We start from the raw sequence: 48,361 nt of genomic DNA, 5'->3' as shown, positions 1-48,361 counted from the left end.
GTTCGAATCCTGTCGCGATCACGTTATAAAAAAGCTTTCAGGAAACTGAAAGCTTTTTTTATTTCATTTCAAACTGTAATTTTTAGTTGTATGTTAAACTATTTTATAGCTGTCTAAAGTCATCCTTATTTTATCAGCTTCATATGGTTTGGTTAAAAAATCATCACAACCATGCTTTTTTGCTTTCTCAATATCTTCTTCTGTTGAATAAGCAGATATAGCTATTATTGGTAAACTAGGTTTAATTTCTTTAAGTTTTTTTGTTGCTTCAAAGCCATTTAATACTGGCATTTTTAAGTCCATAAAAACTAAATTGATATTTGGATTACTTTTAAAGAAATTAATGGCTTCTAAGCCATTTTTAGCATGTATTAATTTTGCTTTTATTTCAAATGAAGTTTGTAATAAGGTTTCTAAATATATATAATTTATTTCATCATCTTCGGCAATTAATATGGTTTGTACTTCTTTAATTGTTTCAGGTTCTGTTTCAATTTCAACAGGGTTGTATGGGATAGCAAGGGTAAAAGTACTTCCAACTCCATACTTAGATTCCAATATAATTTTACCACCTACAAGTTCAGCATTTTCTTTTGCAATGGATAGTCCAAGTCCTAATCCTCCAACGTGTTTTGATAATTCTTTTTCGGCTTGTGAAAAGCGCTTAAATATAGTTTGTTGTTTATTCTTTTGAATGCCTATTCCAGAATCTTTTACATAAATTTCTAGTGAAGATGGCTCTGTATTTTTATTTAAATGATATCCTATTTCAATGAAGCCTTTATTGGTGAATTTTAAGGCATTTTCCAATAAATTACTCATAATTTTAAGTAATTTTGAATTATCGGTAATAATGGTAGATTGGTTATCGGATAATTCCTTTTTTAAATACAGCGGCAATTCTTTTTCTTGAGCTTTTCTGTTAAAAACAGAAAATAACTCTGTTAAAAAATCGTTTAAACAAATTTTATTTTCTTGTACAGTAACTTTTTTTGTGCCAAGTAAAGATATTTCTAAAATATCGTCCATTATGCGTATTAGTTGATGGCTACTATTTTGTATTATATTTATATAATTTTTTCGTTTGGCATCGTTTAGATCTTGTTGGTTTAATAAATCGCTGAATCCTAAAATTCCATTTAAAGGAGTACGGATTTCATGTGACATGTTGTTTAAAAACTCTGTTTTTAATTGGTCTGATTCTTCCGCTTTTTCTTTAGTCTTAATTAACTCTTCTTCGTGACGTTTTCGTTCAATAGAAATACTAACTTGGTGCGCAATTAATTCAAGTGATTCTACATCTTCTTGTGTATATACCTTTTCATTAGTGTAACTTTGCAATACCATTGCTCCTGTAACTTTTCCTTCAATTATTAATGGTATTCCAAGCCATATTTTAGAAGTTTTTCCAACTCTTTCAATTAATTTATCCTTAGCTAACTGTTTCATTTCCAGCTCGTCAATTAAAAGCGTTTTGCCAGATTTTATTACTATACCTGTAACTGTTTTTTCTGAAGGAAATTCACTTCTAACATCATTTTCATCTATATAATAGGGAAGTGTTATCATATCTGTTTTGCTGTTATAGAGTGCAACAAAAAAGTTTTTGGTATCAACAATTTTAGATAATTCTGTCTGTATAAAAGCCAATATTTCCTTTAAACTTAGGTCTTTTTGTGATTGATTGGTAATATTTTGAATTATTTCATTAAGTTTTTCTCTATTTTTTCTTTCCGAAATATCACGGACAATACTTACTAAATATTCCTTGTCAAGTTTTGTAATTTTTACGTTGACTTCAATAGGAAAAGTACTACCATCTTTACGGCGGTGAATCCCTTCTATAATTATTCCATTTGAAACGCGTAATTTCTTGTTGATTTTTTCAAGTATTTTTTGATTGATTGTTGGGTCAATATCAAAAACTGTTAATTTTAATAATTCTTCTTTAGTGTATCCTAAGTCTAAATAACCTCTTTCATTTACATCTAAATACTGACCTGTTTTAGGATCAATTACTTCTATTGAATCACTGGATCTATCAATTAATGACCGGAAAAGTTTTAAGTTTTCTTCTGCCTTTTTTTGCTCAGTAATATCACGTTGAATACCTAAAAAACCAATATTTTCTCCGTTTTCATCAAAAATAGTATTTGCAGAAGCTTCAATATTTATTAATTTTCCTGATTTAGTTTTATTAATAAATTGAATTTTAGATAAACTTTTCTTTTGCTTTAATTTTTCCCAAAATTGTGTATAAAATTCTTTGGTTTTGTTATCTCCTTTTAATATTCTTGGAGTTGCTTTACCAATAACTTCTTCTGGAGTATAACCATATAGGTTGGTAAACGCTTTGTTAATAAAAGTAAACGTGCCATTTACATCGGTATTAAAAATTACATCAGTTGAATTATCAATTGCATTGTTCATTTTTGTTATTCCTTCCTGCGCCATTTTAAGCTCTGTAATATCAACCATAAAGGCTCTGATTAGAACTAATTTACCTTCGGAATCAAAAACACCAATTTTATTAACTAAAACATTTATTTCTTTACCTTTATTAGAAACCATTTTAATTTGACGATTTTTAATATCATCAGATTTTTTTATGTTTTTAATAATGTTTTCAAAATCTTCGTAATTGGTATGTAGTTTTTTTACATTAATTGATTTGGCTTTTGTTTTGGCATCAAATTCAAACATTTTTAAAAATGTTTCATTGAAATTTATTAGTTGACCTTCAGGAGTAAATGAATAATCGGCAGAGATATCATTTTCAAAAAAACCTTTTAAATCTAGCCGACTTTGTTTTAATTTATTTAAAAGCGCTACTTCTTCACTTATATCTCTAATTATATTTATAGAACAAGTTGTTCCGTCTATATTAATTAAGGTACCTGAAAGTTCGCCTAAGGCTTCTTCATTATTCTTTTTAAAAAAAGTGGCTTTAAAATTAGTAACTTTTCCTTTAGTTATTAATTTATTAAAATATTCTTCTCTTTTTTTAGTATCCTTCCAAAAATTCAGAATTATTGAAGTGTTACCAACTATTTCTTTTTTAGAATAACCAGATAGTTTTTGAAATTGGTTATTTACCATTATAATTTCTCCACTTTCCATATTAGTAATTGCTACTGCATTAGGAATAGTTGAAAGTGTTTGGTGAAAACTATTTTTGTTATTATTTAACTCACTTAATAAATCATTTCGCTTAATAATTTGTTTTTTAAGAGGTTTTATGAAGAAAAGATAGAAGAGAGGTACGCTTAAAAGAAATAGAAATATAGAATCAAGAAGAAAATCATAGAGATTCATTTTTGTGTTTTCCAGATCATTCACAAAAATAAAACTTAGTATGTGTCCAAAAAATATTACAATTATGAGTATTACAAAAGTTTTGGTTGCAATAAACTTATAATTAATAAAAGGTATTTTTATTTTTTCTGGTTGATTTATAAAATCATTATTGAATTCAAATTTATTTTTTTTATTTAGTACTTCTTCTTTACCAATTTTTTGATTCATAATTGAGGTTTTTAAGAAAATCTATATAAATAGAGATTATTTAGTATATGAATAAAAATTTATTTTTTTATTAATGCAAAGTTCTCTCATAATTTAAAAGAAAAGGTAATGTTGTAATTAACTAAATTACAATATTTTATTGAAATATTAGTTTTTTTAATTGAGTAATTAATTATAAAAAGAAATAATGTTTTGTATGGATATAAAAAAAGCCAACTAGTTAAAAGCTGGCTTTTTTTAATTGAGTATAATTTTAAAACTATTTTATTTTTTTCTTTTCTCTATTGCTTCATCCATTTTTTTATCCATTTCCTTTTTTAAATCTACTGCTTTTACATAAATAGATAATTTATAGCGTATGGTATATAATATTGCCATAACTACAATTAAAAAAGGGATGGTATAAATAAATTCAAATTGATCAATATACGTGGCGCTGTCATTTATAACAGATATGAATTGAAATAAATATGCAGAAATAGGAATTATTAATACATGTACCCACCAGTGTTTATTTGTAGCAAACCAAATTAATAACAAGAGCAAGGGTACAAATTTACTGAAAAGAGTATAAATAAAATTTTGGGCCTTAACGTAATAACCTCCTTTAATAACTCCAAACCAAGTATCAATAGATTCATTTTCATAAGGTATACTCTTATATATATATAAAAGATACGGAGATGAAGCAATTAAAATAATAACAATACTGCTAACAATTAAAGAGGTTTTTCTATTATTATACATAGTGTTTAAACTAAGAAGGGGTTTAAAATATAATCAAATGTACTAAAAAAAAATTAAATTTAGTTTATTGTAAAAAAAAACCACAATATAAAATATTGTGGTGTGTATTTTTTCAATAAAAAATATTCTTATCCGTTTCTAGGAATAATAATATCTTTTTTTAGTATTGCTTGACCATCATTAGCAGTGTAACTTAAAACAGTTACGCCTACAAATGCGGCTACCATAAGCAACCCGAAAATTAATTTTAATTTTTTCATTTTTAGTAAGAATTAAATGATTAGTAAGAACATCAAATGTATAAAAAACTTACGGATAGACAAAAAAAATACTGGACTATTTTAATGATTTTTTAAAATAATCTAGTGTAAAAAAGCTCTTATCTCTTGCTGTGTTTAGGCTTAGCTAGTTTAAATAAACAAGAGAAATTCTTTAAATTTTAACATTTAAAATTTCTATTTTGGAGATTTTTAAAAGCAAAACATGATAATTAACCTTCTAAAACTGGGTGGTTTTAGCGTAAAAATCAAAAAAATACAAGTCCTCTCCGTAAAAACTTGTAAATATTTAGGGACGCTCTTACTCTGCAAATGTATAATAATAATTTAAATATGCAAAATATTTATAAAAAAAAGTATTTTGTTTGAAAAAACGTGCAGTTTGTTAAAAAACTATTTAGAATATAAAGTTGCTTTTTTACCTCTTGAAAATCCAATTAAGCAAATTCCGAATTCTTTAGCGAAATCTACAGCTAAGGTTGAACAAGCAGAAACAGCAACAACAACTGGTATTTTAGCTATAAATGCTTTTGAAATTATTTCATAAGATACTCTACCGCTTACTAATAAAATAGCAGCTTCTTTTAGTTTTTTAGCATTTAGTAGTTCTCCAATTACTTTATCCACAGCATTATGTCTGCCAATATCTTCTTTTAAAGTAAGTAAATTATAATTTATATTAAATATTGCGGCAGCATGAGATCCTCCTGAAAGCTCAAATGTGGCTTGGTTTTGTTTCATTTGTGCAAACATACCTTCTATTTTATGAGTATCAATAGCAATAGAATTTTTAAGCTTAGAACCTGTAAAAACAATGTCATCTAATTTTTGCTTTCCGCAAATGCCACATGAAGAAACTGAAAGTAAGGTTCTTTTATTTAAATAACCTTTTCCTAAGTAATTTTTTTGGATGTTTACATTAATTATAGAAAAACCGTTTTCTTTTTGTTCTACAATTTTAGTTGTTAAATTTTCAGTTTCTTTATAAATATCTTCTGCAAATAACAACCCTCTAATTAATTGAAAATCATCACCAGGTGTTCGCATGACAACGGTATAAGGCTCCTTATTTATATTTATTTGTAATGCAGCTTCAACTACTAATGCATCGGATACTTTACTTGGTTGACCGTTTTTTATATGAATTCCTTCATAGGTTTTTGTTTGCGTCATACGATTATTTATACTTTTTCAAAATCTACAGCAACAACTTTATATTCTGGAGTTAAAGTTTCTTTATCTCCAACGCTTCCTGTAATTAAATTAATAAATACTTCTGGCTGGTGAAAAGTAGTTCTTAAAACACCTCTTTTAACGTTTTTAGAGTACTTTATAAGAATGTTAACACTTCCTCTGTCAGAGAATATTCGAACTGTTTCCTGATCTTTAATCCCTTTTTTAATTGCATCCTTTGGATGAACTTCTAAAAAGTCATGTTCTACTATTTTTTGATTATCAGTTCTACGAGTCATTGTTCCCGAATTATAATGTTCTAATTCTCTACCAGTAGTTAATATAAAAGGATATTTTTTCCCGTGAGATACAATTTCTGGAGTTTCCTCAAAATTAAAATGATGAAAAGTTCCAATACCTTTTTTAAATTCTCCGTTTACATGAAGCATTTTTGTATCCGTTCCATCTTCTTTAATTGGCCATTGTAATCCATTTGTACCTAAACCTTCCCAAGTTAATCCTTTCATAAAAGGAATAACATCTGCAATTTCTTCTATTACTTTTTCTGCATCATATTTTAGCCCAGTAGGTTGATTATAACCTAAATGATGCATGATATCAATAATAATTTGACCATCTGGTTTTGTGTTTCCTATAGGTTCAATTACTTTATTTACACGCTGAACTCTTCTTTCTCCATTGGTAAACGTTCCATTTTTTTCAAAATATGAAGAAGCCGGTAAAACCACATCGGCCATTTCAGAAGTTGCAGTCATAAATAATTCTTGAACAACAATTAATTCTAAATTTTCAAAGGCTTTAATACTGTGGTTCGTGTTTGGATCCGTCATAATAGTATCTTCACCCATAATATATAAAGCTTTAATTTTTCCATCAATAGCTGCATTTAGCATATCAGGTATTTTTAAACCTTCTTGTTCAGGCATTTTATCAATACCATATTTTTTAGCATAATAATTTTGAATTTCAGGATTATTTACATCCAAATATCCAGCACCTTGATGAGGTTGAACTCCCATATCTGCAGCTCCTTGAACATTATTTTGTCCACGCAACGGATTTAAGCCAACACCTTTTCTACCAACATTACCTGTCATCATAGCTAAATTTGATAACAACATAACCGTTTTACTACCTTGAAAATGTTCTGTAACGCCTAAACCATGAAATTCCATTGCCTTATTAGCTGAAGCATAAGCAATGGCAGCACTTTTGACCAACTCTTTTGGAACACCAGTAAGTGTTTCTAATTCATTCATATCTAAATTTTCAACATGCTCTTTAAATTCCTTATATTTTTCAGTATAAGAATCAATAAAATGCTGGTTTACTAATCGTTCTTTTACAATGTAATGTGCAATCATATTTAATATGGCTACATTAGTCCCTGGTCTAATTTGCAAGTGATAATCAGCGAGTTCGGCTAATTTTGTTTTAATAGGATCTACTACAATTGAAGTAACTCCTTTCATAAAAGCTTGTTTAATTTTAGCTCCTGTTACTGGATGACCTTTTACAGGATTTGCACCAAAAAGGAAAATTGCATCAGTTTGTTTTAAATCTTCTATGGAGTTTGTTGCAGCTCCAGTTCCAAATGATTGTTGCATTCCAAAAGCTGTAGGAGCATGGCAAACACGTGCGCAACCATCAATATTATTGGTTCCAACAGCAACACGAATCATTTTTTGCATTAAATAATTTTCTTCATTAGTTGCTCTGGATGAAGAAATACCACCAATAGCATCTGCTCCGTATTTGTTTTTAATTTCAATTAGTTTTGAAGAAATGAATTCATATGCTTCTTCCCAAGAAACATTTTCAAAGTTGCCATTCTTTTTTATCATTGGTTCTCGTAACCTATCAGGATGATTGTAAAATTGGAATGCAAATCGACCTTTTAAACAAGTATGACCCTGATTTACTTCGGCAGTTTCAGGAGCTTGAATCCCTCTAATTTCTCCATCAATTACCGAAACATCTAGTTGGCAACCAACGCCACAATAAGTACAAGTTGTTCTCACTGTTTTATCAGCAATTAAGGTTTTGGTTTCAAATTTATCCGTTAAAGCTTCTGTTGGACAAGTTTGAACACAAGCACCACAAGAAACACAAGCAGATTCGTTAAAAGTTGTATCAAATCCTTTGATAATATTAGTTGCAAATCCGCGACCACTCATTCCTAAAATCATTTCACCTTGAATTTCTTCACAAGCTCTTACGCATCGGAAACAATTTATACATTGTGATAAATCAGATTTTATATATGGATGTGCTCTATCTGGTTGAATATCTAAATGATTTACTCCTTTTGGATAACGTACATTTGGAATTCCTATTTGCGCAATGGTTTCTTGAAAAGGGGTTGCTTTTTTGTTTTCACTTGGAAATATTTTATCAGAAGGATAATCGGTTAAAACTAACTCAACGATATTTTTTCGAAGACGTTTTATTTTGTCGGTATTAGGATAAATGTATAAACCTTCTGAAATAGGAGTGTGGCAAGAAGCCATTGTTTTTGTTGGTCCATCTTTTTCGCGTGCAACTTCAACAGAGCAAACTCTACAAGAACCAAAATTTTCTAAACGGTCATCTTGGCACATTGTTGGAATTGCATTTTTATTATTTTCAATTCTTCTAACAAACTCTAAAATAGTTTCTCCTTCGTTAAAATTATAACCAATATTATTTATATATGCTTTCATATTGTTTTAGTTTGAAGTGAAATAATGTTTTAATTCATCATTAAAATATTGAAGTGCATTTTTTACAGGAAGCGGAACTCCGCCGCCTAATGCACATAATGAACCTATTTCTAAAGTTTCTAATAAATCATCAAATAACTTACGATCAATTTTGTAGTTTTCATTTTGAGCTTTTTGAAGCATTTCCATACCTCTGAAAGAACCAATTCTACACGGATAACATTTTCCACAAGATTCATCAGATGTATACTCCATTAAATGTTCTAGGAATTTTATTATTGGAAAATCTTTTGGAATGGAAACTACACTTGCATGCCCTAATAAAAATCCGTTAGTATTTAACGATTCAAAATCTAAAGTTAATTCTCCAATTTTATGCATAGGAATAATTCCACCAAGTGGGCCTCCAACTTGAAAAGCTTTAATATCTTCCTTAAAACCGTTTCCATATTCATAAAAAATAGTATGTAAATCCGTTCCCATTTCAATTTCATACATTCCTGGTTTGTTGAAAAAACTATCTAAAGAAACTAATTTTGTTCCGGTTGATTGTTTTGTTCCTAAGTTAGCGTAAGCATTTCCACCATTTTCTAAAATCCAATGAATATTAGCAAAAGTTTCTACATTACTTAATACAGTAGGTTTTCCAAATAAACCGTATTGAGCAGGATACGGCGGACGAACACGGACTTCAGGACGCAAGCCTTCAATGGAATTTAAAAGAGCAGTTTCTTCACCACAAACATACGAACCTTGTCCACGAATAATTTTAAATCTAAAATCACCAATTAGATCTTTTTCTTTTAGTTCAGAAATTGCTTCACTAACTAATTTTATAGAATCAGGATATTCACCTCTAATATATAAAACACCTGTATTTGCGCCAACTGTTAATCCTGCCATATACATTCCAAAAAGCACTTTATACGCCTGATGTTCCATTAAATACATATCAGAATATGCTCCTGGATCACCTTCATCAGCATTACAAACAATATATTTTTGTTTATTGTCTTCTTTTATAACTGCATCTAATTTAAACCAAAACGGAAAACCTGCGCCTCCACGACCACGCAAATTAGAAGTTTTAATTTCTTCAATAACTTGCTGTGGTTTGTTCTTAAATTTTACTGCCAAGTTATAGAATTCGGAAATATTTTCAATTTTTGAAGTTAAAATTGGAGTGGTATTGCAGCCAATATTGTATTTATTTTCTTGATGTTTTTTTTCTGAAATAATAGTATTTAATTCGCCTTCTGTGGAAGATGAAAATGTTTTTCCATTAAACATAAAAGCATTATTGGTATGGCAACGACCAACACAAGCAGCATGACCAATTTCTTCTTCAGAGAAATGTTTGCCTATATTTTTATGAAGATTACTTTGAGTTTTTGCTGTCATACAAGCTGTACCACTACAAACATGTATTTTTTTATTTCTATTTTTTTCTCTTGTAAAATCATAAAAAGATGCAGTTCCTGCAACTACAGAATCGTCTATTAAAAAGCGTTTTGCTAATTCCTGAAAATCTTCTTTTGCAGCTTTTTTATGCGATAAATCTGCTATATTTTCGAATAAATTATCGTTTAATTCTTTTCTTGAAGATAACGTACGTATATTTTTATTTGCCATTTTACTTGAATATAATTGGCTAAAATTACTAAAATTTAACGAAGAATTTTGTTAACGTTTTTTAAACCTTTACACAAACTAAAACAATAAGCTTATTATTAATGTTTGTTGTAAAAAAAAGATAAATATTACCGCCTTCTTTAAAATTGATTTTTTTTCTAATTTGAGCAACACTTTCAGGGAAGTTACGTGTGGTAATATTTGCTTTTTTAGTAGGAATAAGTTTTGCTAATTCTTTTTTATTGTTGGTTGTAATTTGTATTATTTTAAAGACTCTCCCAGGAAAATCTATTAAATTTTCAGAAGTATATAAGTGGGAATGTTGGTGTAATTTATCTATTTTATAAAACGTTGAAATTTGCTGAAATGCGCCAGCTTTTAAAATTGCTACATTTGGTTCGTATAAATATTTTTTAGGCTCAGAATAGGTTGCTGTAAATGTTGAATTAAAATTGAAATTAAAAATTTCATTAGATTTTTTGGCATAGTTAATAGTTTTAAAATCAGCTTGTTGATTGTAATTTTTTTGCAATAAAAATAATACTTCTTTTACTTCATTTTCAACTGCAACAACGTGAATTTCTTTTACGAATTTTAATTCGTTTATGGCACTTTTTATATCTAAAATTGGAGATATTTTTAATAAAATATTATTAGTAAACTGAAATAAAAAATCTAAATTTTCAGGAATATTTGGAAGACAATCTTGCAGTAAAAATACTTTTCCTTTGGCTTCATTTCTTCTTGAAGGATCGGCATAAATCCAATCAAATTTTCCTTTGATTTTTTCTAAGTATTCAAAACCATTTTCAGCAAAAGTTTTAATGTTTTTAGCACCTAATTCTGTAAAATTATGAGATACTATTTTGGATAAATCTTCATTAATTTCACAATGTGTTACATTTTTAACTTTTTGTGAAAAATAATAGGAGTCTATTCCAAATCCGCCAGTTAAATCAATTAAAGTTTTTCCTGATACTAAATTAGCTTTATGTTTTGCGGTAATTTCTGAAGAAGTCTGTTCAATATTTAGCTTATTTGGATAATAAATATTTTTCGAAGTAAACCAAGTTGGTAATTTTTTTTTGCATTTGCTTTTTGCTTCAATTTGTTCAGCTATTTCTTGAATGGAAACAGTATCAAAAGGACTTCCTTTTAAAATTAGCTTTGTAATATCAGATTTTAAATTAGAATTTATAAAATCCTGAACTTCTTTATTTAAAATAGCTTTATTCAATTTTTGAAGAGCTTAATTCAACTAATTTTGAAATTGTTTTCCAGTTTCTAGTAGTTGCTGGTGATTTTAGCTTTTTTTCGAATAAATTATTATTCAATTTGGTTTTACCATAACCGTTTGGGCAATATATATAAACGCATTTATTTAGTGTTTCAAACTCGTCATCGTTAGTTTTAATAAGATTTTTAATTTGAGAAATACTTTCTAAATTAGGTTCGTTTTTTAAAAGTGTAATGTGCAACTTTGTAATATCAATTTTTTCTCTTTTTAAAAAAGGATTTGAATTAAAAATAGTTTTTAGATAATCTATAGTTATAACTAATACATTTATTGTGTAATTAAATTGATTTTTAACGGCTGAAATTATCTGCTCTTCAATTTTTTTGGTATCTGATTTATTAGCCTCAAAAATTACATTTCCACTTTGAATGTAAGTAGTAACATTTTTAAAACCTAAGTTTATAAAAAGCGACTTCAATTCAATCATTTTAATTTTGTTATGCCCAGTTACATTAATTCCTCGTAAAAGTGCTACATAGGTTTTCATCTAAAATTATAAATTTTTTGTCAACGATTTCACAATTTTATTTTCAGATAAAAATGCTTTTAATATTACTTTTATAGCTGTGTAAGTAGGTACAGCTATAATCATTCCTGTAATTCCAAATAAAATCCCACCTATCATTATTACTAAAAATATTTCTAACGGATGTGATTTTACACTGTTTGAAAAAATAAGTGGTTGACTTATGAAATTATCAATTAATTGGGCAAATAAATACCCAATCATTACGTAAATAGTAGTAGGTAAAATTACAGATTGAAAGTCTTGTCCCAAATTACTGCTCATAGTTAAAAATAACATTAATACACCGCCAATTATTGGACCTATATACGGCACTAAATTTAATAACGCACATAAAAAAGCAATTACTACAGCATTTTCAATTCCAAAAATCAATAGCGCAATTGTGTAAATAATAAATAACACGGTTATTTGAAACACTAAACCAATAAAATATCTTGATAGTAAATTTTTAATGGAAGAAATTGATTTTCGGGTTTTAGATTCACTTTTATCATTTACTAAAACATAAATAGCATTTTCTAATAAGTAGGTATCTTTCATTAAAAAGAAAGAAATAAAAATAACTGAAAATAAACCAATACTAAAATTACCAAGCATGCTTATTACCGAGTTTAACAAGTTTGGAATTGCGTTTAAATTATTGATTAAATCAACATGTTTTAATTCATTTAAAATATCAATATTATGCATTAAAAAATAATCATTAACTTGATTTATTAAATTTTGAATATTTAGTTGAAGCTGGTTGATATTTAGTAAAGCTAAATTTTCACCTTGTTTAATAATTAAAGGAATAAACATACTTATTAAGCCCCCTAAAATTGCTAAAAATAAAAGCATTGTTGTAATAACTGATAATGTATTCGGAAATTTTAATCGATGCTTTAAAAATCGAATTATTGGTCTAGCAATTAATGATAAAACTGCTGAAATGGCAATATAAATAATTATTGTTTGTATTTCATATAAGAATAACATCAAAAGAGTTACGCCCAAAATTATGGCAACAGCTTTTAAAATTCCATTAGATATAGTATTTGATGTCATTTTTATTTAGCTTTTATTATTAAGTACAATTATTTAAAACCCAAATGCTTTATCATCACCTCTATAATCTGCTCCGCCTTCTAACTTGCCATTGGGTAAAACCAATATAGCATCTACTTTCCCAAGTATTCTTGAGTTTTTTTGATTTATTTTGTATCCTTTTTTTTCTAATTTCTCAAATAAAGAGGTGTCAAAACCTTTTGGCTCAAAGGTAATAACATCTGGCAGCCATTGATGGTGGAATCGTGGAGCGTCAACTGCTTTTTGCATAGAATAATTAAATTCATATACATTAAGTATGGTTTGTAAAACAGAAGTTATAATAGTAGATCCTCCAGGTGCGCCAACAACCATATAAAGTTTTTTATTGTTTTCAACAATAGTTGGAGTCATAGAGCTTAACATGCGTTTTTCAGGTTGTATAGAATTTGCTTCAGCACCAATTAAACCAAACATATTTGGTGTTCCAGGTTTAGAGCTAAAATCATCCATTTCATTATTTAATAAAAAACCGCCGTCAGAAACTAAAACTTTTGATCCGTATGCTCCGTTTAATGTAGTTGTTATGGAAACAGCATTTCCAAATTTATCTATAATAGAGTAGTGGGTAGTTTCATCACTTTCGTAACCAATTATATTTCCATGTTTAACTTCGGATGAAGGAGTTGCTTTATCCCAATTAAAATCGGCCATTCTTTTTTGTACATATTTTTCTGAAATTAAAGTGTCAATTGGAATTTTTACAAAATCTGGATCTCCTAAAAAGAAAGAACGGTCAGCAAAAGCCCTTCGTTCGGCTTCTGTTACTAATTGAATATATTTTACAGAATTATGGCCATATTCGGCAATATTATAAGGTTCAATGGCTTTAAAAATTTGTGCATCACAAATTCCGCCACTTGATGGAGGTGACATAGAAATAATTTTCAAATTTTTATAAGTAAATTCAATAGGTTTTCTCCAAATAGATTGGTAACTTTCTAAGTCATCATGTGTAATTATTCCACCAACTTTTTTGACATAATTAACTAATAAATCTGCAGTTTTTCCTTTGTAAAAACCGTCTCTACCATTGTCTCTTATTCGTTCTAAAGTTTCGGCTAATTTTGGATATTTTATAGTGTCGCCTTCTTTCCATTCAGCATCTAAAAAAACAGGGTTTGGATTAACTTCAGAAAAGTAATGACGATATTTTGCAAGATTTTTTGCTTGTTTTTTAGTAACTACAACTCCTTTTTTAGCTAAATCTATTGCTGGTTGAATTAATTCTGCAAAAGGTAAAGAACCAAATTTTTCATAAACTTTAAACATCCCATCTACACTTCCAGGAACTCCAATAGACATTGCTCCTAAAGTACTTTTTCCTTTAATAATGTCTCCATTTTCATCCAGATACATGTTTTTAGAAGCTTCTTTTGGTGCTTTTTCTCTAAAATCTAAGGCACCAGTTTCTCCATTGTTTTTACGATATACCATAAAACCACCACCACCAATATTACCAGCAAAAGGATAGGCAACTGCTAAAGCATAATGTGTAGCAATCATTGCATCAAATGCATTTCCTCCTTTTTTTAATATGGATGTACCTATTTTTGATGCTTCTATTCTTGCGGAAACTACCATTGCGCTATCGGCAATTATACCGGTAGTTTTTAAATTTTTACTTAAAGGTTGTACGTCTTTTTTACATTGTACTGTTAAAGCTACAATAAATAGAATTAGGAATAATTTTTTCATAAAGTTGTTAGAGTTAGTGTTTTATTATCTGAAAATTGGATTAGTTCCTCAAAAAATGGAATAAAATCCTTTTCAAATTTAATATAATTTATTTTTAAATCTTCAATTGCTCTATTCATATTTGATATTCCATTAGTACGATTATTCATGCCAATTAAAACTTGTTCAATTCCTTCTAAAGAAGCATAATTAACTAACCAATTATATTTAATCATACTAGTAAGCATTTTTTGTACTTGGTCAGGAAGAGTATTTCTGTTTTTTTCTAAAATGGAATATACATTTTCAACATAAGCAGGTAATTCAACTTTTGAATAGTTATGCCAGTTTTTTGCTAAAAAATGATCGTAAAAAATATCGATAATTACACCATTATAATGACCATATCTTTTATGAAGTCTTCTTTTACTTTTTCTTACATTTGGATGTTGATCGGTAAAATAATCAATGGCTCTATGCAATAAAATTCCTTGTTGAATTTCGGAAGGATAATTTTTATATTTATTTCCTTTAATAGCATCTGCAATAAAATTTCCTATCAAAATATTTTCTTGATTGTAGGAAAGATATATATGTGCTAAAAAATTCATAAGATAATTTTAAAACAATGATACAAAAAAATCCGCCAAAAGCGGATTTAAATATTTTTGAATAAATGCTTTTAATGGTTTAGCATTACTGGCATAACAAGCATGGTTATAAATTCTCCTTCTTCAACGCCATCTAAAGGAGTTAGAATACCTGCTCTGTTTGGCATAGACATCTCAATAACAATATCTGTAGAATTTAAATTACTTAACATTTCTGTTAAAAAACGTGAATTAAAACCAATTTGTAAATCATCACCAATATATTCACAAACTAATCGTTCTTCCGCTTTGTTTGCATAATCTTTATCTTCTGCTGAAATGTTTAATTCGGTTCCAGCCATTTTTAAACGAATTTGGTGTGTGGTTTTATTTGAGAATATAGAAACACGTTTAACTGAATTTAGAAAACTACTTCGATCAACAGTTAACTTGTTTGGGTTTTCTTTTGGAATAACGGCATCGTAATTAGGATATTTTCCATCAATTAATCTACAAACTAAAACTACATTATCAAAAGTAAATTTTGCATTTGCGTCGTTATATTCAATAGTTACATCACTTTCTGTTCCTGCTAAAATACCTTTTAATAAGTTTAAAGGTTTTTTAGGCATAATAAATTCAGCAGTATCGTTAGCAGTTACATCAGTTCGTGAATATTTAACTAATTTATGAGCATCTGTAGCTACAAAAGTTAAACTTTCAGAACTAAATTGGAAAAATACACCACTCATTACAGGTCTTAAATCATCATTACCTGCAGCGAAAATGGTTTTTGAAATAGCAGTTGCTAAAATTTCACCAGGAACTACAGCACTTTTTGGAGATTCAATTGTAACAGCTTTTGGAAATTCACTTCCATCAAAATAAGCCATATCGTATTTTCCTTGGCTTGAACTTATTTCAACCTTGTTTTCTTCCATTTTAAAGGTTAAAGGTTGATTAGGAAATGTTTTTAAAGTATCTAGTAATAATCGTGCAGAAATAGCTACAGAACCATTAGAATTAGATTCTACTTCAATGGATGTGCTCATGGTAGTTTCTAAATCTGAAGCAGATAGCTTTAATTCATTATTATTAAGTTCAAATAAAAAATTATCTAAAATAGGTAACGTATTACTATTGTTAATTACTCCACCTAAAACTTGGAGTTGTTTAAGCAATTGGCTGCTTGATACTATAAATTTCATTTACGATTATTTTATTACAATGTTGTACAAATATATTCTAAATAAGTTGTTTTTAAAAAGATATTTATTAACAGTTTTTAAATTAAAATTAACTAAGTAAAAATGCTGTTATTTTTAAAAACTGCTTTTGCTTAATTATGGTAAACTTTCCACTTTTGTTACGCTCCAAGCTTCTGGTTTTTCATTGAAATAAATTTTTGTGTTATTCCAAACTTCTTTAAATAAATCGGAGTTTCTATAAGCATTTAAATGATTTTCAGATTCCCAATAACTATAAGTAAAAAATATAGATGGATTATTAATATCTTGGTTTAGTTCTAATAATTTACATCCTTCAAAATTTCTAATGTGTTGTTTGTTTTTATGAAAATTTTTAAGAAATGTTTCTATTTTCGATAAATCGAAACTCATTTTTACAATTCGTACTAGCATTTTAGCTAAATTTTATGGTTATAGTATCTCTGTAATTAAGCCCTAATAAAGTTGAAGCACCTCCAACATTTTTTAGATTACTTCTATAAATAGCAATTTCTAAGTAATTAGCTGAATTAAAAATAGCAAGTTTACTACCATCTTTTTGACGTTGATCAATTGGTAAGGTAAAATCAACAATATCACTATATTTATTTTGAATTTTAGTAAAATGGTATTTGCTAGCATTTATTTCAAAAGATCTTCCTTTACCAACTTCCTGAAACACTTTTTTGGTAATATTACTTATAGAATTTCCGTAATTATCAACATAAATAATATTTCCTGTAAGTGTTTTTAAATCGTCAGAAATTTTAGGTTGTAATTCTACAATTTTTTTAAATGTTGTTATTGCTTTTCCAATAACTTCTAAAGTTCCTCCACGTGCAATATGACAGGCTACTTTTACAAAAACATCTAAAACAGGGAAACTGGTTTCAACACGATCGTGAATATTAATTTCTACTATTTTTTCTGGTTTAATTTCGTTAGCAAGCAAGGAAATTACACCATTATTTGGACAAATAAAATAATGATTATCTAATTTTAAAGCTATGTGCTTATTTTCGTCATTTAATTCCGAATCTACTCCTATAATATGAATACTTCCAGTTGGAAAACTTTTGTACGCATTTTTTAAAATATAGGCAGTTTCTGTTATGTTAAACGGAGATATGTCATGTGAAATGTCAACAATTCTTGCATCTGGTAATTCATTATAAATGGTGCCTTTTATAGCTCCAACAAAATGGTCTTTTATCCCAAAATCAGTGGTTAAGGTAATTATTGACATTTACTATAGCATTGTTTTTTTAGTGAAAAAATATATGTAAATTTTTTAATAAAATGTTTACAACTTATTCATAAACATTTAAAAAAGATAATTTGTTATTTAGTACATTTGTTATGCAAATCTAATCAATTATTCTATTAATAGAATACAATTTTTTTTATAAAACTTAATACATTTTCATTTGAACGAAAGAATAATAGAACTTACCGAAATTAATCCGAATGATTTATTTGGTGCTCACAATTCAAATGTTGAAATTCTTCAAAAATATTTTTCGAAATTAAAAATAGTTGCGCGTGGCAACAAACTAAAAGCTTTTGGCGAACCCGAAATTTTAGATGAATTTGAGAAGCGCCTAAATATGATTATTGCTTATTTTAATAGGTATAATAAGTTAGACGAAAATAGCATTGAACGTATTTTAACCTCGAATGGAAATGAGCATAAAACTAAAACATTTGCAGATGGAGTTTTAGTGCATGGAGTTAATGGAAGGCTTATTAAAGCTCAAACAGTTAACCAACGTAAAATGGTTGAAAAAATGGATAAAAACGATATGCTTTTTGCCATTGGACCAGCTGGAACAGGAAAAACGTATACTGCAGTTGCATTGGCAGTAAAAGCTTTAAAAGAAAAGGAAGTTAGACGAATAATTTTAACCAGACCTGCGGTAGAATCTGGCGAAAATCTAGGATTTTTACCGGGAGATTTAAAAGAGAAATTAGATCCTTATATGCAACCTTTATATGACGCTTTACGTGATATGATTCCGTTTGAAAGGTTAGATTCTTATTTAGAAAAGGGAATAATTCAAATTGCACCTTTAGCATTTATGCGTGGAAGAACTTTAGATAATGCTTTTGTTATTTTAGATGAAGCACAAAACACAACCCATAATCAAATGAAAATGTTTTTGACTAGAATGGGAAAAAATGCTAAGTTTATTATTACTGGAGATCCAGGACAAATAGATTTGCCAAGACGTCAGGTTTCAGGAATTAAAGAAGCAGTTTTAACCTTAAAAGAAATAAAAGGAATTGCTTTTGTGCATTTAGATGATAAAGATGTAATACGACATCGATTAGTTAAACAAATTATTTCTGCTTATAAAAGTATAGAAGTAGGAAATGAATAAAATAAAGCTTTAAAAAATAATTACACAACACTACTAATAATGAGCAATACAATAAACAATACCACCTTTAACTTTCCTAAACAAAAAGGTGTTTACAAAGGAAAAGTAAGAGAAGTTTACAACATAAATGATGAGCTATTAGTAATGATAGCAACCGATAGAATTTCGGCTTTTGATGTTGTTTTGCCAAAACAGATTCCTTTTAAAGGTCAAATTTTAAATCAGATAGCTTCAAAAATGTTAAAAGCAACAGAAGATATTGTTGAAAACTGGATGATAGCTGTTCCGGATCCAAATGTAACTGTTGGTCATTATTGTAATCCATTTAAAGTAGAAATGGTTATTAGAGGCTATTTATCGGGTCATGCGGCACGAGAATATAAAGCAGGTAAGCGAATGCTTTGCGGTGAGCCAATGCCAGAAGGAATGAAGGAAAACGATAAATTCCCAGATCCAATTATAACACCTTCAACTAAAGCCGATGATGGAAATCATGATGAAGATATATCTAAAGAAGATATTATTTCAAAAGGTATTGTATCGAAAAATGATTATGAATTGTTGGAAAAATATACCAGAGAATTATTTAAAAGGGGTTCTGAAATAGCAGCTGAAAGAGGTTTAATTTTAGTGGATACTAAATATGAGTTTGGTAAAACTAAAGAAGGTAAAATAGTTTTAATCGATGAAATTCATACTCCAGATTCGTCTCGTTATTTCTATGCTGATGGATATAAAGAAAGACAAGATAGAGGAGAAGCTCAAAAGCAACTTTCTAAAGAGTTTGTTCGTCAGTGGTTAATTGAAAATGGATTTCAAGGAAAACAAGGACAACAAGTTCCAGAAATGACTACAGAAAAAATCAATGAAATTTCAGAAAGATATATTGAATTATATGAAAATATAACAGGAGAAACTTTTGTGAAATCGGATGTTAGCAATATTAATGAGAGGATTGAAAAAAACGTTTTAAATTTTTTAAATAAATAATAAAGCTAACCTCTTATTCAAATTTAAAATAATTATTATACGAAGTATAATTTATTGGAGTTGTATTATTTTTTAGATAATCTATAATTCCTTCTGCAGTTGTATACGTTTTATAAGTTGGTGTTTGTGTAAAATACGTGTCGTAAACTGCTGGAATGTAATCGTTTAATCCGATGGTTAAAGTTGTATTGTCATTTAATAATTCATCATTTAAATTTTTTATAATTACTTCATTATTAGCTTCTTCAATTTTAATACCAGCGTAATAAATTGCAATTTTACTTCCTTTTAAAAAGTTTTTTATTTCGCTAACAGTCATAGTATAAGTTACACAACCATTATTAAAAGGATCAATTTCAAAAATTTCACGTTTTGTAATATCCCCTTGATCAAGACTATTTCGTATACCTCCAGTATTTTGAAAAGTAACATCTACATTCATTTCATTTTTAAGAATATCAGTATAAAAATATCCTACTTGTTGGCTATTGTGGTAGGCAGATGAATATCCTATAATTTCATCTAAATTAGCCATGTTATTGTAATTATTTATATCTTCTTTAATGGATGAATCTTCATTTTGATAAGTGTTTAAATCAATTAAACTATATTGTAAACTTTCAATTTTTTTATCGAGAATAGTGAGTTTAATTTTTCCCAAATAATTTAGATTTGAACCAGCTTGAAATATAGGAATATTATTAACAGTAGTATTTGCAACAGAGTGAGAATGTCCGCCAATTATTATATCAAAATAAGGATAATTAGTAGCAATATATTTATCTGTATTTAAACCTAAATGCGTAAGTGCAATATATAAGTCGGGATTCTCAGTTTCTTTTATTTGAGAATAATTTCCGATAACATCATTATATTTTTGAAAAGTTAAATCTTGAACTCTCCATGGATGTGTTGAGGGGATTATTTCATCCACTTTTCCGTTAGTTTCTACTAGTCCTAAAAAAGTAACTTTAATATTATCTTTTGTAATAGTTTGGTATGTTTTTGGCTGAGGTATTCCTGTTGTATTCATATTAACATTTGCGCAAACCCAGCTAAATTGTGCTTGGTTTAATCTGTCTTCCAAAACGGTTTCACCATAATCAAATTCGTGGTTGCCAATTTCACTAATATCAAATCCAACTTTATTCATTAAATCAATCATTGGGTAACCTTTAGGATCATAATTATCCACAACAGGATTACCTGAAAAAATATCACCAGCACAAGCTAAAATTACGCTATTTTCTTTTTTCTCTTGATCAACAATGTATTTAATTTTTGCAAAATTTTCTATACTTCCATGCGAATCATTAATATGGAAAATAGTTAATTCTTTGGATAAATCTTGTGGAGTAGGAGAAGGTTCGTTATTATTATTTGAACAACTTAAACCGATGAATACTAGTAGAATAAGTAGTAAATATTTTTGAATAGATTTCATTATAACCAATTTATACTCAAATTTACTTAAAATTTGGATAGTATATATTAGATTAATCCCATTTATTCATAAAATCGACATTATCTAAAATAGAGATGTCTAACCCTAGCCAATGTATAGCATTTTTAGTAGTTGAAAATATCTCAATTTTTTGCATTTCATGTTTGCTTTTTTGTATTTTAAACAATGTAGCCAAAGCTACTTGGTTTGGATTGTCGGTAACCATTGCAACTTTTCTATTCTTATTTGCCTTCAAGTAGTTGTTTGAAAAAGTAACATACTCTGATATATCTTCTACATCTATTTTAAAAGTTACGTTTTTAAAGTAAAGTAAATAATTATAATTTACTGAAAAAATAGGATCTTGTATGAGATTTTTTTTGAATTTTATAAGGGTTTCAATAGTTAAAATTCCAGAAAAGTATTCAATAATTAAGTTTTCTTTTTCTAAAATTTTATAGGAGTTATTTAGCTGGGGCATTAATTAATAATTTAGTTTGCTAAAATAAAATTAAAATGTAAAATTTAAAACAATTTTAAACTATTTAATTTAGGATATTTTTAAGATTTTTTTTATTTAATTTTACTCAAAAGTTAGGGTTAATGAAAAAAGGCACCACTAAATTTAATTACTATTTTAATTTCATCAAAAATTCTCCACATTTTTCTGGATTAAGTAACAAAATAATAGAAGAAATATTGCCCGAGTTTTCAATTGAGAATTGGAAAAAAGGAGACAGCCCTTTTAATAGTGAGTTAACTAAAAATAAATTTTACCTTATTACAAAAGGCAGAGTTAAAGTTTTCCAAATTAATAGTGCTAACGGTAAAGAATATATTATTGAAATACTAGCGTCAGGAAATATTTTTGATATTATTTGCTTGTTAGATTCTCAAGAACATCATGTTTTTACAGAAGCTTTAGATGATATAGAAGCATTATCTGTACCAATGAAATTAGCTAAAGAATGGATAAATAAACATCCTGAATTTAATAAAACGCTGTTGCCATATTTGGGGAATCAAATGCGTTTTTTTGAAGAAAATGCAACGGATTTAGCGTTGTTAAATACTTGGTCTAGAACTATAAAATTGTTTGTAAAAGATGTTAATACTAATCTTCACCCTTCACAATTAAAACTAATTAATAATCTATCTCATACCGATCTTGCAAATCTGATAGGTAGCGCTAGAAATGTTTTAAATAGGCACTTGCAAAAACTAAAAGAAGATAAAGTAATTGAAGTAGAAAGAAATCATATTGAAATTAAAAATATTGAAGCTTTGCTTAATAAATTTAAGAATAGCTAGCTTCCTTTTAGCACTTCTTTTTATTATAATTTTCATAAAAATGATACTAATTTTATTTAACATAATTTTATGTTAAATCAATGATTTATACCACTTTAGTGGTAGACTTCCACGTGTTTTAGAATATACCTTTGTATAAGAATTTAAACTTTTAGGTTTTAAAAAAGCAAAACAAAATTATTGTTTAAGCTTATTGATAAAAGTTGAATAACTATCTATAATTAACAAAAACGTATAAGTAATTAAAACCAAATAAAATGAAAAATTTAGTAACAAAAGCTGTCCTATTAGCTTCTATTATTTTTGTTTTTACTTCATGTCAAAATAAAAAAAATAATGCTATTTTAAATAACACATCTAATAAACCAGAAGTTGCAATTCAAAAACCTTTTTTGGATAAAAAGGAAGATAGTCTTATAACTAAAGCACAAAATAAAGCAACACTTAAAAAAGTTACAAAGGCTAGAGAAAAAATGGTTAAAGAAGCTACACAAGCTGTTTTAGGAACTCAAGAAGCAATACAATTACTTTCAAAAAATGATGATGTTGATGCTATAAATAAACTTGAAAAAGTTATTGGACAAATAGAAATTGTTACAAATAAATATCCAGATTTAGACATAATCCCAATAGATGTTAAAGTGAAAACAAATGATTTAATATCTGATATAAGCACTATTAAGCAAATTACTAAAGATGCTGAAAGAGCTTTAAAAACTGGTCAATTACAAGAAGCAAAACGATTACTTTCTGGGTTGTCAAGTGAAATTGATATAACAACTGTAAATCTACCATTAGGTGTGTATCCAAAAGAAATTGAAAAAGCAGTGCATTTAATTGGATTAAATAAATTAGACGAAGCAAAATCGTTATTAATTTCAACAACTAATGAATTAGTTACCGAACAAGAAGTGGTGCCAATTCCAATTTTAAGAGCCAAAGCTTTGCTTGATGAAGCAGCTCAAAAATATGCAGACAATAAAAGTAAAAATAATTTAGTAGTTATTAATTTATTAGACAATGCAAAATATCAATTAAAAATTGCGGAAGTATTAGGGTATGGTAACCAAGATATAATATTTAATGAATTAGATGAAGAAATTAAAAACCTCAAAAAATCGGTAAATAAAAATGCAGATTCTAATGATTTATTTAATAAAGTGAAATCAAAATTAAAAAAGTTTAAAGAAAAAATTTCTTAGTTTTTATTAACTATTAAGGTTGGTTTATTTTCTAAAGCGCTTTAATAATTCAACCTTTTAAATAATAAAAATAATTATTTCTGAGTAAAAACAATTGTATAATATTTAAACTAATTAAAAAATGAAAAAAACAATTTTAGGGCTATTTTTAATAGGATTTATGGTTCAATCCTATGCTCAAGATCAAGACAAAGTGCTGTATAAAGCAAAATTGAACAAAGAAGAAATGCCAGTTGCAATAGTTGAAAATGTAAGTCAAGATTTTCCAGACTTAGTAGTTGAAGAGTTTGACGCAGTGCCATTAGAATTTATTGATGATAATGTTATTGTAGATAGAAGTATTGAATCTAATAACGATTATGATACTTACCAAGTAATATTAAAGGGCAAAAACGAATCCTTAGTAGCTACCTATAATAAAGATGGTAAATTAATAAGCACTGTTGAACACGGTAAAAATGTAGAATTACCAATATCTGTTGAAGATGCCGTTGTAAAAGATTTTCCAGGATGGGTAATTACTGAAGATCATTATAAAATGATTCATTATAAAAATGAAAAGAAAATGGATAGATATAAACTTAACATTAAAAAAGGAAAGGATATGAAAAAGGTTTATTTTGATGCTAGTGGTAATATCTTAAAAGTTCATGAAGAAAACTTAATGGCAAAGATTTAATAAATTGATATAGATTAACAAATAGTATTTTTTAAAACAAAAAAACCGGAATATTAATTCCGGTTTTTTTATAAGTATATACTAAAAAATTATTTCTTTTTTTGTTTAGCTTGTTGTTCTTGAGCTTGTTTCATAGCTTCATTTAAACGTTGTCTAAATTTACCTTCTTTTTTAGGTTTCTTTTTGTTTTCTTGAATTTGAGCGTGAATTTTATTTTCATCAATAATGTAATTTTTTATAATTAACATTATAGATACAGTAAGTAAGTTAGATACAAAATAATATAAACTTAAACTACTTGCATACATATTAAAGAAAATTAACATCATTAATGGAGAAAAATACATCATCATTTTCATCATTTTTTGCATATCAGGCATACCTTCTTGTGCAGGTGCTTGCATATTCATTTGTTGACTTTGACTCATTCTCATATAAAAGAAAATGGCAACGGATGCTAAAATTGGAAATACACTAATATGATCTCCATACAAAGGAATATGAAACGGTAATTTATAAACAGAATCGTATGCTGATAAATCGGTTGCCCATAAAAAACTTTTTTGTCTTAAATCTATATTGGAAGGGAAAAACCTAAATAACGCAAAGAATACAGGCATTTGTAATAATGCTGGTATACAACCTGCTAATGGACTAACACCAGCTTTACGTTGTAACGCCATAGTTTCTTGTTGACGTTTCATAGCATTTTCTTTTCCTGGGAATTTTTTGTTTATTTCATCCATTTCAGGTTTTAAAACCTTCATTTTAGCACTAGATAGATACGATTTGTATACTAATGGTGACATAATTATTCTAACCACAATAGTTAGTAAAATAATAATAAGTCCATAACTACCAATAAAACTTTCTAAAAAGCCAAATACAGGTATAAAAATTAAGCGGTTAATGTAACCAAAAATTCCCCATCCTAAATTAACAATCTCTTTAATGTTTCTATCGTATTTTTTAAGAATTTTATAATCGGTAGGGCCGATATACCAATTCATATTGTAATTTAATTCTCCATTAGTTAAAGCAAGTGGAGCTTTTAAAGAGAAAGATTTAGTATAAATGGTATCTTTTTCCTCGTCTTTTACTAAGTTTTTTGAAGCAAGTTTTGCGTTGTTAAAACCTTCTTTTGAAATTAATATAGAAGAGAAAAACTGTTGCTTAAAAGCCACCCAATTTACATCATTTTCAGTTGCATCATCGTCTCTACCCATGGATAAATAATCAATTTTTTGATCATCTTTTTCATAATACAACTCGGTATGTTGATTTTCGTATTTAATACTTTTTTCATGACGATACCCCTTTAAATCCCAATCTAAAGTTATTGGTGATGAGGTATTTAATGAAGAATTTAAACCTTGAGAATGAATGGTGAAATCCACCATATATTTATCTGGTTTAATTTCATATCGATATTCTAAATATTTATTGTCAGATACTTTTAATTTCATAGAAAGCACCTGATTCTCACCATTTTTGGTTAAGGTTGGTTGAAAATATAAATCTTTAGTATTTAAAATTCTATTATCTGAAGTTCCAAAATTTATATTAAAAGATGCGTTTTTATCTTTAATTAAATAAAGCGGTAAAGAATCGTAGGTTACAAACTTTTTAATGAGTGCTTCTTTTATGTAACCACCTTTATTTGCAATAACTAATTTTAAAACTTTATTTTCTAAAACAGTTTCGTTATCAGTAGCAGATGGCAAAGTAGCGGAATAAGCAAAATTACCTAAAGCATTTTTTGCTTGTGCTAAAGATAAAGAATCATTTGCAACAATAGGAGCTTCAGTTATCGCTGTTTTTTCTTCATTTTTATTTTGGTCGGATATTGAATCTTTTTGAACTTGTTCTGTTTCCGCTTTGGCTTTTAATTCTTCAGGTGTTGGCTGATTGCTGTACATCCACCATAACATTATGGCACCAATTAAAACAAATCCTATTATTGAATTTAAATCTAATTTTTTTTCTTCCATGGTATATTTTAAATGTCAAATTGTCATTTACTTTCTAATATTCATTTAAAAAGTCCGACAAAAATACTAAAATCAATGAGATGTTTAGTTTATTTTATGAGTTAATTATAGAATAACTAATAGTTCAAAGAGTGTTCCAAACAGGCTTTTACGAAATTTACAAATAAAGGATGAGGATTTAAAACGGTACTTTTATACTCTGGATGATATTGAACCCCAATAAACCAAGGATGTGAAGGAATTTCAACAACTTCAACTAAATTGGTTTTTGGATTTTTACCTGTGGCAATCATTCCTGAATTTTCAAAATCATTTAAATAACTATTATTAAACTCAAAACGATGTCTGTGGCGTTCGCTTATATTTTTAGTTTTATAAATTTTTGCAACTTTACTATTTTCGGCTAGTTTACAATCCCAAGCTCCTAAACGCATGGTTCCACCATAATTAGTAATGTTTTTTTGTTCTTCCATAATATCAATTACGGGATTGCTAGTGTTCACATCCATTTCTGTGGAATTAGCATCTTTTAAACCTAAAACATTTCGTGCAAATTCTATAACTGCCATTTGCATTCCTAAGCAAATTCCTAAAAATGGAATTTTATTTTCACGAGCATATTTCACTGCTTCAATTTTACCTTCAATACCACGTTCACCAAAACCTGGTGCAACTAAAATTCCGTTTAATTTTTTTAGTTTTCTTGGTACATTTTTAACGGTTAATTCTTCGGAATGAATCCAATGAATATTAACACTTACTTTATTTTTTGCACCTGCGTGAATAAATGCCTCAGAAATAGATTTGTATGCGTCATGTAATTCAACATACTTACCAACTAAACCAATTTCAATGGTATATTTTGGGTTTTTAAAATTTGTTAAAAACTGATTCCAAGATTTTAGTTTTGGTTGTTTTTTGTGCGCTAAATTTAATTTTTTTAATACCGCAATATCTAAACCTTCTTCAAGCATTAAATTTGGAACATCATAAATAGTTTCTGCATCAATGGATTGAATAACATTTTCTTTTCTAACATTACAAAATAATGCTAGTTTTTGTTTTATAGTATCCGAAATTTCATGTTCTGTTCTGCAAACTAAAATATTTGGACTTACACCACTTTGCATTAACATTTTAACCGAGTGTTGTGTAGGTTTGGTTTTTAATTCTCCTGCTGCTGCTAGATAAGGTACTAAGGTAAGATGAATTACCATGGCATTATCTTCACCTAATTCCCATAATAATTGACGAACAGATTCAACATAAGGTAAGGATTCTATATCACCTACAGTTCCACCTATTTCAGTAATAACAATATCAAAATCGCCTGTATTTCCTAATATTTGAATTCTATGTTTAATTTCATCAGTAATATGTGGAATTACTTGAACCGTTTTTCCTAAAAAATCTCCTTTGCGTTCTTTTTCAATTACAGATTGATAAATTCTTCCAGTAGTAACATTATTGGATTGTGATGTGGGAATATTTAAAAATCGTTCATAATGCCCTAAATCTAAGTCTGTTTCTGCTCCATCATCAGTTACATAGCATTCGCCATGTTCATAAGGGTTCAAGGTTCCTGGGTCAATATTTATGTATGGATCAAGTTTTTGAATAGTAACAGAGTATCCTCGTTCTTGTAATAATTTAGCTAAAGATGCTGCAATTATGCCTTTTCCAAGTGAAGAAGTAACGCCTCCGGTTACAAAAACATATTTGGTGTTTTTCATTGTTGTTAGGTTTGGGCAAAAGTACTAACTCTATTTTAGTTGGCAAAAGAGAAACCTTCAAATTTTTTAAAATTTGAAGGTTTTGGATTTTTTTAGATTATTTTTTCTTTTTACTTCTAATCATGGCTTCAAGCATATCCCACATTTCTTCAGGAATATCTTCAAGCATATTAAATTCTCCAGCACCTTTTAGCCATTCTCCACCGTCAATAGTTATTACTTCACCATTTATATATGCCGAAAAGTCGCTCATTAAATAAGCAGCTAAATTTGCTAGTTCTTGATGAACACCAACTCTGCCAACAGGCACTTTCTTTTTCATGTCAAATTTTTCTTTTAAATCACCTGGTAATAATCTGTCCCAAGCACCTTTTGTTGGAAATGGGCCAGGAGCAATGGCATTAGAACGAATTCCATATTTAGCCCATTCTACAGCAAGTGATCGTGTCATAGCTAAAACACCAGCTTTGGCTGTAGCTGATGGAACTACATAAGCTGAACCCGTCCAGGCGTAAGTGGTTACAATATTTAAAATGGTAGCTTTTGTTTGTTTTTTTTCAATCCAGTGTTTTCCGAAAGCAAGTGTGCAATTTTTGCTGCCTTTTAATACGATATCAATTACAGTATCAAAAGCATTTGCAGATAATCGTTCCGTTGGACTTATAAAATTACCAGCAGCATTGTTCAATAAACCATCTACTTTTCCAAACTTCTTTAATGTTTCAGCCAATATATTTTCAACTTCATTGTAATTTCTAACATCACATTTAACAGGTAGTATTTTCCCTCCAGTTTTAGTTTCTAACTCTTCTTTTACTGCTACCAATTTTTCAAAATTTCTAGAAGTAATAACCACATTTGCACCTAATTCTAAAAAATAAGTAGTCATGGCTTTTCCTAAACCACTACCACCTCCAGTTACTACAATTACATTACCTTTTAAACTTCCTTCTTTAAGCATTGGTTTTTTATACATAAATGTTCTGTTTTTTAATTTTTATAAATGTAGTTATTTTTTAATTTTTTGCTATTGAATATTTTTTTTAATTTTTTTAAAATTCTATTTGTCAAACACAAAAGTAATTGTATATTTGCCAACGCTTTTAGAGGACGAAATTAAAGCGTAATTTAACTAAAGATACACGATTTAAAGATATAAGAAATGAAAAGGACTTATCAACCATCAAAAAGAAAAAAAAGGAATAAACACGGGTTCAGAGAACGCATGTCAAGTGTTGCAGGAAGAAAAGTGTTGGCAAGAAGAAGAGCTAAAGGTAGAAAAAGATTAAGTGTATCTTCTGATCCGAGACCAAAAAAATAATGAAACTAAGTTTTATATATTTAGGGTGTTACTTTTATTAGTAACACCTTTTTTTTGATCATTTAATAAGTTTTGAAAACTATTTTATATACAAAAACTAAATTTACAGATATTTACAAATAAATAATTTAAGTACCACATGCCAAAAAATACTAACATAAAATCGGTTTTAATTATAGGTTCTGGGCCAATTATTATTGGTCAAGCTTGTGAATTTGATTATTCTGGATCGCAAGCTATTCGTTCACTAAAAGAAGAAGGAATTGAAGTTGTTTTAATTAACTCAAATCCTGCTACTATTATGACAGATCCTTCTTTGGCAGATCATGTTTATTTAAAACCATTAACTACAAAATCAATTGTTCAAATATTAAAACTACATCCTAATATTGATGCTGTTTTACCAACTATGGGAGGACAAACTGCTTTAAATTTATGTATTGAAGCACAAGATAGAGGTATTTGGGATGATTTTGATGTGCGTTTAATTGGAGTAGATATTGATGCAATTAATATTACTGAAGATAGAGAGCAATTCAGAAAATTGATGATTGAAATAGGAGTTGGACAAGCGCCTTCTGCTACTGCTGCATCTTTTTTACAAGGAAAAGAAATTGCACAAAAATTTGGTTTTCCTTTGGTAATTAGACCATCATTTACTTTGGGTGGGTTTGGAGCTTCTATTGTTTATGAAAAAGAAGATTTTAATAATTTATTACGTAGAGGTTTAGAAGCATCACCAATTCATGAAGTTATAATTGATAAGGCTTTATTGGGGTGGAAGGAATACGAATTAGAATTGTTACGTGATCAAAATGATAATGTAGTAATAATATGTACCATAGAAAATATGGATCCTATGGGAATTCATACAGGAGATTCAATTACGGTTGCTCCAGCAATGACTTTAAGTGATACTACATTTCAGAGAATGCGTGATATGGCAATTCATATGATGCGTTCTATTGGTGATTTTGCAGGAGGTTGTAACGTTCAATTTGCTGTAAGCCCTGATGAAAATGAAGATATAATTGCAATTGAAATTAACCCAAGGGTTTCACGTTCTTCAGCATTGGCATCAAAAGCAACAGGATATCCTATTGCTAAAATAGCTTCAAAATTAGCTATTGGTTATAATTTAGATGAATTAAATAATCAAATTACTAAAACAACTTCTGCATTATTTGAACCAACTTTAGATTATGTAATCGTAAAAATACCACGTTGGAATTTTGATAAATTTGAAGGATCGGATAGAACCGTTGGCTTACAGATGAAATCCGTTGGGGAAGTTATGGGAATTGGCCGTTCATTTCAAGAAGCATTACATAAAGCTACTCAATCATTAGAAATAAAACGAAATGGATTAGGAGCAGATGGTAAAGGAGAGAAGAGTTACGATGTAATTATTGAGAAACTAAAAAATCCAAGTTGGGATCGTGTTTTTGTAATATATGATGCAATTCAAATGGGAATTCCTTTGAGTAGAATATACGAGATTACAAAAATTGATATGTGGTTTTTAAAACAATATGAAGAATTATTAGCTTTAGAAACCGAAATTTCAAAATATGAATTAGGAACTTTAACGTATGAATTATTATTAGAAGCCAAACAAAAAGGTTTTGCAGATAGGCAAATAGCTCATATGTTAGGTTGTTGGGAAAGTGAAATATATAAAAGACGAGAAGAGTTAGGTATTCATAGAGTTTATAAATTAGTAGATACTTGTGCAGCAGAATTTGATGCGCAAACTCCTTATTATTATTCTACTTTTGAAAATAGAATGACAACTACTGAAGGAAGTTATGCAGATAATGAAAGTGTAGTTTCTAATAAAAAGAAAGTGGTTGTTTTAGGTTCTGGGCCAAATAGAATTGGTCAAGGAATTGAGTTCGATTACTGTTGTGTGCATGGAGTTTTAGCAGCAAAAGAAGCTGGTTACGAAACTATTATGATAAACTGTAACCCAGAAACAGTTTCTACAGATTTTGATACCGCAGATAAACTATATTTTGAACCAGTATTCTGGGAACATATTTACGATATTATCCGTCATGAAAAACCAGAAGGAGTAATTGTTCAATTAGGCGGGCAAACTGCTTTAAAGTTAGCTGAAAAGCTAGATAAATATGGTATTAAAATTATTGGAACAAGTTTTGAAGCACTTGATTTAGCTGAAGATAGAAAACGATTTTCAGAATTGTTAGTGGATTTAAAAATCCCTTTCCCAAAATATGGTACAGCAACAACAGCTGATGAAGCATCCGAAATAGCGGATAAATTAGATTTTCCAATTTTAGTTCGTCCTTCATATGTTTTAGGAGGACAAGGAATGAAAATTGTAATTAATAAAGAAGAGTTGGAAAAACATGTAGTAGATTTACTTCGAAAAATTCCAAATAATATGTTGTTGTTAGATCATTATTTAGACGGAGCTATTGAAGCAGAAGCAGATGCTATTTGTGATGGAGAAGATGTTTATATTATAGGAATTATGGAGCATATTGAACCTTGTGGAGTTCATTCAGGAGATTCTAACGCAACATTACCACCATTTAATATAGGTGAGTTTGTAATGCAACAAATAAAAGATCATACTAAAAAAATAGCTTTAGCATTAAAAACAGTTGGATTAATTAATATTCAATTTGCAATTAAAGATGATACGGTTTATATAATAGAAGCAAATCCAAGAGCTTCACGTACTGTGCCATTTATTTCAAAAGCGTATAAAGAACCATATGTTAATTACGCAACTAAAATTATGTTGGGTGAAAATAAATTAAAAGATTTTAATTTTAATCCTAAACTAAATGGTTTTGCAATAAAACAACCAGTGTTTTCATTTAATAAATTTCCAAATGTAGATAAACGATTAGGACCTGAAATGAAATCTACAGGAGAAAGTATTTTATTTATTGATAGTTTAAAAGATGATGATTTCTACGAATTGTATTCTAGAAGAAAAATGTATTTAACTAAATAATTTTTTTAATTTTTAATAAAATTTAAAAAGAGGTCAATATTGACCTCTTTTTTTGTTAAATAAAAAAGTTAATTTATATTTGTTTAATAAAAAGTATGATAAATTGAACAATATAAAAACAGAATTTACCATTAAAGATCTTGAAAATTTTTCAGGAATTAAAGCGCATACTATCCGTATTTGGGAAAAGAGGTATAATTTATTCGAGCCTAAAAGAACAGATTCAAATATTAGATACTATAATTTAAATAGTTTGCAAAAACTTTTAAATGTTTCATTGCTTTATAATAGTGGATTAAAAATTTCTAAAATAGCTGATTTATCTGAAGATAAAATGGCATTAAAGGTTAGAGAGTTTGTTTTTAAAGAAGGTTTTGAAAGTGAAGCATCAAATTCATTAAAATTAGCCATGTTAAATTTTGATGAAAGACTATTTAATCAGGTATATAATAATTTATTAGCTACAACTTCATTCCAAAATATTTTCATAAACATATTTAAGCCATTTTTAAATGAAGTTGGTGTTTTATGGCAGGTTAATTCAATAACGCCAGCACATGAGCATTTTATTACTAACTTAATTAAGCAAAAAATTCATACTAATATTGAGAAAATTCAGCAATTACCATTTACTGAAAAATCTAAAAAGTTTGTTTTGTATTTACCAATGCATGAAATACATGAATTAGGGTTGTTGTATCTTCATTTTGAATTATTAATGCGTGGTTATAACTCTATTTATTTAGGCCAAAGTGTTCCAGTGGATAATTTGAAAGATTTAAAAATTAGTGATGTTACCACTAATTTTATTACTTATTTAACGGTAGAACCTTCAAAAGATTCTGTAAAAACATATTTAAATCATGTGTATACTTCTATTTTAAAAAACTCTAAAGATACGCTGTGGGTTTTGGGTTATAAAATTGCTGAATTTGAGCAAGAAAATATAGAAATACCTCAAGTTCATATTTTTAAATCGGTACTTGATTTGTTAAAAGTTATATAATTTTTTTTGAAATATTTTGTATTGTTTAATCTTTTATTATATTTGTTAAACAAAATATGAAAAATATAATTATAATAGGCTCTGGATTTTCCTCTCTTTCTGCTTCGTGTTACTTAGCAAATAAAGGGTATAATGTTACAATACTAGAAAAAAACAGTAGTGTTGGAGGTAGAGCACGCGTTTTAGAAAAACTGGGTTTTAAATTTGATATTGGTCCAACTTGGTATTGGATGCCAGATGTTTTTGAGAAATTTTTCAACGATTTTAATAAAAAACCTTCCGATTTTTATGATTTAGAAAAACTAGCTCCTGCATATCAAGTTTACTTTAATATGCTTGATTCAATAATTATTTCTGACAAAATTGAAGAAATCTATACAATTTTTGAAAAAGAGGAGAAAGGAAGCTCTATTTATTTAAAAAAGTTTTTAAATGCGGCTAAATTTAATTACGAAATTGCTGTAAATAATATGGTTTATAAGCCCGGAAATTCTATTACTGAGCTTATTACAAAAGACACTATTATAAATGTTTCTCAATTTTTTAAGAGTATTAGTAAAGAAATTAGAAATAATATTAAAAGCAAAAAACTGATTCAAATATTAGAGTTTCCTGTGCTTTTTTTAGGAGCAAAACCATCAAATACGCCAAACTTTTACAATTTTATGAATTATGCTGATTTTGGTTTAGGCACTTGGCATCCAAAGGGAGGAATGTTTGAAGTAGTTAAAGGGTTTACTTCTTTAGCAATATCATTAGGGGTAACTATTAAAACAAACCAAAATGTTGAAAAAATTGAAGTGGTAAAAGGAGAAGTAAAAGGAGTTAAAGTTAATGGTGAATTTTTTAAAGCAGATATTGTTATAAGTGGTGCTGATTATCATCATTCTGAAACTCTTTTAGATGAAAAATACAGAATGTATTCCGAAGAATATTGGAGTACTAAAACTTTTGCTCCTTCCTCACTTCTGTTTTATGTTGGTTTTAACAAAAAACTAAAAAATGTATCACATCATACCTTATTTTTTGATACTGATTTTGATGCACATGCAATTGAAATATATGATATGCCAAAATGGCCAAAAGAGCCGCTTTTTTATGCAAGTTTCCCAAGTATAACCGATAATAGTTTTGCCCCTATAAATCAAGAAGCGGCTACTTTTCTAATTCCAATTGCACCAGGTATTGAAGATACTCCAATAATTAGAGAACATTATTTTCAAAAAATAATTAATCGATTGGAAAAGCTAACCAATCAAAATGTAAAAGAAAACATTGTTTTTAAAGAATCGTTTTGTGTTAATGATTTTATAGCGGATTATAATTCATATAAAGGAAACGCTTACGGATTGGCAAATACTTTAACTCAAACTGCATTTTTAAGACCTAAAATAAAAAGTAAAAAAGTAAAGAATTTATTTTTTACAGGACAACTTACTGTGCCAGGACCAGGAGTTCCTCCTTCAATTATTTCTGGAAAAATTGTAGCAGAAATGGTGACTAAAAATCAATTTTAAATTACTACTAACTAAAAATAATTATGAAACAGCTTTTTGATGACACATCGTTTTATTGTAGCAAAATTGTTACAAAAAAATACAGTACTTCCTTTTCGTTGGCAGTAAAAATGCTATCTCCTAAAATTAGAACAGGAATTTATAGTATTTACGCTTTTGTACGTTTTGCTGATGAAATTGTTGATTCCTTTTACGGATATGATAAAAATGAATTAATTAACAAGTTTGAAGCGGATTATTATATAGCTCTTGAGAGTGGTATTAGTTTAAATCCAATTTTAAATAGTTTTCAAAATACCGTAAAAAAATACAATATTACTAACGATTTGGTTCAAGCTTTTTTAACAAGTATGAAACTCGATTTAAATAAAAATGATTACAAAACTGTAGATGAGTATAATAGTTATATTTATGGTTCAGCCGATGTTGTTGGGTTAATGTGTTTAAAAGTATTTGTAAATGGTGATGATGATAAGTATGAAAGTTTAAAGGATGCTGCTATGAAACTAGGTTCAGCATTTCAAAAAGTAAATTTTTTACGTGATTTAAAAGATGATTATGAAATTTTAAATCGATCTTATTTTCCTGGAGTAGATTTAAAACAGTTGAGCTCAAATGCTAAATTACAAATTATTGCTGAAATTGAAGATGATTTTGATAATGCATATAAAGGAATAAAAAAATTACCTTTAGAAGCTAAATTTGGTGTTTATACTGCTTATGTTTATTATAAAAGATTATTGCATAAACTTAAAAAAACACCTTCAAAGGATATATTAACCACACGAATACGAGTTTCAAATCCGATGAAATTAAGTTTGCTGGCAAAATCCTTTTTAGTATTTAAACTAAATTTACTGTAATGAAAATTAGTATTATATTTTTGTTTTTAAGTGCGATGTTATTTACATCTCCAATTATAGAGGAAGTTAGAGCTAGTTTCCCAAATATTAATTCAAAAGAAAAAGCAGAAGAATTTATTGAAAAATTAGAAGGATCAAAAAGCACAATTGGTCAAGCATATTTAGCTGCTATGTATTTATTTAAATCACGCTATGTATTTTTTCCAACAACAAAATATAAATACTTTAAAAAAGGAAAGCAAAAGTTAGATGACTTAATTAAAAATAATCCAAAAAATATTGAATTACGATATCTTCGATTTGTTTTTCAACATCAAATTCCAAAATTTTTAAACTACAATAAAAATATTAACGAAGATTTTTTAATTTTTAAAACAAACATAAATAGTAGCGAATTAGATAAAAATTTTAAACTAAAAATGTTAAATGAAATGTTGTTGGTTAATAATATAGAGTCATCTATTAAAAACGATATTACAAATCTTTTAAAAAATTATCAATAATGATTTTTTTTATAGGAATTACAGCTGTAACATTCCTAGTGATGGAAAGCATTACTTGGTTAACACATAAATATGTAATGCACGGATTTATGTGGTATTTTCATGAAGATCATCATCAACCAAAATACCAAAATTGGTTTGAGCGAAATGATATCTTTTTTGTCATTTTTGCTATACCCAGTATTGTACTTTTTTATTTTGGGTTAGAGAGCGGATTGAATTATAAATTTTTTATAGGGTTAGGAATTTTATTTTATGGAATTGCATATTTTTTAGTGCACGATGTATTAATTCATAGGCGGTTTAAATGGTTCAATAAAACAAACAATAAATACCTTATTGGACTAAGAAAGGCACATAAAGTACACCATAAACATTTGGAAAAAGAAGAAGGAGAATGTTTTGGAATGTTGTTTGTTCCATTTAAATATTTTGGGGTTTAATGTATCTTTATTTAATACTAAATATCGCTTCTTTTATTGTCCCATTCATTTATAGTTTTGAAAAAAAAATGCGATTTATAAAATGGTGGAAATCCGTTTTTTTATCTATAGTTATTGTAGGTGTTTTTTTTATAATATGGGATATAATTTTTACTAAACAAGGTGTTTGGGGGTTTAATCCTAGGTATCATTTAGGCATATCTATTTTTGGATTACCCTTTGAAGAAGTTTTGTTTTTTATTTGCGTTCCTTACGCTAGTATTTTTATGCATTATGCTTTTTTATACTTTTTTCCAACTATTAAACTATCAAATCAAAAAACAAAAGCCATAATTTTTTTACTAATTAGTATTTCAATTTTTGCTTTAATTTTTGCTTGGCCAAAAAAATACACAAGTGTAAACTTTATACTTTTTTTAGTTTTATTAATTTATTCGTTACTTTTTAAAAATAGAATTTTAAATCAATTTTTTATAACGTTTTTATTGATATTGATTCCTTTTTTTATCGTTAATGGCATTTTAACTGGAAGTTTTATTGAACATGAGGTGGTTTGGTATAACAATAATGAAAATTTAGGAATTCGAGTTTTTACAATTCCAATTGAAGATATAGTTTACGCTTTTAATATGTTATACAGCAGTTTAATTCTGATAGAATTTTTCAAAATAAAATTTATAAGTAAACGGCAAATAATTTTAAAATAGAGCAATGGACAAAAAAGAAATTTCTATTTTTTGGTTTCGAAGAGATTTAAGATTAGAAGATAATTGTGGTTTATTTGAAGCGTTAAAATCAAATTATCCTGTTTTACCTGTTTTTATTTTTGATGAGGAAATTTTAAATGAGTTACCAAAAAATGACGCAAGAATTAGTTTTATTCATCATTCGTTACAAAATTTAAATAAGGTATTGCTAAAAAATCAATCTTCATTATATATAAAAAAAGGTGCTGTAATTGATGTTTGGAAAAAAATTATAACTGAGTTTAATGTAAAAAACGTTTTTTTTAATAAAGATTATGAACCTTACGCTATTAAAAGAGATTTAATGGTTACTGAACTTTGTAAAGCAAATAATATTGAAGTGCAGTCTTTTAAGGATCAAGTTATTTTTGAAGAAAACGAAATTGTAAAAGCTGATGCAAAACCATACACAGTTTATACTCCTTATAAAAATAAATGGTGGGAATTATTTAAAAATAAGGAACTAAAATTTTATCCTTCAGAAGATTTGAAAAACCACTTTTTAAAAACCATTTTTAATTTTCCTTCTATTAAAGAAATAGATTTTGTGATAAGTAATATAAAGGTAAAATCAATTAATAAAAATGCAATTTTAGATTATGATAAGTTTAGAGATTTTCCTTTAGAAAAAACTTCGAACTTCTCAGTTTATTTAAGATTTGGACTTATAAGTATTAGGAATTTATTTAAATATGCTGAACCAAAAAATACAACTTTTTGTAACGAGCTTATTTGGCGTGAATTTTTTATGCAGATATTATACCATTTTCCATTCGTGGTTAAAGAAAATTTTAAATCTAAATATAACTCTATTAATTGGAGAAATAATGAAGATGAATTTCAATTGTGGTGCAAAGGAAAAACAGGTTATCCAATAGTTGATGCTGGCATGAAAGAATTAAATAAAACTGGTTATATGCATAATAGAGTGCGTATGATAACTGCTAGTTTTTTAACAAAACATTTGCTAATTGATTGGCGTTGGGGAGAAGCTTATTTTGCCAAAAAATTATTGGATTATGATTTAGCAGCAAATAATGGAAATTGGCAATGGGCTGCAGGTACAGGTTGTGATTCTGCTCCTTATTTTAGAGTTTTTAATCCAGCAACTCAGCAACAAAAATTTGATTCTGATTTTAGTTACATTAAAAAATGGAATCCTAATTATACATCAATTCCTGAAATTGTGGAACATAAATTTGCACGTTTACGATATTTAAATGCATATTCATATTTAAAAAATTAATTTTATAAAATTTTCTTCTGAAGGAATAATACATAAATTAATTAAACTAAAAACAGTAACTCTTCAATATTATGAAACCTAACATTTGTCATATTAGTAATAAAAACATTAAAAAAAATACATTAAATAACTCTTAGTTCATTTGTGTTTATTGTTACCAAAACCGAAATATTTCAATTTGATAATGTTTTAATATGTTTATATTCAGATATTTACAACATCTATTTTTAATGATTTTAAATAATAATAGCTAAAATTTAGCTGACATATATCATTGTAAGTCCTTATAGGTTACTCTACTTTTACAGAGCAAAAAATCATACAGAAAACTATATAATTTGATAAAATTAAATTTAATACTGTTTAATTCAAAAAATTATTAAAATAAGGTAAAAATGAAAGAAGAGATTTCTAAATTAATTTGTGATGCTAATGAAGCAGTAGCAAAGATTGCACATAAAACTAACGAAGTTTGTGCAATTTATCCAATTACGCCTGCATCACCAATGGGAGAGCACGCAGAAGTTTATAGTGCAAAGGGGCTAAAAAATGTTTGGGGTAATGTACCTAGAATTATTGAAATGCAAAGTGAAGGTGGAGCTTCTGGAGCTGTCCACGGATCTCTACAAGGAGGAGCTGTAACTACAACATTCACAGCGTCACAAGGTTTGTTATTAATGATACCTAACATGTATAAAATGGCAGGTGAATTATTACCTACTGTAATTCATGTAGCAGCACGTACAATTGCAACACATGCATTATCCATTTTTGGAGACCATTCCGATGTTATGTCAGCTAGAGCAACAGGTTTTTCTATGTTGTTTGGAGGTTCAGGGCAAGAAGCTCATGATTTTGCTTTAATATCTCAAGTAGCAACTTTTAAAAGTAGAGTTCCATTTTTAAATATTTTTGACGGATTTAGAACTTCTCATGAAATTACTAAAATGGATGCTATTTCTGATGAAGTAATAAAAGCGATGATGCCAGAAAATGATATCTTAAAACATAGAAAACGAGCTTTAGATCCAGATAATCCAGTTATTAGAGGAACTTCACAAAACCCAGATGTATTTTTCCAAGCAAGTGAAGCCTCCAATTTATATTATCAAAAAGTTCCTGAAATAGTTCAAGAAACTATGGATGAATTTTATAAACTAACAGGTAGAAGATATGACTTATTTAACTATGTAGGCCATCCAGAAGCTGAACGCGTAATTATTATTATGGGATCAGGTGAAGGTGCTGTTGGTGAAGCAGTTGAAGCAATGGTTGCCAATGGTGAAAAAGTAGGAGCGTTATATGTTCGTTTATATCGTCCATTCTCTATTTATCATTTTATTAAAGAATTACCTAAAACAGTTAAAAAAATTGCAGTTTTAGATAGAACAAAAGAACCAGGAAGTATTGGAGAACCTTTATATTTAGATGTAGTAAGTGCATTTGTTGAAATGGGAGACACTTTACCTACAATTGTAGGAGGTCGTTATGGATTATCATCAAAAGAATTTACACCAGCAATGGTTAAAGGTATTTATGATGAATTATTAAAAAATTCACCAAAAAACCACTTCACTATTGGTATTAATGATGATGTTACGCATACAAGTTTAACTTATGATAAAGAGTTTAAAACTACTAAAAATACAGTTAATTGTATGTTTTATGGTTTAGGTTCTGATGGTACCGTTGGAGCAAACAAAAACTCTATTAAAATTATCGGTGAAACAACGGATAATTATGTACAAGGATATTTTGTTTATGACTCTAAGAAAGCAGGTGCGCAAACTATTTCACATTTACGTTTTGGACCAGATCCAATTACAGCTTCTTACTTAGTTGATAAAGCTAATTTTATTGCAGTTCATCAATTTAACTTTATAGAGAAGTATGATGTTTTAGAAAATATTAAAGAAGGAGGAACATTCTTATTAAATTCTCCTTATTCTAAATATAAAGTTTGGACAGAACTTCCAAGTATTTTACAAAAAAGAATAATTGATAATAATATTGATTTTTATGTAGTTGATGCTACTAAAGTTGCTCACGATGTAAATCTTGGTAAACGTACAAATACGGTATTACAAACTTGTTTCTTTGCAATTTCAGGAGTTTTACCTAAAGATGAAGCTATCAAAAAAATTAAAGCTGCCATTGTAAAATCTTATTCTCATAAAGGAGATAAAATTGTAAACATGAACTTTAATGCGGTAGATAAATCATTAGAAAACTTAGAAAAAGTAGAATACCCTCGTCACACAACAAATAAAGATGGTTTAAAACCTATGATGAGAGAAGGAGCTGATGAGTTTGTAAAAGAAATTTTAGGAACTATTTTGGCAGGTAAAGGAGATAGTTTACCAGTTAGTGCATTTACTGCTGATGGTACTTTCCCTACAGGAACAACTAAATTTGAAAAACGTGGTATTGCAGCCTATATTCCTACTTGGGATGATGCAGATTTATGTACACAATGTAATAAATGTGTTAGTATTTGTCCACATGCTGCAATTAGAGCAAAAGTAGTATCAAACGAATTAATGGCAGATGCTCCTGAAGGTTTAAAACATGTTCCAGCAAAAGGAAGACCATTTAATAGTGAAACAGAAAGTTATGTATTGCAAGTTTCACCAGAAGATTGTACAGGATGTGATTTATGTGTTGAAGTTTGCCCTGCTGAAAGCAAAGAAGTAGAAGGTGTATTTGCAATAAACATGTCTAAAAAGATAGATGTAGATGTAGAAGCAAATAAAAATTGGGATTACTTTATTGATTTACCAAATTATGATAGAAAAGAGTTAAAAACTTCAACCGTAAAAGGATCACAATTCTTAGAACCTTTATTTGAGTTTTCAGGTGCTTGTCCTGGTTGTGGTGAAACACCTTACATAAAATTAGTAACTCAATTATACGGAGACAGTATGATGGTTGCCAATGCAACAGGTTGTTCATCAATATATGGAGGAAACCTACCAACAACACCTTATACTAAAAATAGCGCGGGTAGAGGTCCAGCTTGGGCAAATTCATTATTTGAAGATAATGCAGAATATGGTTTAGGTATGCGTTTAGCATTAACTAAAAAACAAGATATAGCTTTTGATTTATTAAAATCTTTAGAAAATGAAGTAGGAACTGATTTAGTAAATCAAATTATCGAGAATCTTGAAGAAGATGAAACTCAAAAAGAGTTGAAGTTAAAACAAATTGAAGAACTAAATAGCATTTTAGATACTTTAGATACCAAAGAAGCTAAAAATCTTAGAGACCTTTCTGAGTATTTGCGTAAAAAATCAGTTTGGATATTTGGTGGAGACGGATGGGCTTATGATATAGGATTTGGAGGATTAGACCATGTGTTAGCTTCTGGTGAAAATGTAAATATTTTAGTTATGGATACTGAAATTTACTCAAATACAGGAGGTCAAGCATCTAAAGCAACTCAAATGGGTGCTAGTGCTAAATTTTCAATTGGAGGTAAAATAACACCTAAGAAAAGCTTAGCATTACAAGCTGTTTCTTATGGAAATGTATATGTTGCTCAAATAGCAATTGGAGCAAAAGACAACCAAACTTTGAAAGCAATTCAAGAAGCGGAAGCTTTCCCAGGAACTTCTATAATTATTGCATATTCACATTGTGGAGATCACGGATATGATTTAAGATATGCGGCAGATCATCAAGCAAAAGCAGTTGAGACTGGTTACTGGCCATTATTTAGATTTAATCCTTTAGAAGAAAAAGGAAAAAAATTCAGATTGGACTCTAAACAACCCTCAGCTCCTTTAAGTGACTTTATGTATAGCGAATCTCGCTTTACAAGAGTAGTTAAAGACAATGCAGAAAAAGCGAAAGCTTTATTAGACGAAGCTCAAGAAAAAGTGGAAACACAATGGGAACGTTTAGAACTTTATAGAAATTTATAATTTAATTAGATGAAAAAGTGCTGGATACTAATGTGTCCAGCACTTATTTTATAAAAAAAGAATTTAGTAACCCAAAATAACCACTCTATGAAAACCAGATCCAAAGCATTTTTAGATGAAGCTGAAAAAAAACTTCACGAAGCAAAAGAAGAAATGTTTAAACCAGAAGAAGATATGGTTAGTTATTCTGTTTGTAAAAATTCACAAATTGCTATTGAAAATTATTTAAAAGGTTACTTAACCCAAAATAATATTGAAATTGAGAAAGACGAAACTATTGATACATTATACAATAAATGCTTAGCGTTTAACGATAAATTTAAAGATGTTGATTTAAGTGCTATTAGTTGTAGGCATCATATTATAGATTCTCGTTACTGTTCAGAAATTCCTAAGGTTAGTGCCTGTTTAGATACAGCAGATGCATTAGATACTTATCTTCGCAGAAATAAAATTTTATAAGCCTCATTTGATATTTCATTTGAGAAAGCAAAAACTTACTGTACATTTGTAATAAAACAAAACCCATGAATTATATTTTATTTGATGGTGCAGTACGTAATGCCCTTTTACCATTAACCTACACAAAACCTGTAGCAGATTTACGAATTGGTATTTTAACTATTCGTGAAAAATGGGAAAAATATTTAGAAACTACAACTACAACAGTAACTGAAGAGTATTTAGAAGAAAAGTTTCCAATGGTTGAAATGGAAAATAACATTATGTTAAATGCTTCTTTTTTACCAACTCCAACCTTAGTTTATTTAGTTAAAGATTTAAAAGAAAACCAAGCAATTTTTAAAAATGATGAAGTGGTTGCTTTTTATAGTAAAGAGTCACAAGAAGAAATAGATTTTTCTACATATCAACAAATTGAATTTGAAGAGGATTTAATTCAAATTAAAAACACGTGGAATTTATTTTCATATAATGAAAAAGCTATTCAATTGGATTTTGATTTATTAATTAAGGATAGAAAATCACAGTTAATACCTGAAAATATTCAAACTATAAATCCAAATAATATTTTTATTGAAGAAGGAACAACAATAAATTTTTCTGTTTTAAATGCATCAGAAGGTCCAATTTATATTGGTAAAAATGCAACTATTATGGAAGGTAGTTTAATTAGAGGTCCTTTTGCTTTATGTGATAATTCAACAGTAAAAATGGGCGCTAAAATATATGGAGCAACCACTATTGGTCCTTTTTGTAAAGTTGGAGGAGAGATAAGTAACTCAATTTTAACAGGATATTCAAATAAAGGACATGATGGATTTTTAGGAAATTCAGTACTTGGCGAATGGTGTAATATTGGTGCGGATTCTAATAATTCTAACTTGAAAAATAATTATGCTCAAGTTCGTTTATGGAGCTATGAAACAGAAAATTTTGCTAAAACAGGATTGCAATTTTGTGGATTAATTATGGGAGATCATTCAAAATGTGCAATTAATACGATGTTTAATACGGGAACAGTAGTAGGAGTGAGCGCCAATATTTATGGAAGCAATTTTCCAAGAAATTTTATTCCATCATTTAGTTGGGGAGGAGCAACCGGATTTACAACGTATCAATTAAATAAAGCTACAGAAACAGCTAAATTAGTTTTTGAAAGAAGGAATTTAGAATTTGATGAAAAAGAACAAAAAATTCTAAGGCATATTTTTGAAATTACTGAAAAGTATAGAAATTATTAAATAAAAAAAGCTCATTGATTTCAATGAGCTTTTTTTGTTAGTAATTAATTAGTAATTTATTTATAGAAGGTTACACTTCCATAATCAGATTTAATGGTTATTGTTTTTCCGGAATTGGCTGAATTATAATACCCTTCGTATTCTTTTTGTGATGAATCTTTTACTTCTCTAGTGAAAGTAAACTTGTTATCATCATATTTTAATCCACTATAGCTTAAACGAGCTGAAAAATCAAATGATACAGGATCTTCTGTTCCAAATTTTAAGTGCGTATAAGATGAAACTACATTTAGAGATTTAAAATTAGCACTAATTTCTTTAATTTTTAAAGATCCATATTCAATTTTAAAACTACCTGTGCCTAGTAATTTTCCTACAGAGTTATGCATATAATCGCTATCACCAGTAACATTTCCAGCTTCATCCATTTTTAGACTACCATAATCACAGTTGAAATTTAAATTAGTAACCTGTCCAAAAGTAATATGAGAATAGTCGGCATTTAATTTAGTTCTTCCAGATTTAGTTATGTTTAGTGTAGAATAATCGGCATTAATATCTCCATCTTTCATAAAATCTATGAATGAATTATTAGTATAATCAATATTAATATGATTGTTTGTATTTCTTAATTCTCCAATATTTAAACTACCATAATCACAATTTATAATAGATGTTCCTTCTAATTTATCAATGTTAATTGCTCCATAATCATTGTTTAAATTAACATTATTGGTAATTGGCATTTTTATTAAATAATTAATTTCCATACTAACATTGTTGTTCTTTCCCCAAATTTTCCAAGATGATGATTTTTTTTCAATAATAGTTTTTGCTGTTACATTTGATGAATTATTGGTGAAATCTACATTAATTCTATCTAATCTGGCTTTTACTTTTTCTTCATCATTACCTGTGGTAGTTATAGAAACTTGAATAACAATTTTGTTTTCATTCCAAGTGGTTACTTCAATATTTCCATATTTATTATTAACCTTTAAAGTAGCATCTTTATTTACTTTAAATTCTTTTTTAATCATTTTGTTTTTCGTGTATTTACCTTTTTTCCCTGTAGCAAAAATGGATAAAGGGATTAAAAAAAGTATAAATAGTATTTTAAATGTATTTTTCATGAGTTTGTGTTTTTAATTGTTTAACGTCTTTTAGTTGTTGAATTAGGCTTTGTAAAACTGTAATTCGTTGTTGGTAATTGGCAATCATTGCATAAATTATTCTTGGATCCGATTTATTTTCTTTTAAGTCAATTTCTAATAAGTTATATTGTTTTTCTAATTTTTTTAGTTGTGCAAAAGAGTCATCTATAAGTTGTTTATTACTGCTATTTTTTTCTTTTTCAATAAGTTGTATTTCTTTTTGAATAGTGGTAATAAAATAATTTTCAGTTTCATTCATTTTAGGAGAAACGCTTGATAATTCTAAACCTGATGAATTAAATGATGAGCCAACCCAAATGCCAATGTATAGTATTATAGAAGCGGCAACAGCTATTAAGCTAACTAATTTGTAAAGTTTAAAAGAATCTTTTTTATTAGTGGAATTTAGTTTTGCTTCAAATCTGTTAAAATGACCGATATTTGGTTCATTTATATCAAACTGATTTTCTAAATTTTTAAATATATTTTCTAAATTATCTTTCATAAATAGGAACTAAAAGTTGTCTTAATTTATTTTTTGCTCTCGATAAAGTTGTTCTACTGTTTTCATAAGATATATTTAATATTTGGGCAATTTCTTCACAATCATACCCTTCAATTAAATTTAAATTAATTATTACTCTATAATTTGTTTTAAGTGCATTAATTTGTTTTAAAATAAAGGAAACATTAATGTTACTTGTATCAATTTCTTCATCAACAAAATCATCTTTTCGTATTTTTTCAAGCTCAACAGTTTCCATATAATTCGTTTTTTTTAAACTACTTAAACTTTTATTAATAACTATTCTTTTTAACCAAGCTCCAAAACTTACATCTTTACTATAAGTATTTAATTTTGTGAAAGCTGCTAAAAAAGCTTCTTGCATAATATCTTCAGCTTCAAAACTATCATTCACTATTCTTAAGGCACAATTATACATTGCTTTATAATACAGCTTATATATGGCAAATTGTGCTGATTTGTCTCCATTTTCACACTTGCTTAAAAGTTGCCTTATATGTGGTTTATCTTGGTTCAAAAACTAATTTCTATTAAAAAGACTTTAATTATTTCTAACTGTTACAGTTTGTATTAAAATTAAATAAAAAAATATAATTACTTTAAACTTATTTGGCATAACTATTGAAATTTATAAGATAACAGTACAAATAAAATTACTGTAAATAGTTGAAAATAAGAATTTTAAATTAATTTTGTTTTTGTATTTATTAGTGTTTAATAACTATAAATGACAAAATGACCCAAATTATAGTATGAGCAAATCAAAATTTTTAAATCTGGACAAATTGTCACTTCAAAATATTTTAGATGAAGATGCTGATTTAATTCCATTAATGACGCCAGAAGACGAAGAAGAAATAAATAAGGAAGAGGTTCCAGAAGTTTTACCCATATTACCTTTGCGAAACACAGTATTGTTTCCTGGAGTTGTAATTCCAATTACAGCAGGTAGAGATAAATCTATCCAATTAATTAAAGAGGCGAATAAAGGGAATAAAATAATTGGAGTAGTTGCCCAAAAAAATGAATCTATTGAAGACCCAACGGTTAATGATATTCATAAGGTTGGTACGGTTGCTCGTATTTTAAGAATGCTAAAAATGCCTGATGGAAATACAACGGTAATTATACAAGGCAAAAAGCGTTTTGAAATAGATACTATTGTACAAGAAAAACCTTATATACAGGCTACAACTAAAGAATTTCCAGAAGATAGATCCGACGAGAAAGCTCCTGAATTTGAGGCAATTGTTGAATCTATTAAGGATATGGCGATTAAAATTATTAAGGAAAATCCAAATTTACCTACTGAAGCTACTTTTGCCATTAAAAATATTGAAAGTAGTCCGTTTTTAATAAATTTTGTTTCTTCAAACATGAATTTAAAAGTGTCTGAAAAACAAGAACTACTTCAAATTAGTAATTTAAAGGAAAGAGCTTTAGTTACTTTGAAAAAAATGGATATTGAGTTGCAAAAATTAGAATTGAAAAATGATATTCATTCTAAAACACGTTTAGATATGGATCAGCAACAACGTGAATATTATTTGCATCAACAATTAAAAACTATTCAAGAAGAGTTAGGAGGCGTTTCTTATGATGAAGAATTAGAAGAAATGCGCGAGAGATCTAAATCTAAAAAATGGAATAAGGAAGTTAAAGGAATTTTTGATAAAGAATTAGGACGTTTACAGCGTATGAATCCACAAATGGCTGAATATTCTGTACAACGTAATTATTTAGACTTGTTATTAGATTTACCTTGGAATGAATATTCTATAGATAATTTCGATTTAAAAAGAGCACAAAAAATACTTGATCGAGATCATTTTGGTTTGGAAAAAGTTAAAGAACGAATTATTGAACACTTAGCCGTTTTAAAATTGAAAGGAGACATGAAATCTCCAATTATTTGTTTATATGGTCCTCCAGGAGTAGGGAAAACTTCTTTAGGAAAATCTATTGCTGAATCTTTGGATAGAAAATATGTAAGAATGTCTTTAGGTGGTTTGCGTGATGAAGCTGAAATTAGAGGTCATAGAAAAACTTATATTGGCGCAATGCCAGGTAGAATTATAAAGGATTTGAAAAAAGCAGGAACTTCAAACCCAGTTTTTGTTTTGGATGAAATTGATAAATTAGCATCTTCAAGTCATAATGGTGATCCATCTTCTGCGATGTTAGAAGTTTTAGATCCAGAACAA

40 protein-coding genes (1 of these 40 running past the window's edge) are annotated in these 48,361 nt (G+C 28.1%); 18 read left to right on the top strand and 22 right to left on the bottom strand.

Annotated elements, in window-relative coordinates; genetic code table 11:
• Positions 1-93 precede the first annotated feature (93 nt).
• The 14 genes from R3342_RS02850 to R3342_RS02785 all read right to left on the bottom strand — a co-directional run bounded on the left by R3342_RS02850 (position 94) and on the right by R3342_RS02785 (position 17,729).
• Positions 94-3,525 (bottom strand): PAS domain S-box protein, encoded by a 3,432-nt coding sequence (locus tag R3342_RS02850; protein ID WP_318938157.1) that lies wholly within the window; start codon positions 3,523-3,525, stop codon positions 94-96.
• A 264-nt stretch (positions 3,526-3,789) separates the two neighbouring features.
• The gene (locus tag R3342_RS02845) at positions 3,790-4,272 is read right to left on the bottom strand and encodes a hypothetical protein (RefSeq protein WP_318938156.1); all 483 of its coding nucleotides are present in this window, start codon (positions 4,270-4,272) and stop codon (positions 3,790-3,792) included.
• A gap of 128 nt (positions 4,273-4,400) precedes the next feature.
• The gene (locus tag R3342_RS02840) at positions 4,401-4,532 is read right to left on the bottom strand and encodes a hypothetical protein (RefSeq protein ID WP_318938155.1); all 132 of its coding nucleotides are present in this window, start codon (positions 4,530-4,532) and stop codon (positions 4,401-4,403) included.
• A 411-nt stretch (positions 4,533-4,943) separates the two neighbouring features.
• Positions 4,944-5,723, bottom strand: coding sequence for a formate dehydrogenase accessory sulfurtransferase FdhD (fdhD, locus tag R3342_RS02835; RefSeq protein WP_318938154.1), 780 nt, complete (start codon positions 5,721-5,723; stop codon positions 4,944-4,946).
• Positions 5,724-5,731: 8 nt separating this feature from the next.
• Positions 5,732-8,446, bottom strand: a complete 2,715-nt coding sequence (gene fdhF / locus R3342_RS02830; RefSeq protein ID WP_318938153.1) for a formate dehydrogenase subunit alpha — start codon at positions 8,444-8,446, stop codon at positions 5,732-5,734.
• 6 nt (positions 8,447-8,452) lie between these two features.
• A complete protein-coding gene (locus R3342_RS02825) occupies positions 8,453-10,078 on the bottom strand; it encodes an NADH-ubiquinone oxidoreductase-F iron-sulfur binding region domain-containing protein (RefSeq protein ID WP_318938152.1) in 1,626 nt (541 codons plus the stop codon).
• A 61-nt stretch (positions 10,079-10,139) separates the two neighbouring features.
• The gene (locus R3342_RS02820) at positions 10,140-11,315 is read right to left on the bottom strand and encodes a class I SAM-dependent methyltransferase (RefSeq protein WP_318938151.1); all 1,176 of its coding nucleotides are present in this window, start codon (positions 11,313-11,315) and stop codon (positions 10,140-10,142) included.
• Entirely contained in the window at positions 11,308-11,862 is a 555-nt protein-coding gene (locus R3342_RS02815) for a DUF1697 domain-containing protein (RefSeq protein WP_318938150.1), read from the bottom strand. Before R3342_RS02815 ends, R3342_RS02820 begins: the two co-directional genes overlap by 8 nt.
• Positions 11,863-11,868: 6 nt before the next feature.
• A complete protein-coding gene (locus R3342_RS02810) occupies positions 11,869-12,951 on the bottom strand; it encodes an AI-2E family transporter (RefSeq protein WP_318938149.1) in 1,083 nt (360 codons plus the stop codon).
• A gap of 33 nt (positions 12,952-12,984) precedes the next feature.
• Complete coding sequence (ggt, locus tag R3342_RS02805; protein ID WP_318938148.1) at positions 12,985-14,688, bottom strand: gamma-glutamyltransferase; 1,704 nt, start codon at positions 14,686-14,688, stop codon at positions 12,985-12,987.
• A complete protein-coding gene (locus R3342_RS02800; RefSeq protein WP_318938147.1) occupies positions 14,685-15,278 on the bottom strand; it encodes an ACP phosphodiesterase in 594 nt (197 codons plus the stop codon). Before R3342_RS02800 ends, ggt begins: the two co-directional genes overlap by 4 nt.
• A 71-nt stretch (positions 15,279-15,349) precedes the next feature.
• A complete protein-coding gene (gene dnaN / locus R3342_RS02795) occupies positions 15,350-16,465 on the bottom strand; it encodes a DNA polymerase III subunit beta (RefSeq protein WP_318938146.1) in 1,116 nt (371 codons plus the stop codon).
• 135 nt (positions 16,466-16,600) lie between these two features.
• Positions 16,601-16,897, bottom strand: coding sequence for an antibiotic biosynthesis monooxygenase family protein (locus tag R3342_RS02790; protein ID WP_318938145.1), 297 nt, complete (start codon positions 16,895-16,897; stop codon positions 16,601-16,603).
• Position 16,898: 1 nt separating this feature from the next.
• Entirely contained in the window at positions 16,899-17,729 is an 831-nt protein-coding gene (locus tag R3342_RS02785) for an SAM-dependent chlorinase/fluorinase (RefSeq protein WP_318938144.1), read from the bottom strand.
• A gap of 181 nt (positions 17,730-17,910) precedes the next feature.
• On the opposite strand from R3342_RS02785, the gene R3342_RS02780 reads away from it, so the two are divergent.
• Together R3342_RS02780 and R3342_RS02775 are read left to right on the top strand one after the other, a co-directional pair.
• Complete coding sequence (locus R3342_RS02780) at positions 17,911-18,864, top strand: PhoH family protein (protein ID WP_318938143.1); 954 nt, start codon at positions 17,911-17,913, stop codon at positions 18,862-18,864.
• A gap of 39 nt (positions 18,865-18,903) precedes the next feature.
• Positions 18,904-19,854 carry a phosphoribosylaminoimidazolesuccinocarboxamide synthase gene (locus R3342_RS02775; RefSeq protein ID WP_318938142.1) on the top strand — a complete coding sequence of 317 codons (951 nt, stop codon included), beginning with the start codon at positions 18,904-18,906 and terminating at the stop codon, positions 19,852-19,854.
• A gap of 13 nt (positions 19,855-19,867) precedes the next feature.
• On the opposite strand, the gene R3342_RS02770 is transcribed toward R3342_RS02775, so the two are convergent.
• Together R3342_RS02770 and R3342_RS02765 are read right to left on the bottom strand one after the other, a co-directional pair.
• On the bottom strand, positions 19,868-21,298 hold the full coding sequence (locus R3342_RS02770) for a bifunctional UDP-sugar hydrolase/5'-nucleotidase (RefSeq protein ID WP_318938141.1): 1,431 nt from the start codon (positions 21,296-21,298) through the stop codon (positions 19,868-19,870).
• A gap of 52 nt (positions 21,299-21,350) precedes the next feature.
• Positions 21,351-21,779, bottom strand: a complete 429-nt coding sequence (locus R3342_RS02765; protein WP_318938140.1) for a hypothetical protein — start codon at positions 21,777-21,779, stop codon at positions 21,351-21,353.
• 122 nt (positions 21,780-21,901) lie between these two features.
• Here R3342_RS02765 and R3342_RS02760 point away from each other — a divergent pair, with 122 nt between their 5' ends.
• The 3 genes from R3342_RS02760 to R3342_RS02750 all read left to right on the top strand — a co-directional run bounded on the left by R3342_RS02760 (position 21,902) and on the right by R3342_RS02750 (position 24,490).
• Positions 21,902-22,609: a Crp/Fnr family transcriptional regulator gene (locus tag R3342_RS02760; RefSeq protein ID WP_318938139.1), complete on the top strand. Its 708-nt coding sequence runs from the start codon at positions 21,902-21,904 to the stop codon at positions 22,607-22,609.
• Between the two features lie 257 nt (positions 22,610-22,866).
• Complete coding sequence (locus tag R3342_RS02755; protein ID WP_318938138.1) at positions 22,867-23,811, top strand: YfdX family protein; 945 nt, start codon at positions 22,867-22,869, stop codon at positions 23,809-23,811.
• A gap of 121 nt (positions 23,812-23,932) precedes the next feature.
• Entirely contained in the window at positions 23,933-24,490 is a 558-nt protein-coding gene (locus tag R3342_RS02750; RefSeq protein WP_318938137.1) for a hypothetical protein, read from the top strand.
• Between the two features lie 89 nt (positions 24,491-24,579).
• Here R3342_RS02750 and yidC read toward each other — a convergent pair whose 3' ends face one another.
• The 3 genes from yidC to R3342_RS02735 all read right to left on the bottom strand — a co-directional run bounded on the left by yidC (position 24,580) and on the right by R3342_RS02735 (position 29,190).
• Entirely contained in the window at positions 24,580-26,481 is a 1,902-nt protein-coding gene (gene yidC / locus R3342_RS02745) for a membrane protein insertase YidC (RefSeq protein ID WP_318938136.1), read from the bottom strand.
• Positions 26,482-26,597: 116 nt separating this feature from the next.
• Positions 26,598-28,214, bottom strand: a complete 1,617-nt coding sequence (locus R3342_RS02740; RefSeq protein ID WP_318938135.1) for a CTP synthase — start codon at positions 28,212-28,214, stop codon at positions 26,598-26,600.
• Between the two features lie 97 nt (positions 28,215-28,311).
• Positions 28,312-29,190 carry an SDR family oxidoreductase gene (locus tag R3342_RS02735; protein ID WP_318938134.1) on the bottom strand — a complete coding sequence of 293 codons (879 nt, stop codon included), beginning with the start codon at positions 29,188-29,190 and terminating at the stop codon, positions 28,312-28,314.
• Between the two features lie 186 nt (positions 29,191-29,376).
• Here R3342_RS02735 and rpmH point away from each other — a divergent pair, with 186 nt between their 5' ends.
• From rpmH to R3342_RS02675, 12 genes are all read left to right on the top strand, one after another.
• Positions 29,377-29,535 (top strand): 50S ribosomal protein L34, encoded by a 159-nt coding sequence (rpmH, locus tag R3342_RS02730; protein WP_318938133.1) that lies wholly within the window; start codon positions 29,377-29,379, stop codon positions 29,533-29,535.
• A gap of 139 nt (positions 29,536-29,674) precedes the next feature.
• On the top strand, positions 29,675-32,524 hold the full coding sequence (gene carB, locus R3342_RS02725) for a carbamoyl-phosphate synthase large subunit (protein WP_318938132.1): 2,850 nt from the start codon (positions 29,675-29,677) through the stop codon (positions 32,522-32,524).
• A 103-nt stretch (positions 32,525-32,627) separates the two neighbouring features.
• A complete protein-coding gene (locus R3342_RS02720; protein ID WP_318938131.1) occupies positions 32,628-33,530 on the top strand; it encodes a MerR family transcriptional regulator in 903 nt (300 codons plus the stop codon).
• 56 nt (positions 33,531-33,586) lie between these two features.
• Positions 33,587-35,047: a phytoene desaturase family protein gene (locus R3342_RS02715; protein WP_318938130.1), complete on the top strand. Its 1,461-nt coding sequence runs from the start codon at positions 33,587-33,589 to the stop codon at positions 35,045-35,047.
• 23 nt (positions 35,048-35,070) lie between these two features.
• Entirely contained in the window at positions 35,071-35,910 is an 840-nt protein-coding gene (locus R3342_RS02710; protein ID WP_318938129.1) for a phytoene/squalene synthase family protein, read from the top strand.
• Positions 35,910-36,413, top strand: a complete 504-nt coding sequence (locus tag R3342_RS02705) for a hypothetical protein (protein WP_318938128.1) — start codon at positions 35,910-35,912, stop codon at positions 36,411-36,413. Before R3342_RS02710 ends, R3342_RS02705 begins: the two co-directional genes overlap by 1 nt.
• Complete coding sequence (locus R3342_RS02700; RefSeq protein ID WP_318938127.1) at positions 36,413-36,856, top strand: sterol desaturase family protein; 444 nt, start codon at positions 36,413-36,415, stop codon at positions 36,854-36,856. Before R3342_RS02705 ends, R3342_RS02700 begins: the two co-directional genes overlap by 1 nt.
• Positions 36,856-37,563, top strand: coding sequence for a lycopene cyclase domain-containing protein (locus R3342_RS02695; RefSeq protein WP_318938126.1), 708 nt, complete (start codon positions 36,856-36,858; stop codon positions 37,561-37,563). The genes R3342_RS02700 and R3342_RS02695 overlap by 1 nt, the downstream gene beginning before the upstream one ends.
• A gap of 4 nt (positions 37,564-37,567) precedes the next feature.
• Entirely contained in the window at positions 37,568-38,848 is a 1,281-nt protein-coding gene (locus R3342_RS02690) for a deoxyribodipyrimidine photo-lyase (RefSeq protein ID WP_318938125.1), read from the top strand.
• A 395-nt stretch (positions 38,849-39,243) separates the two neighbouring features.
• Positions 39,244-42,774 carry a pyruvate:ferredoxin (flavodoxin) oxidoreductase gene (gene nifJ, locus R3342_RS02685; protein ID WP_318938124.1) on the top strand — a complete coding sequence of 1,177 codons (3,531 nt, stop codon included), beginning with the start codon at positions 39,244-39,246 and terminating at the stop codon, positions 42,772-42,774.
• An 87-nt stretch (positions 42,775-42,861) separates the two neighbouring features.
• Positions 42,862-43,236: a HEPN domain-containing protein gene (locus R3342_RS02680; protein WP_318938123.1), complete on the top strand. Its 375-nt coding sequence runs from the start codon at positions 42,862-42,864 to the stop codon at positions 43,234-43,236.
• A 65-nt stretch (positions 43,237-43,301) separates the two neighbouring features.
• Positions 43,302-44,477 (top strand): GlmU family protein, encoded by a 1,176-nt coding sequence (locus R3342_RS02675; protein WP_318938122.1) that lies wholly within the window; start codon positions 43,302-43,304, stop codon positions 44,475-44,477.
• A 56-nt stretch (positions 44,478-44,533) separates the two neighbouring features.
• Here R3342_RS02675 and R3342_RS02670 read toward each other — a convergent pair whose 3' ends face one another.
• Genes R3342_RS02670 through R3342_RS02660 form a run of 3 tightly spaced genes read right to left on the bottom strand, consistent with a single transcriptional unit; the run spans position 44,534 to position 46,674 of the window.
• Complete coding sequence (locus R3342_RS02670) at positions 44,534-45,610, bottom strand: hypothetical protein (protein ID WP_318938121.1); 1,077 nt, start codon at positions 45,608-45,610, stop codon at positions 44,534-44,536.
• Positions 45,594-46,136 carry a hypothetical protein gene (locus R3342_RS02665; protein WP_318938120.1) on the bottom strand — a complete coding sequence of 181 codons (543 nt, stop codon included), beginning with the start codon at positions 46,134-46,136 and terminating at the stop codon, positions 45,594-45,596. Before R3342_RS02665 ends, R3342_RS02670 begins: the two co-directional genes overlap by 17 nt.
• Positions 46,126-46,674, bottom strand: a complete 549-nt coding sequence (locus R3342_RS02660; RefSeq protein ID WP_318938119.1) for a sigma-70 family RNA polymerase sigma factor — start codon at positions 46,672-46,674, stop codon at positions 46,126-46,128. The genes R3342_RS02665 and R3342_RS02660 overlap by 11 nt, the downstream gene beginning before the upstream one ends.
• A 235-nt stretch (positions 46,675-46,909) precedes the next feature.
• On the opposite strand from R3342_RS02660, the gene lon reads away from it, so the two are divergent.
• A protein-coding gene (gene lon / locus R3342_RS02655; protein WP_318938118.1) for an endopeptidase La crosses the window boundary here: on the top strand, positions 46,910-48,361 show its 5' portion. The gene runs 1,002 nt beyond the window's last position; 1,452 of the gene's 2,454 nt are visible here — the first part of the coding sequence; its start codon is at positions 46,910-46,912; its stop codon lies off the right edge, out of view.

The organism is Lutibacter sp., assembly GCF_033723435.1.
Classification (GTDB): Bacteria; Bacteroidota; Bacteroidia; order Flavobacteriales; family Flavobacteriaceae; genus Lutibacter.
Note: the sequence above shows the minus strand (reverse complement) of the source record. Positions and strands in the feature narration are given on the sequence as shown.

Excerpts from the sequence above, each read along its gene's own strand:
- R3342_RS02700 (WP_318938127.1), top strand. The coding sequence starts at position 36,413 with ATGATTTTTTTTATAGGAATTACAGCTGTAACATTCCTAGTGATGGAA.
- R3342_RS02680 (WP_318938123.1), top strand. The coding sequence starts at position 42,862 with ATGAAAACCAGATCCAAAGCATTTTTAGATGAAGCTGAAAAAAAACTT.
- R3342_RS02710 (WP_318938129.1), top strand. The coding sequence starts at position 35,071 with ATGAAACAGCTTTTTGATGACACATCGTTTTATTGTAGCAAAATTGTT.
- R3342_RS02825 (WP_318938152.1), bottom strand. The coding sequence starts at position 10,078 with ATGGCAAATAAAAATATACGTACGTTATCTTCAAGAAAAGAATTAAAC.
- R3342_RS02845 (WP_318938156.1), bottom strand. The coding sequence starts at position 4,272 with ATGTATAATAATAGAAAAACCTCTTTAATTGTTAGCAGTATTGTTATT.
- R3342_RS02740 (WP_318938135.1), bottom strand. The coding sequence starts at position 28,214 with ATGAAAAACACCAAATATGTTTTTGTAACCGGAGGCGTTACTTCTTCA.
- nifJ (WP_318938124.1), top strand. The coding sequence starts at position 39,244 with ATGAAAGAAGAGATTTCTAAATTAATTTGTGATGCTAATGAAGCAGTA.
- R3342_RS02810 (WP_318938149.1), bottom strand. The coding sequence starts at position 12,951 with ATGACATCAAATACTATATCTAATGGAATTTTAAAAGCTGTTGCCATA.
- R3342_RS02715 (WP_318938130.1), top strand. The coding sequence starts at position 33,587 with ATGAAAAATATAATTATAATAGGCTCTGGATTTTCCTCTCTTTCTGCT.
- R3342_RS02770 (WP_318938141.1), bottom strand. The coding sequence starts at position 21,298 with ATGAAATCTATTCAAAAATATTTACTACTTATTCTACTAGTATTCATC.
- R3342_RS02840 (WP_318938155.1), bottom strand. The coding sequence starts at position 4,532 with ATGAAAAAATTAAAATTAATTTTCGGGTTGCTTATGGTAGCCGCATTT.
- R3342_RS02690 (WP_318938125.1), top strand. The coding sequence starts at position 37,568 with ATGGACAAAAAAGAAATTTCTATTTTTTGGTTTCGAAGAGATTTAAGA.
- ggt (WP_318938148.1), bottom strand. The coding sequence starts at position 14,688 with ATGAAAAAATTATTCCTAATTCTATTTATTGTAGCTTTAACAGTACAA.
- R3342_RS02755 (WP_318938138.1), top strand. The coding sequence starts at position 22,867 with ATGAAAAATTTAGTAACAAAAGCTGTCCTATTAGCTTCTATTATTTTT.
- R3342_RS02665 (WP_318938120.1), bottom strand. The coding sequence starts at position 46,136 with ATGAAAGATAATTTAGAAAATATATTTAAAAATTTAGAAAATCAGTTT.
- fdhF (WP_318938153.1), bottom strand. The coding sequence starts at position 8,446 with ATGAAAGCATATATAAATAATATTGGTTATAATTTTAACGAAGGAGAA.
- R3342_RS02695 (WP_318938126.1), top strand. The coding sequence starts at position 36,856 with ATGTATCTTTATTTAATACTAAATATCGCTTCTTTTATTGTCCCATTC.
- rpmH (WP_318938133.1), top strand. The coding sequence starts at position 29,377 with ATGAAAAGGACTTATCAACCATCAAAAAGAAAAAAAAGGAATAAACAC.
- R3342_RS02790 (WP_318938145.1), bottom strand. The coding sequence starts at position 16,897 with ATGCTAGTACGAATTGTAAAAATGAGTTTCGATTTATCGAAAATAGAA.
- R3342_RS02675 (WP_318938122.1), top strand. The coding sequence starts at position 43,302 with ATGAATTATATTTTATTTGATGGTGCAGTACGTAATGCCCTTTTACCA.
- R3342_RS02705 (WP_318938128.1), top strand. The coding sequence starts at position 35,910 with ATGAAAATTAGTATTATATTTTTGTTTTTAAGTGCGATGTTATTTACA.
- dnaN (WP_318938146.1), bottom strand. The coding sequence starts at position 16,465 with ATGAAATTTATAGTATCAAGCAGCCAATTGCTTAAACAACTCCAAGTT.
- R3342_RS02765 (WP_318938140.1), bottom strand. The coding sequence starts at position 21,779 with ATGCCCCAGCTAAATAACTCCTATAAAATTTTAGAAAAAGAAAACTTA.
- R3342_RS02775 (WP_318938142.1), top strand. The coding sequence starts at position 18,904 with ATGAGCAATACAATAAACAATACCACCTTTAACTTTCCTAAACAAAAA.
- R3342_RS02850 (WP_318938157.1), bottom strand. The coding sequence starts at position 3,525 with ATGAATCAAAAAATTGGTAAAGAAGAAGTACTAAATAAAAAAAATAAA.
- carB (WP_318938132.1), top strand. The coding sequence starts at position 29,675 with ATGCCAAAAAATACTAACATAAAATCGGTTTTAATTATAGGTTCTGGG.
- R3342_RS02735 (WP_318938134.1), bottom strand. The coding sequence starts at position 29,190 with ATGTATAAAAAACCAATGCTTAAAGAAGGAAGTTTAAAAGGTAATGTA.
- R3342_RS02800 (WP_318938147.1), bottom strand. The coding sequence starts at position 15,278 with ATGAATTTTTTAGCACATATATATCTTTCCTACAATCAAGAAAATATT.
- R3342_RS02760 (WP_318938139.1), top strand. The coding sequence starts at position 21,902 with ATGAAAAAAGGCACCACTAAATTTAATTACTATTTTAATTTCATCAAA.
- fdhD (WP_318938154.1), bottom strand. The coding sequence starts at position 5,723 with ATGACGCAAACAAAAACCTATGAAGGAATTCATATAAAAAACGGTCAA.
- R3342_RS02670 (WP_318938121.1), bottom strand. The coding sequence starts at position 45,610 with ATGAAAAATACATTTAAAATACTATTTATACTTTTTTTAATCCCTTTA.
- yidC (WP_318938136.1), bottom strand. The coding sequence starts at position 26,481 with ATGGAAGAAAAAAAATTAGATTTAAATTCAATAATAGGATTTGTTTTA.
- R3342_RS02815 (WP_318938150.1), bottom strand. The coding sequence starts at position 11,862 with ATGAAAACCTATGTAGCACTTTTACGAGGAATTAATGTAACTGGGCAT.
- R3342_RS02750 (WP_318938137.1), top strand. The coding sequence starts at position 23,933 with ATGAAAAAAACAATTTTAGGGCTATTTTTAATAGGATTTATGGTTCAA.
- R3342_RS02785 (WP_318938144.1), bottom strand. The coding sequence starts at position 17,729 with ATGTCAATAATTACCTTAACCACTGATTTTGGGATAAAAGACCATTTT.